Genomic DNA, 54,751 nt, shown 5'->3' with positions numbered 1-54,751 from the left:
TCGACCGGCTGCACGAGCGGCTGATGGACGTGGAGCAGCAGCGGGCCTCCTGGCAGGGCCAGCTGCGCCAGCAGGTCGCCGACATGCGGCACAGCACCGACCAGCTGCGGCGGGAGACCGGCGCGCTGTCCACTGCCCTGCGCAAGCCCCAGGTCAGGGGCCAGTGGGGCGAGCTGCACCTGCGCAAGGCAGTTGAGCTGGCCGGGATGGTGGAGCACTGCGACTTCCAGCAGCAGGTCCACCTGACCCGGGAGGACGGCGCCCTGCGGCCCGACCTCGTGGTGCACCTGGCGGGGGGACGCTCCGTGGTCGTGGACTCCAAGGTGCCGCTCGACGCCCACCTCGACGCGCTGGCGAGCGAGGACCCCGAGGAGGTCGAGGCCCACCTGCGCCGTCACGTGCGCCAGGTGCGCAGCCACGTCGACGCCCTTTCCGGCAAGGCCTACTGGCGCTCGATGCCCGGCGCCCCCGAGTTCGTGGTGATGTTCGTGCCGGCCGAGTCGTTCCTGGCCGCGGCGCTGGAGACCGACCCCGGCCTGCTGACGTACGCCGCCACGCGGGACGTGGTCATCGCGACCCCCACGACGCTGATCGCACTGCTGCGCACCGTGGCCCACGGGTGGACCACCGAGGCGCTGGCCGAACGCACCCGGGAGATCCACGAGCTCGGCCGCGAGCTGCACACCCGGGTGGGAGTGATGGGCGCCCACCTCGACAAGATCGGCCGCTCGCTGAAGGGCGCCGTCGAAGCGTTCAACAGCGCGGTCGGCTCGATCGAGAGCCGGGTGCTGGTCACCGCCCGCCAGTTCGAGGACATCGGGGTCACCCGCGCCGAGATCGCCCCGGTCCAGCCGGTGACCCAGGTCCCCCGGCCGCTGACGGCGGCCGAGCTGCTGGACGCCGTGGCCGAGCCACGACCGGAGTTCGGGCCCACCACTGACCCGGTGATGGGTGCCGAGACCGGCGAGTCGCGTCGCCCGAGCGCCTGACTGGGCCTACCTTGTCGCTGTGAGCGCACCCACCGTGTGGGAAGAGGGTCGGATGTCAGCCAGCCGCGTCACGCGGTTGGCGGTCCTGCTCGGCCTGGTGGTGCTTGCCATCGACCTGGCGATCTTCGGCCGGCTCACCGTTCTCTTCGACATCGGGTTCGTCCTGATCTGCATCGCCGCGTCGCTCGCGGTCCGTCCGCGGGACTCCTTCCGCGTCGGGGTGCTGCCCCCGCTGCTGATGCTCGGCTTCATCGCCCTGGTGGCCGTCGTCCATCGCGAGTGGATCGCCGACCCCGGTGACGGTCTCGTCCAGGCCGTGGTCTCGGGCCTCGCGCACCGGGCCAGCGGGCTGCTCACCGGCTACCTGCTCGCGCTGACCGTGCTCGGCGTACGCCAGCGGGTGCGCGTCCGGCGGCGGATTCACTCGAAGCGCGTCGGGTCCCCGGCGCCGACCCGCTCGACCACGGGCACTCCTTCGGACAGGTCGACCACGGTGGTGGGCACCGAGCCCGTCTCCCCGGCGTCGATCACCGCGTCCAACCACTGATCCAGCTCGTCCTTGATCTGCCAGCCGTCGGTCATCGGCTCGGCTTCCCCCGGCAGCAGCAGGGTGCTGGACAGCAACGGCTCCCCCAGCTCCTCGAGCAGCGCCTTCACCACCGGGTGGTCGGGGATGCGCACCCCCACGGTGCGCTTCTTGGGGTGCATCAGCCGCTTCGGCACCTCGCTGGTGGCGGGCAGGATGAACGTGTAGGGCCCCGGGGTGGCCGCCTTGACCGCCCGGAAGGCGGCGTTGTTGAGCTGGACCAGCTGACCGAGCTGGGCGAAGTCGCGGCACACCAGCGTGAAGTGGTGCTTGTCGTCGAGGCGACGCAGCCGCTTGATCCGGTCGAGACCGTCGCGGTTCCCCAGCTGCACCCCGAGCGCGTAGCAGGAGTCGGTCGGGTAGGCGACGAGGCCGTCGTTCCGCAGGAGGTCCACGACCTGCGCGATCGCCCGCGGCTGCGGGTCGACCGGGTGGACGTCGTAGTACCGCGCCACGACGCTACTGCCCGCTCTGGGCCAGAGCCGCCTTGCGGATGTCGCGCCGCAGCTCGGGGGGAAGGGCGAAGATCAGCGACTCCTCGGCCGTGTGCACGGCCTGGGCGTCGGGGAAGCCGCGTGCGGTGAGGAAGTCGAGCACGCCGGTGACGAGGTCGTCGGGCACCGAGGCGCCGGAGGTCACGCTGATCGAGCGCACCCCGTCGAGCCACGCCTCGTCGATCTCGCTGGCGTCGTCGATGCGGTACGCCGCCCGGGCACCCGCCTCGAGCGCCACCTCCGCCAGCCGCACGGAGTTCGAGGAGTTCGCCGAGCCCACCACGATCACCAGGTCGGCGTCGGGGCTGATCGCCTTGACGGCCAGCTGCCGGTTCTGGGTGGCGTAGCAGATGTCGTCGCTCGGGGGGTCGAGCAGCAGCGGGAAGCGTTGCCGGATGGCGTCGACGGTGGCCATCGTCTCGTCGACCGACAGCGTCGTCTGGGACAGCCAGGCCACCCTCGCCGGATCCCGCACGACGATGTTGTCCACGTCCTCGGGGCTCTGCACCAGCTGGATGTTCTCCGGCGCCTCGCCGGCGGTCCCCTCGACCTCCTCGTGCCCCTCGTGCCCGATCAGCAAGATGTCGTAGTCGTCGGCGGCGAAGCGCTTGGCCTCGTGGTGGACCTTGGTCACCAGCGGGCAGGTGGCGTCGATCGTCTTCAGGCCGCGCTCGGCAGCCTGGGTGTGCACCAGCGGGGAGACCCCGTGGGCGGAGAACACCACCGTCTTGCCCTCGGGCACCTCGTCGAGCTCCTCGACGAAGATGGCGCCGCGGGCCTCGAGACCGGCCACCACGTGCTTGTTGTGCACGATCTGCTTGCGTACGTAGACGGGGGCTCCGTAGAGGTCGAGCGCCTTCTCCACGGTGATCACGGCACGGTCGACACCGGCGCAGTAGCCCCGCGGAGCGGCCAGCCGGACCGCGCGGTCGGCCTCCTCTGGAGGCAGGAAGCTCGGCGTACCCAGGTCGGTCATGTGCCTCATCGTAGGTCGCTGGCCTTAAGGTCGCCCAATGGCCATGGACACCTCTCCGGAGCATCCGGCCCCCGTCCGCCAGATCACCCAGGCGATCGGGCAGTGGATCGACCGGCTCGGTGCCGTCTGGGTCGAGGGCCAGGTCACCCAGATCTCCCGTCGTGGGGGGATGAACACGGTCTTCCTGACCCTGCGCGACAAGCTCGCCGACATCTCCGTGCAGGTGACCTGCAACCGCGCCGTGGTGGACTCCCTGCCCACGCCGCTGGTGGAGGGCGCTCAGATCGTCTGCCATGCGAAACCCACCTTCTACGCGAACCGCGGCACGCTCTCTCTCGCGGTCCGCGAGATCCGGCTGGTCGGCGAGGGCGAGCTCCTCGCCCGGCTGGAGCGTCGTCGCCAGCTGCTCGCGGCCGAGGGACTCTTCGCCGTCGAGCGCAAGCGCCCCCTGCCCTTCCTGCCGCGCAACGTCGGCCTGGTCACCGCGCAGAACTCGGCCGCCGAGCGCGACGTCCTCGAGACCGGCCGCCGCCGCTGGCCCGGTGTCCGCTTCACGGTGAAGTACGCCGCGATGCAGGGCATGCACGCCGTTCGCGAGGTGATCGCCGCGGTGGAGGTGCTCGATCGCGATCCGTCGGTCGACGTGATCGTGATCGCGCGCGGCGGCGGCTCGGTCGAGGACCTGCTGCCGTTCTCCGACGAGGCCCTGATCAGGGCGGTGTTCGCGGCGACGACGCCGGTCGTCTCGGCGATCGGGCACGAGCCGGACTCCCCGATCCTGGACCTGGTCAGCGACGTCCGCGCCTCGACCCCCACCGACGCCGCCAAGCGGGTGGTGCCCGACGTGGCCGACGAGTCGCAGCGGGTGATGCAGCTGCGTGAGCGTGGCCGGGCAGCGATCAGCAACCTGGTCGCCCGCGAGCTGCACCAGCTGGCCGCCCTGCGGTCGCGCCCGGTCCTGGCCGATCCCCGGACCGGCCTCGACGAGCGGATGGCCGAGGTCGAGGCCTACCGCGAGCGGGCCCGGCGTACCTTCCGGCACCGGATCGACCGCGGCGACGACGACCTCGTGCACCAGATCGCCCGGGTGCGTGCACTGTCCCCGCTGGCCACCCTGCGCCGCGGCTACGCGGTGCTCTCCGACGGGCAGGGACAGGCCCTGTCCAGCGTGGCGACCCTCGAGGCCGGCGACACCATCCACATCCGGGTGGCCGACGGCCGCATCGGCGCCACCACCACCTCGGTCGACCAGATCGACCTGATGCCCGACTCCAGCGACGACGAGGACGACCGTGCCTGAACAGCCCAGCGAGACCGAGCTCTCCTACGAGGACGCCCGCGACCAGCTCATCGAGGTGGTGCGCACCCTCGAGCAGGGCGGCACCAGCCTGGCCGAGTCACTGGCCCTGTGGGAGCGGGGCGAGGAGCTGGCCAAGGTGTGCCAGCGCGCCCTGGAAGGGGCCAGGGCACGGCTCGACGAGGCCCTCGAGGAGGACTGACCCGGTCGGTCCGGCTCAGCCTGTGGCGGGCGGCACGCCCACCAGCGAGCCCGCGAGCTCCCGGACCTGCGCCGGCTTCGCTGTTCCCACCACGATCCAGGACTCCGAGGGCCCCGAGCTCTTGGCGCCGCCCGAGGAGCGGGCGACCGCGTAGTCCCCGCCGGCGTCGGTCCAGGTCTGCCAGGTCTCCCCCGCGATGGTGACGTCCTTGCCGCGTTCGGCATCGATGTCGACGTGGTCCTTGACCAGGTCCTCGATGCTCACCCGCGCCTCGTCGACCCCGACGTACTTGCCCTGGCCGGTCAGCATCCCGAGGTGCCAGCTCGGCGACACGCCGCGGGTGTACGTCGCGCTCGTGGCCCGCCATCCCGCCGGCAGCTGCTTCGGAGCCATCACCAGCAGCTGGCCGTCGGCCCTGGCCTGCTTGACCGAGGCCTGGTAGTCGACGGTGCGGACCGGGGTCGGCTCGTTGTCGGTGAACAGCGAGCGGAACGCCGTGAAGGCGAGCACCGCCAGCACGGTCACGAGCAGGGCGGCCAGCAGGCCGCCGTTGGTGCGCGTGTAGCGAGAACCCCCAGCGGATGGGGGTGTGGGGGTGTCCGACTCGCTCATGCGGCCCATCCTGCCAACCCGGTGGGAGGCTACGATCACTGCCATGACCGAGAGCCATGTCCCAGACTCCCTGTCCGTTGCTCCTTCCTTCCCCGACCGCAACCTGGCGCTGGAGCTTGTCCGGGTCACGGAGGCCGCGGCGATGGCTGCGGGCCGCTGGGTGGGCAAGGGCGACAAGAACGGCGCCGACGGGGTCGCGGTGAACGCGATGCGCACGTTGATCTCCACGGTCGGGATGCGCGGCACGGTCGTCATCGGCGAGGGCGAGAAGGACAACGCCCCGATGCTCTACAACGGCGAGGAGGTCGGCGATGGCGACGGGCCGGAGTGCGACGTCGCGGTCGACCCCATCGACGGGACCACGCTCGCGGCCAAGGGGATGGCGAACGCCATCGCGGTGCTGGCCGTCGCTCCCCGTGGCTCGATGTACGACCCCTCAGCGGTGTTCTACATGGAGAAGCTGGTCACCGGGCCCGAGGCCGCGGAGGTCGTCGACATCCGCTACCCCGTGGCCGAGAACATCCACCAGATCGCCAAGGCCAAGGGCACCAAGCCCGAGGACGTCACCGTCGTCGTGCTGGACCGCCCCCGTCACCAGCAGCTCGTCGACGACATCCGCGCCGCCGGCGCCCGGATCAAGTTCATCACCGACGGTGACGTCGCCGGAGCCATCATGGCCGCCCGCGAGGGCACCGGCATCGACCTGCTGATCGGCATCGGCGGCACCCCCGAGGGGATCATCTCCGCGTGCGCGATGAAGTGCCTCGACGGTGTCATCCAGGGCCGGCTGTGGCCCACCGACGACGCGGAGCGGCAGCGCGCCCTCGACGCGGGTCACGACCTCGACCGCGTCCTGTACACCAACGACCTGGTCTCCGGCGACGACTGCTTCTTCGTCGCCACCGGCATCACGGAGGGCGAGCTGATGCAGGGCGTCCGCTACAAGGCCGGCGGCGCCACCACCCACTCGCTGGTGATGCGCTCGCGCAGCGGCACGATCCGCTCGATCCACTCCGAGCACAAGCTCAGCAAGCTGCGCGCGTACGCCGACGTCGACTACGAACGCTGACCCGCTCCGATGATCGTCGTCGTCGGTGAGGCGCTCGTCGACATCGTGGTCGACCGGGACGGCGACACCAGCGAGTCCCCCGGCGGCTCGCCGCTGAACGTGGCGGTGGGGCTGGGCCGCCTGGAGGTCCCCGCGACCCTGATCAGCCAGGTCGGACACGACGAGCGCGGCGGGCTGGTGGTGCAGCACGTGACCGCCAGCGGCGCCGAGATCTTCACCGCGCCGACCTCCAGCGCCCGCACCTCCACCGCCACCGCCAACCTCGACGAGCTCGGTGCCGCCAGCTACGACTTCGACCTGGAGTGGTCCCTCCCGACGCAGGTCCTACCGCCCTGCCAGGCACTCCACGTCGGATCGCTGGGCACGCTGCTCGAGCCCGGGCGCGACAGCGTGCTCGACCTGGTCGAGCAGGCCTGTGCCCGCGACGTCTTCGTCAGCTACGACCCGAACCTGCGCGAGACGTTCGTCGACGACCGCGACCGGGTCCGCCGCGAGGTCCTCGACCTGGCGGCCCGGTGCACGCTGGTCAAGCTCAGCGACGAGGACGCCGACCTGCTGGCGCCGGGGCTGGACCCCGACGACCTGGCCCGCGAGCTGCTCGGCGGCGAGCGCACCGAGCTCGTGCTGCTCACCCGCGGCGCCGAGGGCGCAACGGCGTTCACCCCTTCGGGCGAGATCAGCGAACGGCCCGGTCCGGTCGAGGTGATCGACACGGTGGGTGCCGGCGACTCCTTCACCGCCGCCACGCTGGCTCAGCTGTGGGACCTCGAGGCGCTCCGGCCCGCGGGCACGCCCCTGGAAGCCGACGCGGTGGCCCGCCTGCTGCGCGGCGCGGTCGAGGTCTCCGCGATCACCTGCCAGCGACGCGGAGCGAACCCACCTCGGCGTCAGGAGCTGCCTGCTGGCTGGCCCGGGTGACCTGCTGGGCCCGGAGCGCCGTGAGCACGTGCGCCATCACGATCGGGTCCACGGCCATCCCGCAGTGGCTGGTGCGCACCTCGACCTGCTTGGCCGCCGGGTCCAGGCAGGCCCGCCAGTCCACGATGCCGTCGCGCTTGCTGTAGATCGCGGTGAACGCGACCTCGGGATCGAGCGCCTCCTGGCTCTCCTCCCAGGACAGCCGCGCGCAGGTGCCACCGAAGCAGTCGGCGCTCATCATGCCGCCGAAGCCCACCCGGGTGAGCTTGGCGAGCATCTGCGCGTCCCAGGCCAGGATCTTGTGGATGGCTCCCGGTGCGAGCACCGGGCTGCCCATGCTGACGATGCCCTCGATCAGGTCGGGGCGCCGCGCGGCAAGGCCGCGGGCCAGCATGCCGCCGAGACTGTGCCCCACGACGGTGACCTTGCGGTCGCGCTTGATCGCGATCGACTCGATCCGCCGCTCGAGCCGGTCGGCCGCCTCGCGGGTGCACCCGACGTTGAGCAGGATCTGCGAGCGGTAGGTGCGGAAGCCCTGGTGGCGCAGGAAGACCGAGAGCCCCTTCAGGGTGCCGTCGAAGGCCATGAACCCCGGGACGAGGAGCACCGGGTCGTGCGGCGCGACCCGGTGGCTGCCGGCGTACGGCAGCAGGTCGCGGGCGCGCCGGTCGCTCCGGGCCTGGCGGAACAGTCGCGCACCCTCGGTGACTGCGCTGGCCTCGCGGGCGAGCGCCCGCAGTCCCTGGGGCCCCTCGAAGCCGGGGGGTGCCAGGAAGGACCCGATCGGAGAGTTCATTTTCTGAAGGTAGCGTTGCTACCGAGCTGTCCAACGTATTTCATTGATTGTTCCCACATTTCGTCACTTTAGGGTCATACATGCCTGTGCCGGTCTCGAAAGAACTGTTCGCTCCAGTCTCCCCCGGGGTGGAACTGTGCTACCAGACCTTCGGTGGTCCCGGCGGTGATCCGCTGGTGCTGGTGATGGGGTTGGGCGGCCCGATGACGTGGTGGGACCACGACCTGTGCACGATGCTCGCCGAGGCGGGATTCCACGTGGTGCGCTACGACAACAGGGACACCGGCCGGTCGACCAAGGTCCGCGGTCGCGTCTCCCGGCGCCAGCTGGTGGAGTCCTTCGTCGGGCGCCGCAGCGGGAAGGTCCCCTACACCTTGAGCGACATGGCAGCCGACGCGTTCGGGCTGATGGACCACCTCGGCTGGGACAGCGCCCACGTCGCGGGCGTGTCGATGGGCGGGATGATCGTGCAGACCATGGCCGTCGACCAGCCGGCCCGGGTGCGCTCACTGACCTCGATCATGTCCACGCCGGGCAAGCGCACCGTGGGCTGGCAGCACCCCTCGCTGCTCCCGATGCTGCTCGCCAACCGTGGAGCCGGCCGCGAGGCCTACGTGAAGACCTCGGCGAAGATGCAGCAGCTGATCGGCTCACCCGGCTACCCGCAGACCGAGGAACAGGTGCGGGCGCGGGCGGAGGAGACCTTCAACCGTGGGATCTCGGCCACCGGGGTGATGCGCCAGATGCTGGCGATCCTGAACCAGCCCAACCGTGCCCGTGCGCTGGGATCGATCCGGATCCCCGCGGCGGTCGTGCACGGGTCAGCCGACAAGATGGTGCACCTCTCGGGCGGTCGCGCCACCGCCCGGGCGATCCCCGGGGCCGAGCTGCTGGTCATCGACGGCATGGGCCACGACATGCCGGCCGAGCTGTTCGCGACGTTCACCGAGATCATCCGTCGTACGGCGGACCGGGCGACGCAGCCGGCCAGGACCGACCGCTCGTCCTGAACCCCTTCGTCCGGGAAGCTCTCGCCCGGTCTCAGGACCCCAGCATCCGGCGCTTGCGGGTGCCCGGCTGCGGCCGGCGCTGCACCGTGACTCCGCCCATCAGCGCGAACCCGTTGACCCGGACCAACGGGGAGTCCGGGCCGAGCTCCGGCTCGACCTTGTCGCGTGCCTGGTCGAACGCACCCATGATGCCGACGCCGTTGACCACCACGCGGGTGTGCGCGTCGACGTAGACGTCGATCCCGCCCCAGATCGTGTACGCCTGGATCACCGTCTCCCGGCTGGTGAACTGCGCTTCCCGGAGGTCGATCTCGATCCCGCCCATCAGCGCGAAGGCGGTGTGCGAGGAGCCGACCTCCCACAGCCCCTTGCGCGAGACGCCGCTCATGATGGCGAGCGAGGTGTCGTAGCGCGTCGCGGGGACGCGAGGCACCTCCGGCCGCGGCCTGGCGACGGGTGCACCGGCCTGGGCGTTGAACGGCAGGTCGGCGGTCAGCGGGACCAGGTCGGCATAGGTCTTGGCCCGGTACGCCGCCTCGAGGCGCTCGTCGAGCTCCTCCATGTCGAGGCGCCCCTCCCCGGCAGCCTTCCGCAGCAGCTCGGAGACCTGGTGGCGGTCGGCATCGGAGATGCGCAGTCGCGACCGTTCGTCGTAGGGGTCGAGATGGCTGGGCATGAGCACAGGTTAGACAATCGGGCGAGCGGAGGGCACCGGGGCGAGCAGAACCCTGGCCGTCGTACCGTGTGGGGACGTCGAGCTCGGGAGGCAGGCAGTGACCGAGTACGCCGAGACGGCGCGCGCAGAGTCGGCCCGCGGCGAGGTGGTGCTGCGGCGCCGGATCGAGGAGCATGCCGCGGACACGCTCGAGCTGCGCGTCAACGGGGTCTTCGTGATGGACACGCGGGAGACCACCACCGAGGTCGAGCTCGCGGCTGCCGCCCTCGACCTGGTCGAGGAGCCGCGCTCCGTCGTGGTCGGCGGACTCGGGCTCGGGTTCACCACGCAGCGCGTGCTGGCCGACCCGCGGGTGGAGCAGGTCACGGTGGTCGAGATCGAGGAGGCGGTCGTCGGCTGGATGCGCGACGGCACCATCCCGCACGGCCCCGCGCTGCTGGCGGACAAGAGGGTGCAGGTCGTCAACGCCGACATCGTGATGGCCTTCGCCGAGGCCACGAAGACCTACGACCTGGTGCTGCTCGACGTCGACAACGGCCCCGGGTTCCTGGTGCACGAGTCCAACGCGAAGCTCTACGAGACGCAGTTCCTGCGGACCGCCAGGGAGCTCGTCAACCCCGGCGGAGCGCTCGTGGTGTGGTCGGCGAACCCGGCGCCCGAGCTGGAGGCGGCGATGACCGAGGTCTTCGGCAACTGCACCGAGCACCGCTACGACGTGCTCCTTCAAGAGCGTTCGGAGCACTACCTGCTCTACCTCTCGCGACGTACCTGAGCCACCACCGGTAGCGTCCACCCCATGAGCGCCGAGAACACCGAGACCCGTACCGAGCACGACAGCATGGGCGACATCGAGGTCCCCAAGCACGCGTTGTGGCGCGCCCAGACCCAGCGCGCCGTGGAGAACTTCCCGATCAGCGGCACCACCCTGGAGCCCTCCCACATCGTGGCGATCGCCCGGGTGAAGAAGTCGGCCGCGAAGATCAACGCCGAGCTCGGGATCATCGCCGACGAGCAGGCTGCCGCGATCGCTGCCGGCGCCGATCAGATCATCGGCGGCGACCACCACGACGCCTTCCCGATCGACGTCTTCCAGACCGGCTCGGGCACCAGCTCCAACATGAACATGAACGAGGTGCTGGCCTCCCTCGCCGCCGGTGCCGGCACCGACGCGCACCCCAACGACCACGTCAACGCGAGCCAGTCGAGCAACGACACCTTCCCGACCTCGATCCACGTCGCCGCGGTCGAGGCGAGCGCCAACCTGCTCGTCCCGGCCCTCGACGAGCTCGCCACCTCGCTGGAGGCGAAGGCCGAGGAGTTCAAGAACGTCGTGAAGTCGGGGCGCACGCACCTGATGGACGCCACCCCGGTGATGCTGGGCCAGGAGTTCGGCGGGTACGCCGCGATCGTCCGGATGGGCATCGAGCGGGTCGAGTCGGCCCTGCCCCGCGTCGCGGAGCTGCCGCTGGGCGGCACCGCCGTCGGCACCGGCATCAACACCCCCGAGGGCTTCGCCGAGCGCGTGATCGCCGACCTCGCCGCCGAGACCGGCCTGCCGTTCACCGAGGCCCGCAACCACTTCGAGGCCCAGGGCAGCCAGGACGCGCTCGTGGAGCTCTCCGGCCAGCTCCGCACGATCGCGGTCGGCCTGACCAAGATCTGCAACGACCTGCGCTGGATGTCCTCGGGCCCCACCACCGGCCTCTCCGAGATCCGCCTGCCCGACCTCCAGCCCGGCTCCAGCATCATGCCCGGCAAGGTGAACCCGGTCCTGCCCGAGGCGACGCTGATGGTGTGCGCCCAGGTGATCGGCAACGACGCCACCGTGGCGGTCGGCGGCGCCAGCGGCAACTTCGAGCTCAACGTGATGCTCCCGGTGATGGCCCGCAACCTGCTGGAGTCGATCCGGCTGCTCGCCAACGTGGCCCCGCTGCTCGCGCACCGCTGCATCGACGGGATCACCGCCGACGAGGAGCGCTGCCTGACCTACGCCGAGTCCTCGCCGTCGGTGGTGACGCCGCTGAACAAGTACATCGGCTACGAGGAGGCCTCCAAGGTCGCCAAGGCCGCCCTCAAGGAGGGCCGGACCATCCGCGAGCAGGTCCTCGAGATGGGCTACGTCGAGCGCGGCGACCTCACCGAGGAGCAGATGGACGAGGCCCTCGACGTACGGTCGATGACGCGCTCGGAGTGACCTGACACGCGTCGGTCAGGGCGCGGTGTGCGCCACGATCGCCGGGACCACGGTGTCCCACAGCGCCCGTGGCGGCACCTCGTGCCCCATCCCCCGCAACGGGAGCAGGGTCGCGCCACTGATCTCCGCGGCCAGCGCCTCGCCGTGGGCCAGCGGGAACAGCGGGTCGTCGGTGCCGTGCAGCACCAGGGTCGGCGTGTCGACGTCGGCCATGGTGTGCCCTGACTCCTCGCCCGTCCCCACCGCCACCCAGTGGTTGGCCAGGCTGGCGGCCAGGTCGCGCGTGCGCCCCACGACGGTGCGGCTCACGGCACGCACCTCCTCCTCGTCGAGGCCCAGCGACCCGGCGTAGGGCCGCAGCGCCTCCACGTTGGCGGCCACCACGGCGTCCGTGTCCGTCCAGTCCACCCCCGGTGTCTCCGCGGAGAACGTCTCGGCGACGCGTGCCTCGGGCGGCGGCAGCGGCGTCGACGACGTACGCCGGAACGCGCACGTCGTCGCGACCAGGGTCAGGGTGAGCACCCGGTCGCGCTGCCGCACGGCGAGGTCCTGCGCGATCCCACCGCCCATGGACACCCCGACGAGGTGGGCCGCGGCGATCCCGAGACCGTCGAGCACGCTGACGGCGTCCAGGGTGAGGTCGTCGCCGGTGTAGTCGGGCCGGCCCACCGGGGAGGCCGTGGACCGGCCGGTGTCGCGGTGGTCGTAGCGGACCACGAGGCGCCCCGCCTCGGCCAGACGACGACAGAAGTCCGGCTGCCAGTAGTCCATCGACGACGTCGCGCCGCCGATCAGCAGCACGGCCGGGTCACCGGCGCGTCCGAACGTCTCCACGCACAGCTCTGCCCCACGGGTCGGGACCATGGCTTCGGTCATGCCGGTGCCGACTCCCAGCGTCGGCCGAACTCATCGGCCTGCGCATGTCGGCCGAGAACCAGCCCGGCTCAGTACCAGCCGGCGCCCTGCTTGAAGGACCAGGCGTCGCACGCGGTGCCGTAGCGGTCGTTGATGTAGCCCAGGCCCCAGCGGATCTGGGTCTCGGGGTTGTTCTCCCAGTCGGGGCCGGCCGAGGACATCTTCGATCCGGGCAGGGCCTGCGGGATGCCGTAGGCGGAGGACGTGGGGTTGTCCGCGTTCACCTTCCACCCCGACTCCGAGGACCAGAGGTTGTCCAGGCAGCTGAACTGCGAGGCCGGCATGTCGAACTCGGGCATCAGGGTGCGGGCGAGCTGCTGGGGGTTGGACCTGGCCCGCTCCAGCGACCTGGAGGCCGCAGCCCGGCGCTCGGCGCGCTTCGCGAGAGCCTGGGCCTTCTTCTGCGCCTTCTTCTGGGCCTTCTTGGCCCCTGCCGCCTTGGCCCGTTCGACCAGGGGCTGGCGGTCCCCGGCCGAGCGGGAGACCCGCTCCTCGCGATCATCCGAGGAGGGGGGCGGCGTGGTGGGGCTCACGCCGGTGAACGCCGTGGCCGTGGTCTCGTCGGGCGAGTCCTGCGCGACCATCCCCGACGCGACGACGAGGCCGGTGCCTGCGACCGCGATCCCCGAGGAGAGGGCGAACTTGCGCAACTGGCTGCGCAGACGGGCGATGCGGGTGGTTGTGGGCCTGCTTCGGTGGCTTGCGGAGTACTTGTGGAACAAGGGGGACCCTAGCGTTGACGACATGGAAGTCATTCACGCTCAACGTGCTGGGGGGAAGCGCGGAGCGTCAGGCGGGGAAGACCCGTCACCTTTCCCCATCTCCGGGGGTCGTGACAAGGCCAACCACGCCCTGAGCGGCGTGATCTCGTGCACACCCGCCCGACGTCACCCCGGCATCACCCCGGCATCACATGGTCATGTGCTCCAGCATCTCGGTGACCAGCGCGGCGATCGGGGACCGCTCCGAACGGGTCAGCGTCACGTGGGCGAACAGCGGGTGCCCCTTGAGCCGGTCCACCACCGCGACCACGCCGTCGTGGCGTCCCACCCTGAGGTTGTCGCGCTGGGCGACGTCGTGGGTGAGCACCACCTTGGAGTTGGCGCCGATCCGCGACAGCACCGTGAGCAGCACGTTGCGCTCCAGTGACTGCGCCTCGTCGACGATCACGAAGGCGTCGTGCAGGGACCGTCCGCGGATGTGGGTCAGCGGCAGCACCTCGAGCATCCCGCGGTCGAGCACCTCCTCGACGACGTCGGGGGTGGTGATCGCTCCCAGGGTGTCGAAGACCGCCTGGCCCCAGGGCGACATCTTCTCCGACTCGCTGCCCGGCAGGTAGCCGAGCTCTTGGCCCCCGACCGCGAACAACGGCCGGAACACCACCACCTTCTTGTGCGTACGGCGCTCCAGGACCGTCTCGAGGCCCGCGCACAGCGCCAGCGCCGACTTGCCGGTCCCGGCCCGGCCGCCCAGCGACACGATCCCGATCTCGGGGTCGAGCAGCAGGTCGAGCGCGATCCGCTGCTCGGCCGAGCGCCCGTGGATCCCGAACGCCTCCCGGTCCCCGCGGACGAGGTGGACGCGCTTGTCCCCCTTCACCCGGCCCAGTGCGCTCCCCCGGTCCGACATCAGCACCAGGCCGGTGTGGCACGGCAGGTCGCGGGCGACGTCGAGGTCGACCACCTGGTCGTCGTACAGGTCGTCGAGGTCGGCAGCGGTCACGTCGACCTCGGCCATCCCGGTCCAGCCTGCGTCGGACTCGTGCACCTGCTCCCCGCGGTACTCGGCCGCGTCGAGGCCCACGGCGGAGGCCTTGATCCGCAGCGGCAGGTCCTTGGAGATCAGCGTGACGTCGTGGCCCTCGTTCCGCAGGTTGCAGGCCACCGCGAGGATCCGGGTGTCGTTGTCGCCGAGCCGGAAGCCCGAGGGCAGCGACGCGGGGTCGGTGTGGTTCAGCTCGACACGCACGGTGCCGCCGTGGTCCCCCACCGGGACCGGCTCGTCGAGGCGGCCGGCCTGCACCCTGAGCTCGTCGAGCATGCGCAGCGCGGACCGGGCGAAGTAGCCGAGCTCGGGGTGGTGGCGCTTCCCCTCGAGCTCGGTGATCACCACCACGGGGAGGACGACCTCGTGCTCATCGAACCGTCTCAACGCGCCCGGATCAGCCAGCAGCACCGAGGTGTCCACGACGTAGGTGCGTCGACCGGAGGGCTGCGCCGGGGCCTCGGACGTGCTGGTCCCGACGGCTGCGCGCTTCGCTGTTGTCACTGGATCCCCTTGTGACCGGTGCGCGCACCCCTGCGCCCCGGTCCGCTAGCAGTGGTGCACGGACCGGGTGAGGCGTCGGGGGCCGGGGTGGTGACCTCCGATGGTGCTGTGGCCGTGATCTCTCACGAACTTCGCCCTCCTGGTGCGGCCTGCTTCCCCACAGGCCGGTCCGACGAAACTACGTCCGCCGGTGGCGCCATGGTGATCGACACGCCCTAGCCGGGAGGTGAACAGCCCGGTCCGCCTGGCGCCACGACTCAGAGCCGGCGCACGAGGTCGAGGGTCCCGTGGTCGCGGACGGCCGCGCACGAGCGGCGCACCATCGCCGCGAACATCTGGTCACCGCGCTCGGTCCGGGTGCCGTAGGCGCACCCGAAGACGGCCACCAGCGGCCCCTGGACCATCGCGAGGCGGTAGTCCTCCCAGCAGGCCTCGAAGGAGTAGTCAGCGACCCCGTGGCCCACCAGCGTCGAGTGGTAGGCCTCGACGAGCTCGCGCTCGCAGGCACGCCGGTCCGCCACCGGGAGGCTGGTCCCGAGGAAGTAGGCCAGGTCGCGGGCCGGCAGGGCCAGCGACAGCGTCTGCCAGTCCACCGCCCACACACGCACCTCGTCACCCCCGTCGCCCGGGGCGAACATCAGGTTGTCGAGCCGGTAGTCCCCGTGCATCAGCGTGAAGCAGTCCGGGCGCGCCAGCGCCCAGGGCTCGGCGACCTCGACACAGGCTCGGAGCGTCGCGACGTCCTCGGCGGCGATCAGCTCGCCGAGTCCCTCCACGAACAGCTCGGTCGCCGGCCCGTAGAGCTCCGCCAGCAGCGCCGCGTCGTCGGGTCCGTTCAGGGCCAGTCCCTCGACCTCGGTCAGGGCGGGGTCGCACCAGCGCGGCCCGTGCAGCCCCGCGAGGTTGACCACCGCCGCCCGCGCCTGCGCCACCGAGCACCCCGCGACCTGGTCACCCTGCTGCGCCGGAGCCAGGTCCTGCAGGAGGAGGGTGAAGTCGCCGGTGCCGGGGGTGATCAGCGCCAGGTCGCAGCTCGGGACCGTGACGGCGACCGTGCCCGCGAGCTCCGCGTAGAACCTCACCTCGCTGCGGTAGGCACCGGCCAGCAGCTCGCGCATGGCGGGGTCCACGGCCGGGAGCTTGGCCAGCAGCGTGTGCTCCCCGTCCGAGTCGTCGAAGCGCACCCGGAAGCAGGTGCCGATCTGGCCGGTCCCGACCGGCGCGAGGGACCTGACCTGCACCTCATGGCCCAGGGCCGTGCTGAGCCACTGCGAGGTCAGCCCGCCGGGCTCACAGATCACTGACCCGCTCACTGCTGCACCATCCAGCCGGGGTTGGCGGGCAGGGCAGCGAACCGCTCCGGCTCCCGGACGCGGGCCCAGGCCCCGAGCACGGGCTCCAGCTCGGCCGGGGTGGCGCCGTGCAGGATCACGCTGTCGGCCCCGGCGTCGAACTGGTCGGCGACCCGGGCCGCGCACTGCGCGGCGGTGCCGGTCGCGGAGGCCGCCAGCCAGTGCGCCGGCAGCACCTGGTCGCGCAGGTAGGTGAGCTGCTCGGTGGTCCCGATCGCGTCGAAGGCACCGGGGTAGCCGGTCACCAGAGGGTCTCCCCGGAACCTGGCCAGGTCGTCGGGGTCCCAGCCGTTGGCGTCGACGAGGACCTGCCCGTACCCCTGGAGATAGGTCGCCAGCCGGCCCACGGTCTTGCGCAGCGCGACCTCCTCGGGCACCGACTCCTCCACGGTCGCCAGCACGGACCAGACCCGCACCGAGGCCGGGTCACGCCCTGCCTGCTCCGCCGCGGTCCGCACGGTGCCGACGGCAGCGGCGAGCGTCTCGTCGGTGAGGTAGGTGTGCAGCACGACACCGTCGGCCACGCGTCCGGCCAGCTCCAGGGTCCGTGGGCCGATCGCGGTCATCAGCACCGGGATGTGCTCGTCGAAGGAGGGGTCCTGGCTCAGGTAGGGGAACGACCCGGCGGGGCCGTCGTGGCCCGCGACCGTGCCTCCCGACCACAGGGTCCTGAGGATGCCGACGACGTCCTCGAGCTGCGCGCCGGTGACCCGCGGCAGCCCCATCACGTCGAAGAGCAGGTCGAACCCGCGGCCGAGGCCGAAGGCGTACCTCCCGCCACTGAGCCGGTGCAGTGTGGCCGCCATCGTGGCGGTCACCAGCGGGTGCCGGGTGTTGTGGTTCGTGGCCGCCGTACCGATCCCGATGCGGCTGGAGACCGCGGCGGCGGCACCGGCCAGCACCCCGGCGTCCTTGAGGTTGAACCGCTCGGAGAGGAACACTGCACCGAGCCCGAGCGCCTCGGCCTCACCGACCTCCGCGAGCAGGTCACGGGGGTCGGCGGAGTGGCCGGCCAGCCCGTAGCAGCCCAGCTCGGGGAAGAGCATCAGCCGAACGCCCTCATCACATGGCCGTGGATGTCGGGGTAGCGCTTCAGGTGCGCTCCCCCGTTGATGTCGAGCACCTCACCGGTGATCCACTGTGCCGAGGCCAGGAACAGCACGGCCTCCGCGATCTCCTCGGGTGCGCCGGCCCTGCCCAGAGGCGTGTTCTCGAGGTAGTCGTCCTCGATGCCGGCGATGTCGAGCGCCGGGGCGGTCAACGGGGTGGGCACCAGACCGGGCGAGACGGCGTTGACCCGCACCCGCCGGAGCCCCAGCTCCAGGGCCGTCACCTCGGTGAGCATGGCCAGCCCTGCCTTCGCGGCGCAGTACGCCGAGAGCCCCGACCCGGGCTGACGAGCGTTCAGCGAGGTCAGCGAGATGATCGAGCCACCGTCGTCGACCAGCCGCCCGGCGTGCTTGAGCACCACGAAGCCACCCGTCAGGCACACGTCGACCACTCGGCGGAACTCCTCGACCGGCATCTCCGTGACCAGCCCCAGCGTGCTCGACCCGGCGCTGTTCACCACCAGGTCCAGCCGGCCCTCCTGCTCGCGGACCCCGGTCAGGAACGCCTCCACCGATGCCTCGTCGGTCACGTCGACCGGTGTGGAGCCGGTCAGGTCGGCGACGTGCACGCGGTACCCGGCGCGTTCGGAGGCTGCCGCGATGGCGGCGCCGATGCCGGAGGCTCCGCCGAACACCACCGCCACCGGGGTCTCGGTGGAGCCGGAGGTGGATGTGTCGTGGGTCACTGTCTGGGACATAGCCGGAACCCAAGCAGGTTTCTCCCGGAATTCACAGGTGTTGATAAAAATCGACACGTGCCAGAGGATGCGGTGGTGAACGCACCCACCACGGCTGTCATCGGCGCCGGCATCAGCGGGCTGACCACCGCGAAGATGCTCCAGGACTACGGCCTGCCCTACACCTGCTTCGAGGCCTCGGACCGGGTCGGAGGCAACTGGGCGTTCGAGAACCCCAACGGGCACAGCAGCGCCTACCGCTCGCTGCACATCGACACCTCGAAGCACCGGCTCTCGTTCCGGGACTTCCCGATGCCCGAGGACTACCCGGACTTCCCGCACCACACCCAGATCAAGGCCTACCTCGACGACTACACCGACGCCTTCGGCCTGCGCGAGCACATCGAGTTCCAGAACCGGGTCCTGAGCGCCCGACGGCTCGAGTCGGGCGGCTGGGAGCTCGACACCGAGGCCGGGGAGACCCGCCACGCCGACCTGCTCGTCGTGGGCAACGGGCACCACTGGGACCCGCGCTTCCCGAGCTTCCCCGGCGAGTTCACCGGCGAGGTGATCCACTCCCACGCCTATGTCGACCCCCGCGACCCGCTCGACTTCACCGGCAAGCGGATCCTGGTGGTCGGCATCGGCAACAGCGCGGCCGACATCACCGTCGAGCTGTCCTCCAAGGCGCTGCAGAACGAGGTCACGCTCTCCACCCGCTCCGGCGCCTGGATCGTGCCGAAGTACATCGCCGGGAAGCCGGCCGACAAATACTACGCCACCACGCCCTATCTACCCCTGTCCTGGCAGCGCAAGTTCGTCCAGGTGATGCAGCCGGTGAGCACCGGTCGGCCCGAGGACTTCGGCCTGCCCACGCCCAACCACAAGTTCTTCGAGGCCCACCCGACCCAGTCGGTCGAGCTCCCGCTCAGGCTCGGCTCCGGCGACGTCACCCCCAAGGGCAACGTGTCCCGGCTCGACGGCAGCACCGTGCACTTCGAGGACGGCACCAGCAGCGACTTCGACGTGATCATCTACGCGACCGGCTACAACATCACGTTCCCGTTCTTCGACGAGTCCTTCCTCTCGGCTCCCGACAACCGGCTGCCGCTCTACAAGCGGATGTTCAAGCCTGGGATCGACGACCTCGTCTTCGTCGGCTTCGCGCAGTCCACACCGACGCTGTTCCCGTTCGTGGAGTGCCAGGCCCGGTTGGTCGCGGCGTACGCCGCCGGCCGCTACCGGCTCCCCGAGCAGGAGGTGATGGAGCGGGTGATCGTGGAGGACGAGCAGAAGTACATCGGGCACTACAACACCACCGCCCGGCACACCCAGCAGGTCGACTTCTTCATCTACGAGCACGACCTGCGCACCAAGGAGCTCCCCCAGGGCCTGCGCCGGGCGGAACGGCTCGGAGCCCCGGCGCTGACCCGGGCCACGGCGTGAGCCGCCCATTGGCGGGCACGCGTGATCGCCGTCCGCCCCAGAAGGGCGACCAGCGCCGCGCCGCGCTGCTCGAGTCGCTCGACCGGCACCTCCAGGAGAGCAGCCTGGAGTCGGTCAACATCGCCGACATCGCCCGCGGGGCGGGGGTGACGCGGTCCGCCTTCTACTTCTACTTCGAGAACAAGGCCGTTGCCGTGGCCGCCCTGATGGAGGAGATGTACGACGAGGTCGTCGCCGCCTCGGGGCTGGTGGCCACCACCGACGGCCCGCCGGTGATGCGGATCGAGACCATGCTGCGCGGGCTCTTCGACGTGGTCGAGCGGCACCAGCACCAGTTCGCGGCGATGCTCGAGGCCCGGGCCACCACCGAGGCCGTCCGGGCCATGTGGGAGTCGGACCGCCAGTCGTTCGTGCAGCCGGTCTCCGACATGATCCAGCGCGAGCGGGCTGCGGGCCGTGCGCCCACCGGCCCCGACCCGGTCGCGCTCGCCACCGTGCTCCTCGAGCTCAACGACCGGATGCTCGAACGGGTCGCGCTCGGCGGCAGCCTGACCCGGGACCAGCAGATCGAGGCGCTGACCGCCATCTGGCTGCGCACCATCTACGGCACGCTCCCCGAGGAGCCTGCGTCCGAGGAGGACGGCTCATGACGCCCGAACAGCTCACCTTCGACTCCGAGGGTGTCGCCTGCGACGCCTGGCACTTCGCCGCGGGCAGCGACGACCTCACGGGCCCGGCCGGGCGGCCCGTCGTGGTGATGGCCCACGGCCTCGCCGGCACCAAGGACTCCGGCCTGCAGCCGTTCGCCGAGGCGCTGGCCGCCGCCGGGCTCGATGTGCTGGCCTTCGACTACCGCGGGTTCGGCGCCAGCGCCGGGACCCCCCGGCAGACGGTCAGCATGAGCGGCCAGCTCGCCGACTACCGCGCCGCCATGTCGGCAGCCGCCGCGCTGCCCGGCGTCGACCCGGACCGGCTGGTGCTGTGGGGGGTCTCCCTCGCCGGGGGTCACGTCTTCGACGCAGCTGCGGGCCGTGACGACGTGGCCGCGGTGGTGGCCGTGACCCCGCTCGTGGACGGCCTCGCGGCGGGCCGGCACGCGCTGGCCAGCCACACCAAGGCGGAGATGCTGCGCTCGACCGCAGCCGGGTTCCGCAGCCGGGTGGCCGGCCTCCGGGGCCGGGCGCCGGTGATGATGCCCGTCGTCGGCCGGCCGGGCGAGCTCGCGGCCCTGTCGCTGGAGGGCTCCTACGAGGACTACCTCGCGATCGCCGGCCCGACCTGGCGCAACGAGATCGACGCGACGGTGGGCCTGGAGCTCGGCGGCCACCGCCCGGTCCGGAGCGCCAGGCTGGTCCGCGCCCCCGTGCTGGTGCAGATCGCGGACTTCGACCGCAGTGCTCCCCCGCACGCCGCGTCCAAGGCCGCCTTCAACGCCCGGGCCGAGGTGCGGCACTACCCGTGCGACCACTTCGACATCTACCCCGGCAAGCCGTGGTTCGAGCCCGCGGTCGCGCACCAGGTCTCGTTCCTGACCCGCAAGCTCGCGCCGGTCGACGCGGTCTGACGTGGTCACCTTCGTCACCCGCTTCGACTTCCGCGCACCGGGCGCCGATCCCCGGGCCCGCCGGGAGCTGTTCGCCCGCGCGCTGGACCAGGTCACCTACGTCGAGGAGCACGGACAGGACGCCCTGATGCTCTCCGAGCACCACGGATCCGAGGACGGCTACCTGCCGAGTCCGATCGTCGCCGCGGCCGCGCTCGCCGCTCGGACGAGCCGGATCCCGATCTCGGTCTCGGCGCTCCTGGTCAACCTCTACGAGCCGATCAAGCTCGCCGAGGACGTGGCCGTGCTCGACCATCTCAGCGGTGGCCGGGTCAGCTACACCCTGGGGCTCGGCTACCGCCGCGAGGAGTACACCCTCTTCGACCAGCCGTGGTCGACCCGGGGCGCCGACATCGAGGAGACGATCCGGCTGCTGCTCTCCTTGTGGGCCGGAGACGAGGTCGAGCACCAGGGTCGCCGCGTCCGGATCACTCCCTCGCCGTACAGCCGGCCGCACCCGCTGCTCTTCTACGGCGGCGGGTCGCCGGTGGCGGCCCGGCGGGCCGCGCGCCTCGGGCTCGGCTTCGCGCCCCAGGTCGCCGACCGCGAGCTTCGCGAGCTCTACCGCCAGACGTGCCGCGAGCTGGGCCGGGAGCCCGGTTTCGTGATGGTGCCCCCTCCGGGTCCGGCCATCGTCTTCTGCGCCGAGGACCCCGACGCGTTCTGGGCCGAGCACGGCCACGTCCTGCTCGCCGACGCCCGGGCCTATGCCGCCTGGGCCGGCGACCAGCCCTCGGTCGTGCGCGACGACTCCACGACCGTGGCGGACCTGCGCGAAGCCGGCCGGTACGTCGCGCTCACCCCCGACGACCTCGCCGAGCGGTGCCGGTCGGGCGAGATCAAGCTCGTCACCAGCCACCCGCTCTGCGCGGGGATGCCGGCCGAGCCGTCCTGGGAGAGCCTGCGCCTGATCTGCGAGCAGGTGATGCCCGCGCTGCGGGAGCAGGTCCCGGCTCCCTAGCGCGCGACGGTCAGCGCGATCAGGGTGACGTTGAGACCACAGATCACGGTGGCCACCGCGGCGGCCGCGATCGTGGTCGGGCGCCGGTTCACCAGGGCGCCCATCACCTTGCGGCGGCTGGTGAGCAGCACCAGCGGGATCAGCGCGAACGGGATGCCGAAGGACAGCACCACCTGGGAGATCACCAGCGCCCGCGTCGGGTCGACACCCGCGCCGATCACCACCAGGGCAGGCGCGAGCGTCACCAGCCGGCGTACGACGAGCGGCACCTTGCGGCGCAGGAAGCCCTGCATCACCACCTGGCCGGAGAACGTGCCCACGCCGGAGGCGGCGAAGCCCGAGGCGAGCAGCGCGAGCGCGAACAGCAGCGCCGCCGTGGGGCCCAACGCCTCGGAGAGGCCGGCGTGGGCACCCTCGATCGTGTCCACGGGCTCCGGTCCGCCCGAGAGCACCTGTGCCGCGACGACGAGCATGGTCAGGTTGATGACCCCGGCCAGGGTCATCGCGGTCACCACGTCGATCCGCTGGCTGCGCAGCAGCGCCAGCCGCTCCCGCTCGGTGGAGCGCGCGTAGCGGTTCTGCGTGAGCGCCCCGTGCAGGTAGATCACGTGCGGCATCACCGTGGCACCCAGCATCCCGGTGGCCAGCAGCACCGTGTCCGTGCCCTCGAACCGCGGGGCCAGGCCGCCGACGACACCACCGGCATCGGCCCCGCCGTGGACCAGGCTGTAGAGGAACCCCACGAGCACGACGAGCAGCAGCCCGGTGATCGCCACCTCGAACGGGCGCGCGCCGCGACTCTGCAGCCCCAGCAGGGCGAATGCCACCGCGGCCGTGATCGCCCCGCCCACCAGGAGCGGCAGCCCGAACAGCAGGTGCAGCGCGAGCGCGCCGCCCAGGACCTCGGCCAGGTCGGTGGCGATGGCCACCAGCTCGGCCTGCGCCCAGAGGCCGCGCGTGACCCGGCGGGAGAAGTGGTCCCGGCACAGCTCGGCCAGGTTCTTGCCGGTGGCGATGCCGGCCTTGGCGGAGAGGTACTGGATCAGCATCGCCATCAGGTTGCTGACGACGACGACCCAGACCAGCAGGTAGCCGAACCGGGACCCGGCCGTGATGTTGGTGGCGAAGTTGCCGGGGTCGATGTAGGCGATCGCCGCGACGAACGCAGGTCCGAGCAGCGGCAGCGGTCCCCGCACGAACGCGACGCTGGCGAACCGTGCCTTGCGCTGGAACATCCTCCGGCTCCGGCGCGCTAGGCGAGCGCGTCCGCGAGCTCGACCGTCTCGAGCTTCTCCAGGTCGTCGGGCGACGTGCCCTCGAGCTCCTCGAAGACCACCAGCTGCTGGGCCTCGATGCGCTCGTTGACCAGCGTGCTCAGCGCGTAGGCGATGGCGCCGGTCTGCCGCACGGTCAGCTCGTCGACCAGCGGGGTGCGGGCGGAGGTGATCGCCACCCCGCTCGCCGCACCCTGCTCGTCCTGGGTCACCGCGATGGTGAACTGCTCCCGCGGGCTGGAGACCGGGTCCGTGTGCTGCTCGCGCAGCTGGAGCAGGACCTGGTGCCAGGTGAGCACCTCGGTCTCGGGCTGCGCCCGGGTCAGGTCCTCCTCGGTGAGCACCGGCCCCGAGGTGCGCTCGGCGAAGCTGCGCGCGTAGGACAGCAGCGCCATCGTCCAGACCCCCTCGACGACGACCTCGTCGGGGCGCGGGCGGCCGGCGGTCTCGGCCACCAGCCGCTCGCAGCAGCGCAGCACGGTCTGCAGCTCCTCGAAGGTCTCGACCAGGTCGCGGAGCAGGGTCGCGCTCGGGCCCTCGAGCCGTCGTACGACGGCCGGTGGCGGGGGTGGCTCAGGCTGCTCGGGCGTGACGCCGTCGGCCGGCATGGTCCGCCCTCACCCGACCGACGGGCCGAGGCCGAGCGACTGCGGCGTGCTGGAGTCCGGGGAAGGCTGGTGCAGTCCCTCGTCGAGCTGCCCGAACTCGCTCATCAGCGCGCGGCTGCCACCCCAGGGGGTCTGCTCCTCGGCGATCAGCGTGTTGGTCGTGAGCAGCAGCCCGGCGACGGAGGCGCCGTTCTGCAGGGCCGAGCGACACACGCGCAGGGGGTCGATGATCCCCATGTCGATCATGTTCCCGTAGCTGCCCTCGAGCGCGTCGAAGCCCTCGTCGACACCCATCCCCGCCACCGTGGCCACCACCTCGTGGCCGGGATAGCCGGCGTTGGCGGCGATCAGGTACGTCGGCTCGGTGAGCGCACGACGCACGATGCCCACCCCGGTCGCGTAGTCGTCCTTGACATCGAGATCGTCGAGGACAGGCGCCGCGTGCATCAGGGCGACGCCCCCACCGGCCACGATGCCCTCGGCCATGGCGGCGCGGGTCGCGGACAGGGCGTCCTCGACCCGGTGCTGCAGCTCGGCCAGCTCGGCGTTGGTGGGTGCCCCGACCTTGATCACGGCGACCTTGCCCGACAGGGAGCCGATCCGCTCGCTGAGCACCTCCTCGTCGATGCCGAACGTGGCCCGCTCGAGCTCCGCCCGCAGCTGGGCGACGCGGAACTCGACCTTCTCCGAGGAGCCGGCGCCGTCGATGATCGTGGTCCGCTCGGCGGTGACCCGCACCTGGCGTGCCCGGCCGAGCTGCTCGATCTTCATCGTCTCCAGGCTGAACCCGGAGTGCTTGCTGTAGACCTCGCCGCCGGTGATCGTGGCGATGTCCTCGAGCTTGCGCAGCCGGCGGTCACCGAACCCGGGCGCCTTGGTGGCCACGCACCGGAACACCCCGTTGACGTGGTTGTGCACCAGCATGCTCAGCGCCGATCCCTCCACCGTCTCGGCGATGATCACCAGCGGCTTCGGGTTGCGCATCACCTTGTCCAGCAGCGGCATGATCTCCTGCACCTTGGTGATCTTCTCGCTGCACAACAAGATGTAGGGGTCGTCGAGGATCGCCTCGAGACTGGCCGGGTGGGTGACCAGGTAGGGCGAGAGGTAGCCGTTGTCGTACTCGAACCCCTCGACGAAGTCGACGCTCATCCCGTGCGCGGTGGACTCCTCGACGGTGACGATGCCGGAGTCCCCGACGGCGTGCAGCGCCTCGGCCAGCACTCGCCCGACGGTCTCGTCGTTGTTGGCGGAGATCGACGCGACCCGGGCGTAGTCCTCGAAGCTGACCACGGGGTGGGCGACCTTGCGGAGCTGGTCGACGAGGCTGCCGACCGCGAGGTCGACACCGCGCTTGACCAGGACCGGGTTGCCGCCCTTGCCGATCGCCTCCATGCCCTCGCGGATGATGGCCTGCGCGATCACGGTCGCGGTCGTCGTACCGTCGCCGACGATGTCGTTGGTCTTGATCGCCGCTTCCTTGACCAGCTGGGCGCCCATGTTCTCGAACTGGTCGCCGAGGTGGATCTCGCGAGCGATCGTGACGCCGTCGTTGGTCACCACCGGCGACCCCGTGATCTTCTCGAGGATCACGTTGCGCCCCTTCGGACCGAGCGTCGACTTCACCGCCTCAGCAAGCTGGTCCACGCCGGACAGCAACAGCCGCCTGGCCTCCTCGCCGAATCTCAGGTCCTTGGCCATGAGCGTCCTTCCTTGGTCGTAGCGGTGGTGACTCCGTCGTTGCTGGGTGCTGGTGGGGTGACGTCCTAGGGGACGAGGATCGCCCTGCCTCGGACCTTGCCGGCGTCGAGATCTGCCAACGCCTGCTGGGCTTCGCTGAGCGGATACGCCTTGGTGTGCAAGGTGACCTTGCCGGCCTGGGCGAGCACCATCAGCTCGGCCAGCTCGTTGTAGGTGCCGACGATGTTGCCGATGATGTTCCGCTCCGTGGAGATCACGTCGAGCGTCGGGACGACGAGGGTTCCGCCGTACCCGATGACGAAGTAGGAGCCGCTGGGCCGGGTCATCGCGAACCCCTCGTTCTCCGCGCCCTCCTCGGCCACGAAGTCGAGCACCACGTCGGCGCCCTCGCCGTTGGTGAGGTCCTTGACCGCGTCGACCTGCTTGCCGTCGGCGACCACGGTGTGGTGGGCGCCGAGCTGCTCGGCCAGCTCGAGGGCAGCGGGGTTGCGGTCGACGACGATGATGTTCGTCGCCGAGAGCGCTGCCAGGCACTGGATGCCGATGTGGCCCAGGCCGCCGGCGCCGATCACGACCGCTGTCGTGCCCGGGTAGAGGAGCGGGAGCGCCTTGCGCACCGCGTGGTACGCCGTGATGCCGGCGTCGGCCAGCGCGGCCACGTCCTGGGGTTGCGTGGACGGGTCGAGCTTCACGCAGGCCCGGGCGGAGGTCAGCAGGTACTCCGCCATGCCACCGTCGGTGCCGTCGAGGCCCGGGAACACGCTCTCGGTGCAGTGCATGTCCTGGCCCGCCCGGCACGCCCGGCACAGGCCGCACGTCGGTGTCGGGTGCAGGATCACGGTGTCGCCCACAGCCACGTTCGTCACCGCCGAGCCGACCTCGTGCACCCAGCCGGCGTTCTCGTGGCCGATCGTGTAGGGCAGCGACGGGTTCATCGCCTCGTCCCACTGACCCAGGATGATGTGCAGGTCGGTCCGGCACACCCCGGCTCCCCCGACCTTGACCACCACGTCGAGCGGACCCTTCACGGTCGGCTCGTCGACGTCCTCGACGGTCGGCTCTTCGTTGTACGCGTGCAACCGCACGGCCTTCATCTGATCTCCTCCAGCTGGCCCTCGCCGCGGGTGGCATAGCGGTGGGACAGCATGCCGCGGCACACGCTGCCGTTCGCCTCGGTGTTGACCCGGGTGAGGCGGGCCTTGCGCAGGTGCAGCGGCAGCGCCTCCACGCCGATCGCCGCACCGCTGATCGCGTCCACCAGCAGCGGGGAGTCGTCCCCGGCCGGCAGGCCCAGCTCGGCCCGCCGGTCACGCAGCCGGTCGAGCTCCGCGCTGGGCGGCACGTCACGCAGCCGCATCGCCGCCAGGTCCTCCGCGGTCCGGCCCGCGGCGAGCAGCGGGCGGCAGACCCGGTCCGTCCCCGCGAGCACGGCCTTGCGGACGAAGTCGGCCCGGAGCTCGTCGAGCTCCCCGGCGGCGAGCGCACCGAAGGACTCCGCGAACCCCGACCTCGCCGCGACACCCCGGTTGATGTCGGTGGAGGCGAAGTGGTCGTCGAGGAGCACCTCGGTGCGGCGTACGCCCTCGAGGGCGCTGACCGCGTCGTAGGCATCGGCGACCATCAGGAACGCGAAGTTGGGTGCGCAGAAGTACGTCGGCAGCCGGAGCCGCACCTGCACCTCTCCCCCCGGTGACACGGTGCACGACGAGACGAAGCCGAGCTCGGTGACGGGCTCGTCCAGCTCCGGGTCGCGCACCGTGCCCAACGCGGCGAGGACCCGGTCCCGCTGCGTCTCCCCCCGGCTCACCCCGTGGGTCACTGAAGAGGTCACACCCCGGCTCCGTGCTCCACCAGCTTGGCGTCGTCCGGGGCACCGGGCTCACCGGAGCCCTTGAGCTGGAGCTCGGCAGGCACCTCGATCCCGTAGAGCTCGGCCGCGTTCAGGCCGAGGATCTTCTTCTTGGTGTCGACGTTGACCCGCGGGTAGTCGGAGTACGTCTCGTCCGGGTAGTCCCAGTCGACGAAGCCCTCGATCTGCCACCTGGGCTCCCAGATGTTGTAGTCGCTGCCGAAGGTCATCTTGTCCTCGCCGACCCAGAACAGCAGCTCGCCCATCACCGTGGCGAAGAACTTCGGCCGCGCGTGCATCAGGCCGCCGATCACCACCGAGAGTCCCGCATAGACGTTGGGCTCCTGGGTCGCCATGAAGCAGAAGTCCTCGATCCGCGGCAGCCCCACGTGCTCGACGATGAAGTTCAGCTCCGGGAAGTCCGTCGCGGCGTGGTCCACGTCGGAGACGTCGAAGGCGTCCTTGTCCAGCGGCCAGATCGTCGGTCCCTTGTGGACGTGGACGTTCTTGATCCCGAGCTCCTGCGCCCTCTCCAGGAAGCGGTAGGCGTCGGGGTCGCTGAGCTTGTAGCCGCGCGAGCCGTTGTTCCACTCGGCGGTGTAGAGCTTGACCCCCTTGGAGCCCCACTTCGCGACGTTGTCCTCGAACTCCTTCATGCCGGCGTCACCGTCGCGCGGGTCGAACCGCGTGTTCACGATGAACTTGTCCGGGTGCTTCAGGGCCAGGGCGCCGTTGCGCTCGGTGGTGTTGAACCCGTCGGTGTACCACTCCCGGAGGTACGTCGGCTGGAAGATCGCCTTGTCGACGTACCCGTCCTCGAAGACGTCCTTCATCAGGTCGTCCTCGGTGACCTTCTTGAAGTGCTCCGCGGTCTGGTGGGTCTCGGGCGGCCCGAGTCCCTGGTAGGCCTGGAAGCAGTCGATCCAGCCCTCGGCGTAGTTCTCGGCGCCCTTCACCCAGTTCTCGGGACTCGCGTCCCAGTAGTGCATGTGGCTGTCGACGACGAAGTACTTCTCCCCATCCTTCTCGTACATGGGTTCCTCACTTCTTCTCGAACGTGGGCAGGTCGAAGCCGATGTACTCGGCAGCGTCCTCGGGATTGGCGAACATGATCGTGCGGTCGTCCTCGTGGATCATCCGGCCGTAGTGGGTCGACATGTTCTCCTCGAACTGGGCGGCGTCGTAGAAGCCCTCCTCCTCGCCGAGGGCCTCCGAGATCTCGTCGTAGTCGAACTCCATCCGGTTGATCCCGTCGACGCGGATCATCGAAGGGAGCCGCGTGATCGTGACGCCCTCCTTGCTGCTCATCACCTCGGCGACGACGGCACCGACCTGGTTGTTCATCAAGGTCACACCGCACTTGTTCGAGGGGGTGCTGTCCTGCTTGAACGAGCTCTCGGTGGTGGCGTACGACGACTTCGTCGGCTGGTATCCGGTCACTGGGTCAGCTCCTGGGGGTTGTCGAGGCTCAGGTCGGAGAGGATTCCGCTGAACCGGCTCTTGGCACGGTCGAGGCCGTCCTCGAACCGCGGCGGTTTCGCGTCGGGCTGCGACCAGAGCGGCTGCAGCTGGCGGGCCGCGACCAGGCACTTGGGCACCCAGTTCGAGAGCCAGCCGTCGATGATGTCCTTGTTGTGGTCGGCGAACTCCTTGTCGTTCGTCAACAGCTCGAACATCGCCTTGGTGTAGCGGAGGTCGCGCGAGGCGTAGTCCCACTCCCCCGCACCGACGACCGTCGGCGTCACGTAGTCGCCGTTGCCCGGCGAGGCCTGCTGCACCAGCTGGCTCCGGAACAGCTCGCCGATCAACGGCTCGAAGACGACGTTCGCGGCGAAGATCGCCTCGGCCCAGTCGTCGATCACGGTGAGCTCCTCGGCCACCTGCCGCACGCCCTGCCACGAGGGGTCCTCGTTCCAGGTCGCGACGTGCGCCGTCCCGTCGAACCCGTCGATCTCCTCGCTCAGCGTGAGGTTGTAGAGCGCCAGGTCCTGGGCGAACCGGATCCGGTGCATGCTGTTCACCGAGATCGCGTTGTTGTGCATGTTGGTGGGTGCGCGCCGCTGGGCGTTGGCGAACAGGTAGAGGCCCAGTCCGTGCTCGACGTGCATCCAGGCGCCGACGTTGCGCTCCACGAACGTGACCCAGTTGGGGTTCCACTGGTCGAACGCCTTGGTCTGCCGGGCGGTCTCCACGTTCTGGTTGATCTGCCGCACGACGTTGGAGTTGTTGCGGTAGAACGTCAGCTCCCACTCCTCGTTCGGGTCGCGGAACTCGTGCCACCCGTGGGCCGGCCACTCGTAGCCCTTGCCACCCGAACCGGGGTAGCGCTCCGGGTCACCCCGGTCCACGCCCCACGCCTTCATCACCGTCCAGTCCAGGGGGTAGCCACCCCGCCCGTCGGAGAACCCGTAGAGCCACCCTTGGGCCAGGTAGTGCCGGGGGTCCGGCTGCACCTCGACCGTGACGTCCTCGTAGTGGGACTGCTTGCGCTTCTGCGGCGTGTAGTAGTTGTAGTGCCGCAGGGTGGAGTCGGGGAACTCCTTGGCGCCGGCCTCGGCGTCGGTGAACTCCGGCTTCGGTGAGCTGCGTTCCACTGTGGTGGTCATGGTCCTTCGGCCTCGCCTTCCTTGTTCTTCAGATGAGCCTTATTCGGGTTCGCTGGTGGTGGTGAACTTGTCGTAGTAGATGTTCTTCTCGGGCGCGCCCAGGGCGCCGAGGACATCCATCGCCGCCTCGACCATCGGCGGCGGGCCGCAGACGTAGGAGTCGACGGCCGAGAGGTCGGTCTCGTACTTCTTGACGATGTCGGTGATCAGGCCGACCTCGCCGTCCCAGGGCTCGCCCTCGACGGCCTCCGAGAGCGCCGGGACGAACTTGAAGTTGGGCAGTCGCTCCGAGAGCGCGTAGAGCTCCTTCTCGAAGCAGAGGTCCTGCTGGGTCCGGGCCCCGTAGTAGTACGTCGCCTTGCGGGTGCTCCCCTTCTCGGCGAGCGACCGCAGCACCGAGAGGATCGGCGCCATCCCCGCGCCTCCCCCGACGAAGACGATGTCGGAGTCACGACCGTCGCGCAGGGTGAAGACCCCGAAGGGACCGACCACCTCGATCTCGTCGCCGACCACGAGCTGGGTGTCGAGGTAGTTGGAGAACTCCCCGTCCGGGTAGCACCGGATCACGAACTCGAGGTGCCCGCTGTCCTTGCTCGAGGTGTTCGCCATCGAGAACGACCGGGTCGAGTCGGTGCCGGGGATGGTGATGTCGACGTACTGGCCGGGCCAGAACGCGAACTCCTTCGGCTCGACGAGCTTGAGCACGAGGTGGCGCATGTCGTGGGTGACGCGCTCGTTCGAGACGACCACGGCCCTGCCCTCCTGGATGGGGTGGCCCGAGCGCAGCATCTCCTCGTCGTAGTTGAGGAGCTCGATCGTCACGTCCTCGTAGACGTGCGCCCGGCACAGCAGCGTGTAGCCCTCCTCGAGCTCGAAGTCGGGAAGGGCGAAGGTGGAGTACTTGTCGAGCTCCATGTCGTCACCGTCGAGGACGAACGACTTGCAGGCGGCGCACTGCCCCTCCTTGCAACCGTGCATGAGCGTGATGCCCTGCTCGGCGGCGGCCCGCAGCACCGTCTTCTCCTCGTCGACCTCGATCTCGACGCCCACCGGCTCGAATCGCACGACATGCTTCTCGCCCATGAATCCCTTCCTGGCTGTTCTGGCTTGACCGCTGCTGGCACCGGATCCGGGGCCCCTGCGAGGAGTGCCGGCCGTTGGGCCGACGCTCCTCGCAGGCCCCGAATCGGTGGGTCAGGCGTCTGCCGGCGCGGGACGACCCGCGGGACCTCCCTTGATGTAGTTCGCGTGGAAGGCCTTCTGCTCGTCGGGAGTCATCTCGTTGAGCAGGACGTTGGGACTCTGCAGCGGAGGCATCCGGCGCAGGTGGTCCAGGTTCCACATCTTCTTGGGGTCGAGGTTCAGGTGCGGCTGCGCCACCAGCGTGTGCCCGTCGTCTCGCACGTAGCCCATGTCGGAGACCACGTCGGCCCAGTTCCAGCCGTGGTAGAGCGTCTCCCACTCGCGCTTGCCGATCAGCTGACCCATGTTGGGGGTCTCTCGTCCCTGGTAGGTCGGGCGGAACGCCTCGACGTCGGTCCAGCGGCAGGCCTCGTGGCAGTAGGTGCGCATCTGCCCGTCGACCTCGGCCATCACCATGTCCTCACGGACCAAGCACGGCACCATGCACGTCCAGCAGCGGTGCGGGTAGTCGTAGTTGACGTCCTCCGCCACGATCGGGTGGTGGCCGTTCGGCGTGGAGAGCCGGTTGTAGTTCTCCCACCAGGCGCCGTACTTGTCGTACCAGCCCGGGTACTTGTACTCGAACCACTCGAAGTCCTTGTCCGTCATCGGGTCCATCCGCCAGTAGTTGGCGACCCACCCGGTGCAGAAGAACTGGGCGACCTCGTGCACGTAGCCCTTGTTCCAGATCTGGTTCCACGACTCCTCGATGAGGTCGTGCGGGATGACCAGTCCGTACTTCTCCAGGGGCACCAGGTAGCTGCGGTAGTAGTCGTCGTAGATCCACCGGCGCCACATCTCCGCGTAGCTCTCCCGGTCCTTGCGGCGGTCCTTGGTGCCGTACTCGATGAACGTGCCGATCGCCGCGTCCACGACGCGGTGGTTGTTCCACCACGCGTAGCGCAGGTCGCGCTCGAGCAGCTGGTGGTTGCCCTCGTCGGCGAGTGCCATCAGCAAGGTGGCGTACCCGTTGCTGATGTGGCGCGACTCGTCGGACTGCACCGAGTGGAACACCGTCGGCAGCAGGTAGTCGCCGTTGGCGGCCGCCTCGGCCGGCATCGCCACGAACAGGGTGTTGGTGAAGGCCGTCTCGGCCACGATCGTGAGGTAGATGCTCGCCGCCGTGATGGCGTCACCGGTGATGAAGCCCTCGGCGAACTGGCGCCCGATCGTGCCGCAGTAGTCGTTCTGGAAGTTCCTCAGGCTGCTGTTGAAGCCGGCGGGGTCGATGTAGTTGTTCATGTAGAGGCGCTTGAGGTTCTGCTGGATCGTCGAGTGGCGGACCTCGTCGATCATCTGGATCGCCTGCCCGTTGTGGAGCTCGGGGTTGGGGACCGTGCGGAACAGGAGGGGCATCGCCCGCGCAGCTGAGATCTCCGGCAGCGGGATGATGGACAAGAACAGCTTCTGCCACTCCAGCCACCGCTCCTGGACCTGGCGGAACATGTTGCCTCGGATGGCTCCGTCGGCCGCGCCGTAGACGCGGTGGTCCTTCTCCTCCTGCATCGGGAAGTACGACCGCAGCACCTGCTTAAGCGGATCCTTCTTCTTGGCCTTCTGGAACGTGTAGTCGGTTCCGTACTGGGAAACCGGTTCGTGGTAGAGAGGCTCCCAGGCCAGCTCTTGGATCTTCTCGTGAGCCTTGGCCACGCTTTGGCGAGTCATCACTACTCCTTCCTGTTCGTCGAGTAGTCCGGCTTTCAGTGAAGACCGATGTGGAGCGCCGTCACGTCTCACAATGAGACGACCCGCCGCGGAGCCACCCGGCTCAGTCGTCCTCGAAGACGGCCTCGCGGATCTGGGCCAGGTGGGCTCGGACGTCGCGGGTCACCTCCCGGTTGCCCTCGGCCCGCGGCTCGATCCCGAGCGCCTGCAGCAGCGCCCGGGCCGGTGGCCCCGGGTCACCGCTCTCGCCGAGCACCGGATGCAGCCCCTGGTCCGAGAGGTGGGTGAACACCAGGTGCACCACGGTCCAGGGGTTGTAGCTCTCGGCCTCCGCGCCGTCGGCTGGGCCCATGTCGCACCTCCACAGATCCGGGCCGGAGGATCCCGCCCGGTCGAGATGCCGGGGACGCTACGCCGACCTCGGAGCCGGGCTGTCTCAATCTGAGACACCCCGTCAGGTGCCCCCGAGCGACACTCGACGGGACATTCGACTCGCGCTTACTGTGGCTGGTGGCCCGGACCTTGCTTCGGATCCACTCGGCACGTGGGTCCCGTGAGCCGCGCGGACATCGACGCTTGGGGGTCGGCTTGAAGCCATCACCGGTCTCATCGGGTCGAGCGGTGCCTGCGCAGAAGGTCGTGGCCGAGGGCCGGGTGCGCTTCCTGACCGACGACACCCCCGAGCCGATGACGGTGCGCGACACCATCCTTGCGTCGTGGCGCCGGTCCCAGGCCATGAAGGTGGCGGCCGACAAGATCGAGATGAAGTTCGAGCCCGACATCCACCTCGACACCCGGCTCACCCGTAGCGCCCAGCCCGTCCTGCGCAGCCTCGGCGAGCAGCTCCAGGGGCAGTCGCTCAGTGTGATCCTCACCGACCCGTCCGGGCTGGTGCTCAGCCGGCTGACCGGCGACGGCGAGCTCGAGCGCCACCTCGACCGCGTGCTGCTCGCACCCGGGTTCAGCTACGCCGAGGAGTTCGTGGGGACCAACGGGATCGGTACGGCCCTGGAGGTGGGCGGGCCCACCCACGTGTTCGGTCACGAGCACTACGCCGAGAACCTCGAGGAGCTGGCCTGTGCCGGCGTACCGATCCACCACCCGGTGACCGGCCGGCTGGTGGGGGCGGTCGACCTGACCTGCTGGCGCAAGGACGCGGGCAGCCTGCTGCTGACCCTCGCGAAGACCACGGCGCAGCAGATCCGGCAGGCGCTCCTGGCCGAGACCAGCGCCTCGGAGCTCGAGCTCCTCCAGGAGTACCTCCGCACCTGCAGCCGCCGGACCGGCATCGTCTTCGCCCTGAACGACGACATGGCGATGATGAACGACCACGCACGCGCCTCGCTCGCCCACGGCGACCAGGCCACGCTGTTGACGCAGGCCTCGGAGGCCCTGGCCACCAGCGGCCGCGAGACCTTCGAGGTCGAGCTGCCCTCGGGGCAGCAGGCACGGATGTTCTGCCGGCGCGTGGGCAGCGGGGACGCCCCGTCCGGGGTCGTGGTGCACGTGCAGCTCGAGCAGGCAGGCAAGCCGGGAGGCGGCGCCCTCGACCTCGCGCCCGCGGTCCCCCTCCCGAGCGTGGTCGGCTCGGGACCACGGTGGCTGCACGCCTGCCAGGAGGTCGAGAGGGTGTTCCGGTCGGGCGAGTGGCTGGCCGTCGAGGGCGAGCCCGGGGTCGGCAAGCTGACCGTCCTGCGCGCGGTCCAGCTGCGTCGGCAGCCGGTCGGCCGGTTCGAGCTCCTCGACGCGCGGAACGCCGCCCGGGAGCCGGACTGGCTGGACTCGGCGCGGCGGGCTGCGCTCGGGGACGCGCAGACGCTGGTGATCACCCACGTCGACGAGCTGAGCGCGCCGGTGCTGCGCAGCCTGGCCAGCACACTCCAGGACGCCCGGACCCAGGCCAGTCCCCCGTGGGTGGCGGTGACGCTGAACGACCGCAAGGTCAGTCCGGTGCTCGACCCCCTGCTCAGGCTCTTCCCGAGCACCGTCGAGCTGCCCCCGCTGCGACTCCACCTCGAGGACCTGCCGCTGCTCGTCGGCAGTCTGCTCGCCCGGCTCGGCCAGGGGGGCCACCTCAGCTGCTCGCCCGAGGCCCTGCGGCTGCTGATGAGGATGTCGTGGCCCGGCAACACCGAGCAGCTGCGCACGATGCTCCGCGAGGTGGTCCGGCATCGTCGTACGGGCGTGATCACCCCGGAGGACCTGCCGCCCGAGGTGCACGCGATGAGCCGCCGGGTGCTGAGCCCGCTCGAGGCGATGGAGCGGGACGCGATCGTGAGGTGCCTCAACGACGCCGGGGGCAACAAGGTCGCGGCGGCGCGAGCCCTGGGCATGTCGAGGGCGACGATCTACCGCAAGATCCACCTCTACGGGATCCTCACGCCCACCTGAGCGCGTCTCACAATGAGACGTGAGTCACATCCGACGCCACGTAGCGTCCGTGGAGTGGACCCCACTCCGTCCGTCGCGGTGCCGATGCTCCAGCTCGGCGTGCTGATGGGGATCGTCCTGCTCGGCAACGTGCTCGTCGCGAACCGGCTGCCCATCGAGAACGTGCCCGTGGTGCTTCGGCAGCGGGTGCTGCTGTGCAACCGGATGCGCCCCTGGCTGGGGGCCCTGGCGCTGGCGTTCACGGTCGGCGGGCTCGTCCTCCTGCTCGCCTGACGGTCGCTGCGCGACCTCCTCAGGAACCGTAGCGGCGCTCGCGCTCGGCGTAGGCCCGGACCGCGCGCAGGAAGTCCACCCGGCGGAAGTCGGGCCAGTAGGCCTCGCAGAAGTAGAACTCGCTCTGTGCGCTCTGCCACAGCAGGAACCCGCCGAGCCGCTGCTCGCCGCTGGTGCGGATGACGAGGTCGGGGTCGGGCTGTCCCTTGGTGTAGAGGTGCTTGGCGATGTGCTCGACGTCGATGACCTCGGCGAGCTCCTCGAGGGTGTCGCCGAGCCCGGCGTGCTCGTGCAGCAGCGACCGGACCGCGTCGGCGATCTCACGGCGCCCGCCGTACCCCACGGCGACGTTGACCAGCAGCCCGTCCACGTCGCTGGTCGACTCGGCGGCCTCCTTGAGCCGGGTCGCCACCTGGTCGGGCAGCAGGTCGAGGGCACCTACGGGGTGCAGCCGCCACCGACGCTGCTCGGCGAGGGTTTCGACGGCGTCCCCGATGATGCCGAGCAGCGGCTCGAGCTCGGCGGCGGGGCGGTTCAGGTTGTCGGTGGAGAGCAGCCACAGCGTGACCACCTCGACGCCGATCTCCTCGCACCAGCCGAGCAGCGGCTCGATGTTGGCGGCGCCGGCCCGGTGGCCCTGGGCGGTGTCCGCGCCGACGGCCCTGGCCCAGCGCCGGTTGCCGTCGAGCATCACCCCCACGTGCTTGGGGACCCGCGATGCGGGGAGGCGACGGGCGACTCGCGCCTCGTACGCCGGGTAGAGCACCCGACGCAGCCCCCGCTTCCAGTCCGCCACCCGGACGACTCTACTCGGGCGAACCCTTCAGGAAGCTGTGATTCCGCACTCCCGCGCCTCGGAGTCCGGAGCACTACCCACCGCAGACCGGTAGTTTTGACCCGTGCCCCCCGAACACCCGCTCCCCGAGCGCATCACCGAGAACGCTCATGAAGCGGCCGATCATGTCCGGACCAAGGTCCGCTACGTCAAGGACGAGGTCAAGCCCAAGCTGCGCGGGTGGCTGCACGCGAGCACCGCGCCGCTGGCGCTGGCTGCAGGCATCGTCCTGATCGCCCTCTCCCCGACCCTGACGACCCGGGTCGGGTCGGCCGTCTTCGCCTTCACCGCCCTGCTGCTGTTCACGGTCTCGGCGATCTACCACCGCGGCAACTGGTCCGAGGGCACCTGGGCCTTCCTACGCCGGTTCGACCACTCGAACATCTACCTGCTCATCGCCGGCTCCTACACCCCGTTCACGCTGATCCTGCTCGAGGGCAGCGCACGCGTGACGCTGCTGACCATCGTGTGGGTGGGCGCTGCCATGGGCGTCGCCTTCCGGATCTTCTGGGTCGATGCCCCGCGGTGGATCTACACCCCGATCTACTTCGCCCTCGGCTGGGTGGCCATCTTCTACGCCGACGACTTCGCCGACGGCGGCAACGCCGTGATCACGCTGATCGTGGCCGGCGGCGCCCTCTACACCCTCGGCGGCCTCGTCTACGGCCTCAAGCGCCCCAACCCCAACCCCGCCTGGTTCGGCTTCCACGAGGTCTTCCACACCTTCACGATCCTGGCCTTCATCTGCCACTACGTGGCCGCCTCGATCGCGACGTACCAGCTGCGCTGAGCGGCGGGATAGTCCGAGACGTTTCCGTCCCCGATCGGCCGGTTCGACGACGGGACTGTCTCGGACTATCCCGAACCGGGGCCTTCAGACCGGGCCCCGGGGCTGGCAGGGTGGAGGGATGAGCGACGCGATCTCGGTTCCGACGTACACCCTCAACGACGGGAGCACGCTGCCGGCCATCGGATTCGGCACCTATCCGCTCAAAGGTGCCGAGGGGGTCGAGGCGATCCTGAGCGCGCTGGAGAACGGCTACCGGCTGCTGGACACCGCGGTGAACTACCAGAACGAGACCGAGGTCGGGGAGGCGCTGGAGCGCTCGGGACTGCCGCGCGAGGAGGTCCAGGTCACCAGCAAGCTCCCCGGTCGCGACCATGCGTACGACGACGCGATCGCCTCCGTGCACGGCTCGCTGGAGCGGCTGGGCCTGGAGTACCTCGACGTGGCGCTGATCCACTGGCCCAACCCCCGGGTCGGGAAGTACGGCGAGGCCTGGCGCGCCCTGGTGCACCTGCGCGAGGAGGGGCTGGTCCGCTCGATCGGGGTCTCCAACTTCACCGAGGTCCACCTGAGCCGGATCATCGACGAGACCGGCGTGACCCCGGCGGTCAACCAGATCGAGCTGCACCCGCGCTTCCCCCAGGACGAGATGCGTCGCGTGCACGCGCGGCTGGGCATCCGCACGGAGGCCTGGAGCCCGATGGGCAAGCGGCAGGCGCCCCTGGAGGAGCCGGCGGTCACCGCACCCGCCGAACGGCTCGGCGTGACGCCGGGACAGGTGATCCTGAGGTGGCACGTCCAGCTGGAGTCGCTCCCGATCCCCAAGTCGAGCACCCCGGAGCGCCAGCGGCAGAACCTCGACGTCTTCGGCTTCGAGCTCACCGAGGCGGAGATGGAGGCCATCTCCGGGCTGGCTGACCCCGGCGGACGGCTCTTCGACGGTGACCCGGACACCCACGAGGAGATGTGATCTCGACCGGCGAACCCGCGATGTGCCCCCTCCTCTGACCGCCCGTACCGTGGAACCCATGGCAACCATCGAGCTGACGGGTGAGAACTTCGAGTCGAGCGTGGCGGAGAACGACGTCCTGTTCGTCGACTTCTGGGCGAGCTGGTGCGGCCCCTGCCGCCAGTTCGCGCCGACCTACGAGGCAGCCTCCGAGGCGAACCCCGACCTGGCCTTCGGGTCGGTGAACACCGAGGAGCAGCAGGAGCTCGCGGGCGCCGCGCAGGTCAGCTCGATCCCGACCCTGATGGTCTTCCGCGAGGGGATCCTCGTCTTCTCCCAGGCCGGCGCGCTGCCGCCCCCGGCACTGGACCAGCTGATCACCGCGGTGCGCGAGCTCGACATGGAGGACGTACGCCGGCAGATCGCGGCTCAGAGCGCGAGCGAGGCCTGACCCGCGACCCGGCCCGCGGATAGCCTGCGGAGATGGACTCAGCAGCCTGGGACGAGAGGTACGCCGCGACCGAGCTCGTCTGGTCGACCGGCCCCAACCAGTTCGTCGAGCAGGAGCTGGCCGTGCTGCCGCCGGGGCGGGCCCTGGAGCTCGCGTGCGGCGAGGGACGCAACGCCCGCTGGCTGGCCGAGCGCGGCTGGCAGGTCACCGCGATGGACTTCTCCCCGGTCGCGATCGGGAAGGGCCGGAGGCTGAGCGAGGACAGGCGGGTCGCCGTGGACTGGCAGGTCGGCGACGTACTCACCGCGCCGCTGCCCAGCGGGCTCGACCTCGTGCTGATCACCTATCTGCAGGTGAGCGCCCCAGAGCGCCGGACCGTCGTCCGCCGCGCCTTCGACGCGCTGGAAGGGGGCGGCACCCTGTTCGTGGTCGCCCACGACTCCACCAACCTCACCGAGGGCACGGGCGGCCCCCAGGACCCGGCCGTGCTGTACACCGCCGAGGACGTGCTCTCCGACCTCGAGGACGCCCCCCTCGACGTCATCCGCGCCGAGCGCGTGCCCCGGCACGTCGCCGGCACCGACGAGCACGGCTCCCGCGGAACAGCCTGGGACGCGCTGGTGCGGATCACCCGGAGGCCCAGCAACTGAGCCCGAAGCTCGCCGAGCGGCCGCCGGGGCCAACCAGAAGTCAGGGCACCCGGCGCTTGCGGGGCTCGCTGGGCTCGAAGGTGCCCTCGTCGGCGTTGGTGCGCGCCTTGCGGAGGTGGCGAGTCAGGCTCCAGCCGAGCAGGCCGAGCGCCACCGCGAGCCCGATGAACACGAACATGGCCGTCCAGCCGGCCTTCACGTCCTCGGCGACGGGGACTTCGTCCACCCCGGACACGATCAGGGGGATCAGGGACATCAGCGCGTTCATGGCAACAGTCTCTCAGGCGCTCAAGTCGTCGCGCCCGCGGATGCCCGCGAACAGGTCGTCCTCGGGCAGCTCGGTCTCCACGAAGGACCGCGCCAGCTCGTAGTCCTCGGTCGGCCACGCCGCCTGGTGCACCTCGAGCGGCACGTGGAACCACGGGCCGTCGGGGTCGATCTGGGTGGCGTGGGCGAGCAGGGCCCGGTCACGTACCGGGAAGTACTCCCCGCACGGGACCCGGGTGGTGATCCGCGCGTCGTGGGCCGGGTCGACCTTCCAGTCCTTGAGCCGCTCGGCGTACGGCGACTCCAGGCCGCGGCGCAGCATCTCCTCGTGCAGCGCCTCGGTCCGCGGCCGGTTGAACCCGTGGTGGTAGTAGAGCTTCAGCGGCTGCCAGGGCTCCCCGGCCTCGGGGAACCGGTTGGGGTCCCCGGCCGCCTCGAAGGCGGCGACCGAGACGTTGTGGCACGCGATGTGGTCCGGGTGCGGGTAGCCACCGTTCTCGTCGTACGTCGTGAGCACGTGCGGGCGGAAGCTGCGGATCAGGCGCACGAGCGGCTCGGCCGCGACCTGCGGGTCCATCTGCCCGAAGCACCCCTCCGGTAGCGGGGGCTTGGGGTCGCCCTCGGGCCACCCGGAGTCCACGAACCCGAGCCAGTCCTGGGTCACGCCCAGGATCTCGCGGGCCGCCTCCATCTCCTGGCGGCGGATCTCGGTGATGTTGGCCAGCACGTCGGGCCGATCCATCTTCGGGTTCAGGATGGACCCGCGCTCGCCGCCGGTGCAGGTGACGACGTGCACGTCGACGCCCTCCTTGACGTACTTGACGGTGGAGGCGGCCCCCTTGCTCGACTCGTCGTCGGGGTGGGCGTGCACGTGCATCAGGCGGAGCATGGCGCCAAGTCTAGGGATGCGAACATGGTGCTTGTGAACGACGTGAAGACCGACGTGCTGGCGGACCGCTACGGGTCCGCGCGACCCCGCCGGCGCCCCGCCGTGATGGTCGCGTTCGTGCTCGCCACCATCCTGGTGGTGGCCTGGCTCGGCTGGATGGTCTGGGACCGGAGCAACCCGGAGGTGCAGTCCTCGCTGCGCACCTTCGACGTCGTCGACACCCGCACCGTGACTGCCGGCGTTGCCGTCAGGACCCACGGCGACGACGTCTCGGCGAGCTGCCTGCTCCGTGCTTTCGGCGACGACCACTCGGTGGTCGGCGAGAAGAACTTCAAGGTCTCCGGCTCGGAAGGGACCCGGGTCTACGAGGTGGAGGTGCGCACCGAACGGCCGGCCACCTCGGTGGAGCTGATCGGCTGCACCTCCGAGGGACAGTCCAGCCCGCGCTGATCCGGTGACGGGATCTGGCCGATGATTCTCCCTCCGGGGCGTCTCGTTGGTAACATTGTCCACTTGCCCGAATGGCCACACCGATCTGTAGGAGACATCCATGACCGAGCCGATCCAGGGCGATGTCGTCTGGTTGACCCAGGGGAAGTACGACGAGCTGCAGGCCGAGCTCGAGCACCTGCGGGGGGCTGGCCGCGCCGAGGTCGTCAAGAAGGTCAGCGAAGCCCGTGACGAGGGTGACCTGAAGGAGAACGGCGGCTACCACGCTGCGCGCGAGGAGCTCGGCAAGATCGACGGCCGCGTCCAGCAGCTGGTGGACATGCTGCGCCGTGCCCAGGTCGGCGAGACCCCTCCTGACGACGGCGTCGTCGAGCCCGGCATGAAGGTGACCGTGAAGCTGCTCGGCGCCGACCTGACCGAGGAGTTCCTCTTCGGCGCCCGCGAGATGGCCGGCGACGACATCAAGGTCTACTCCCCGCAGTCACCGCTCGGCCTGGCGATCCAGGGCGCCCGTCGCGGCGAGACCGTGACCTACACGCTGCCCAACGGCCGCGACCAGAAGGCCGAGATCCTCGAGGCCGTCCCCTACGTCGACTGAGCGCTACTCGACCACCTGGTGGGCGTGCTCGCGCAGACGCAGGAGCACTTCCTCGGCATGCTCGAGACCACGGGTCTCCAGCTGCAACCGGACCGCGACCTCGCCCAGATGGAGCGAGGTGGTGGTCCGGTCGTGCATCACCTCGAGCACGTTGGCGCCTGCGTCGGCGAGGTCGGTGAGCAGCCGGGCCAGGCCGCCGGGGCGGTCGGGAATGTGCACCTGCAGGCTCAGGTAGCGCCCCGCCGAGGCCAGGCCGTGCCGGATCAGCTTGCCCAGCAGCAGCGGGTCCACGTTGCCGCCCGAGAGCACGGCCACCACGGGTGTCCCGAACGCCTTCGGCTGGTCCATCAGGGCCGCCACCGCGGCGGCGCCGGACGGCTCGACGACCATCTTCGCGCGCTCTAGCAGCATCACCAGGGCCCGGGAGAGTGAGTCCTCGGAGACGGTGACCACGTCGTCGACGTAGCGCTGGATCGCCTCGAACGGGACGTCGCCGGGCCGGGCCACCGCGATGCCGTCGGCCATCGTCGACATCTGGGTCAGCGCGACGGGCGCGCCCGTGCGCAGCGACTCGGGGAAGGCGGCCGCCTCCTCGGCCTGCACGCCGACCACGCGTACGTCGGGGCGCAGGCTCTTGACCGCGATGGCGATGCCCGCGAGCAGCCCGCCGCCGCCGGTGGGGACCATCACGGTCGCCGCCTCGGGGGCCTGCTGCAGGATCTCGATGCCGCAGGTGCCCTGCCCGGCGAGGATGTCGGTGTGGTCGAAGGGGTGGATGAACACCGCGCCGGTCTCGTCGGCGAACTCCTGCGCGGTGACCAGCGCCTCGGTGAGGGACTGCCCGGAGAAGCGCACCTCGGCGCCGTACCCGCGGGTGGCGTTGGCCTTGGGGATCGGCGCGCCGTGGGGCATGAACACGGTCGCCCTGATCCCGAGGAGCTGGGCCGCCAGCGCGACCCCCTGGGCATGGTTACCGGCGGAGGCCGCGACCACTCCCCTGGCGCGCTCGGACTCGCTGAGGCGGGAGAGCCGGACGTAGGCGCCGCGGATCTTGAACGAGCCGGTGCGCTGCAGGTTCTCGCACTTGAGCAGGACGCGCCCGCCGACGATCGTCTGCAGCCAGCGCGACTCCTCCATCGGGGTGGTGATCGCCACCTCGGAGACCAGGCCGGCGACGGCCTCGATGTCTGCCAGGGCGACGCTCACGTGGTCCCCGGTCCAGTGAGCTGCGGGCTGCCCGGGTCGTCGAGGTCGGCCAAGTCCTCACCGGTGGCGTCGCGGGGCACCGTGACGGGATCGTCGTCGGAGGCCTCCTCCGGGTCCTCGCCGACCTCGGTGTAGTTCGCGAGGTGCTGCACCACGGCGTTGAGCGACGCCGCCAGGGGTACGGCGATCAGGGCCCCGGGAATCCCGGCCACGATGATGCCCAGGGCGATGGCGACGATCACGCCGAGCGGGTGCACCGAGACGAAGCGGCCCATCAGGAACGGCTGGAGGACGTGGGCCTCGAGCTGCTGGACGGCGAGGACGACACCGAACATGAGCAGCGCGGTGAACGGCCCCTGGGCGACGAGGGCGACCAGCACGGCGACACCACCGGAGACGAACGCCCCGATCATCGGGACGAACGCGCCGAGGAAGACCAGCACACCGATGGCGCCCACGAAGGGCACGCCCAGCGCGAAGGCGCCGACCATGATCCCGATGGCGTCCGTGGCCGCCACCAGCACGGTGGCGCGCACGAACTGGGTCAGCGAGGTCCACGCCACCCGACCCGAGGAGTCGGCCCGGAGGCGTCCCGCACGGGGGAAGAGGCGGACCATCCAGGCCCAGATCATCGCGCCGTCGGCGAGGAAGAAGTAGGTGGCGAACAGCACGATGAACAGTCCCGCCACGACGTTGCCCACCGCGGCACCCACCTCGGTGACCTTGCCGACGGCGTCCTCGCCGAGGTTCGTGATCTGGGACTGCGCCCGGTCCAGGGCCTCGGTGATCTGGGAGTCGGTGATGTTCAGCGGGCCGGTGAGCAGCCAGTTGCGGATCTGCTCGATGCCGTCGGTGACCTGCTTGGACAGGTCCCCGACCCCGGAGACCACCTGGTTGCTGACGAAGGTCACCATCAGCGTGATCACGCCGATGCCGCCGATCACGACCAGGAGCGCGGCCAGCTTGCGCGGGATCCCGATCCGCTGCATCACCGTCACCAGCGGGCTCGCGAGCGCCGCGATCAGCAGGGCGATCACGATCGGGAGGACGACCACCATGAAGTAGTTGAACAGCCACAGGATCGCCAGCGCCGAGATGGAGATGACGATGAACCGCCAGGCCCAGGCCGCGGCGAGGTCGACGCCGTAGGGCACCTGTGCCCGCTTGAGGTTCGAGGGTCCCCCGGCGATCTCCGGCTGCTCGTTCATGGCGCGGCGGGCGGCGCGCACCTCCGCCCACTGGGCCGCGATCCGCTCGCGCAGCTCGGAGCTCTCGCTCTCGATCTGCTCCTCCCGGGAGTCGCCCCGTGACCGCGCCCGCTCACGCGCCCGGCCGATCAGGTCCTTGGGGATACCTCGCACGCGGACAGGCTACGTGCCAGCGCGCCCGCGGCAGCACGATGACGCTCCGCGAGAAGGCCGACGGCGGCGAGCACGTGCCGCCGGTCCACGACCGCCCTCGGGTCCTCGGGCAGCTGCCACCCCTCGGGCGAGGGGCCGGTCAGCGCGTGGTGCAGACGCTCCAGCGCAGGGTCGGTCGCGTGCCGCAGCACTCCTCCGGAGGTGATCAGCAGGTCCACGGCGCGGAGGTCCTTGCCGCTGCGCTCGACCACCCTCCCGGTGGGACCCACCACGACCCGCGAGCGCCCGACGTGGCGGCGCAGCGCGAGTACGGCGGCGACCCGGGCGAGCTGCTCGTCCGCCTCGCGCTCCAGTTCGCTGTCGGGCAGGAAGGACGGCTCCGTGCTGCGGCGTACGGCGTGGGCGGCGAGCTCCTCGCCGAGCAGGCCCGCCTCGCGCCCGGCCTCCCAGGTCGTCTCCGCGCTCCAGCGCACTCCGAGGTCGGCCTCGACGGTGCGGCTCAGGGGCACGGTGGCGACGACCTCCCGGGACAGCTCCGCAGTCTCCGGGTCGACGCGCACCGCGGAGTGCACGTCGGTGGTGGCGCCGCCGATGTCCACCACGACGACCCCGTTGCCGCCGGTCTCGGCCGCGAGCACCTCGACCCCGCTCAGCACCAGGTCGGGGGTGGCGCCGCGCACCATCGAGACGAAGTCGGCCCTGCGGCTCAGCTGCTTGCCGCCGATCACGTGCGCCAGGAACATCTCCCTGATCGCGCGTCGCGCAGGCTCGGGGTCGAGCACGCCGATCCGCGGGACCACGTTGTCGGTGACCACGACGGGGAGGCTGTCGAGCAGGGCGACCACGTCCTGCTGGGCCTCACGGTTGCCGGCGACCACGACCGGTCCGCGCCAGCCGCTGCCCACGATCCGGCGGGCGCCGTCGAGGACGCCGTCCCGGTCGCCACCGTCGGTCCCCCCGGTGAGCAGCACCACGTCGGGGCGGGCGACCTCTCCGAGGTCGCGGTAGCGGGCCTCGTCGGAGGCCCGGCTGAGCACGGCGACGACCTTGCCGCCGCTGGAGAGCGCCACCCGGCGCCCCGCCTCGGCGGTGACCAGCTCCTCGTTGCCGACCACCGCGATCCGCAGGCCGCCGCCGGCCGACGAGCAGGCCAGCACCTCGGCGTCGAGGACCTCGGGCCGGCCCTCTGCGAGCGCCGAGCGGCAGGCATCCACGCCGTCGAGGACGTCGGTCTCGATCGTGGTCCGGTGGCTGGCCACGGCGAGCAGGGCCCCGGTCTCGTCGTCGACGAGGGCTGCCTTGGTGAACGTGGACCCCACGTCCACGCAGACGACAGCGGTCACCTCGAGCCGTCAGCCCAGGGCGCGGTCGAGGTCCGCCAGCAGGTCGTCGACGGTCTCGATGCCGACGCTGAGCCGGATCAGGTCGCCGGGCACCTCCAGGTCGGTCCCGGCCACGCTCGCGTGCGTCATCCGGCCGGGGTGCTCGATCAGCGACTCCACCCCGCCGAGGGACTCGCCGAGCGTGAAGATCTCGGCGCGGCCGCACACGTCGACCGCGTGCTGCTCCCCGCCGGAGACCTGGAAGGACACGATCCCGCCGTACCTCTTCATCTGGCGGCTCGCGACCTCGTGGCCGGGGTGCTCCTCCAGCCCCGGGTAGAGCACCCTGGTGACGGACTCGTGGGCGGTGAGGAACTCCACGACCTTCTCGGCGTTGTCGCAGTGGCGGTCCATCCGGACGCCGAGGGTCTTGAGCCCGCGGAGCACCAGCCAGGAGTCGAAGGGGCCGGCCACCGCGCCGACGGAGTTGTGGTGGAACGCGATCAGCTCGGCGAGCTCGAGGTCGCGCACGACCAGCGCTCCGCCGACGACGTCGGAGTGCCCGCCGCAGTACTTCGTGGTGGAGTGCACGACCACGTCCGCGCCGAGGGTGAGCGGCTGCTGGAGGTACGGCGAGGCGAAGGTGTTGTCCACGACCAGCAGCGCCCCCGCCTCGTGGGCGACCGCAGCCAGCGCCTCGATGTCGCCGACGTTGAGCAGCGGGTTGGTCGGCGTCTCCACCCAGACCGCCTTCGTCCGGCCGGGGACGATCGCGGCGCGGACTGCGTCGAGGTCGCTCACGGCGGCGGAGCCGTGCTCGAGGCCCCACCGGCTGAACACCTTGTCGACGAGGCGGTAGGTGCCGCCGTACGCGTCGTCGGGGATCACGAGGTGGTCTCCGGGAGCGCAGATCGCCCGCAGCAGGCTGTCCTCGGCGGCGAGACCCGAGGCGAACGCGAACGCCCGCTCCCCCAGCTCCAGCGACGCGAGGTTGCCCTCGAGCGCAGTCCGGGTGGGGTTGCCCGAGCGGCTGTACTCGTAGCCGCCCCGCATCCCGCCGACCCCGTCCTGCTTGTAGGTCGAGGTCGCGTAGATCGGGGGGATCACCGCACCGGTCATCGGATCGGGCTCGTAGCCCGCGTGGATGGCGCGCGTCTCGAAACCGGACTTGTTCATCTGCTCCTGGCTCACCCGCCCGAGGCTACTCGCCACGGAGTGAGCGCTCACGGGCTGCCGGGAAGGTCCGGGGCGCCTAGGTTGTTGGCCTGGTGCCACCCCACGAAAGGCAACTGATGTTCCAGCGAACCAAGAGCACCCTCCCCACCGCCGAGCAGGCCCTCCCCGGGCGTCCCGAGCGGCCCTTCCAGCTCTCCGAGCGGCACAAGGCACTCGACGCGCCCCTGGTCACCGACGAGGTGCCCGAGGGCTACGAGGTGGCGCTGTTCGGCCTCGGCTGCTTCTGGGGCGCCGAGGAGATCTTCTGGCAGGTCCCGGGCGTGTGGTCGACCTCGGTCGGGTACGCCGGCGGCACCACCCCGAACCCGTCGTACGAGGAGGTGTGCAGCGGGCGTACCGGGCACACCGAGGCCGTCCGGGTGGTCTACGACCCCACCAAGGTCTCCTACGCCGACTTGGTCGCGACCTTCTACGAGGTGCACGACCCGACCCAGGGGATGCGCCAGGGCAACGACCACGGCACCCAGTACCGCTCGGCGATCTACGTCACGTCCCCCGAGCAGCAGATGGTGGCCGAGCTGGTCACCGAGCGCTACCAGCCCGAGCTGACCAAGCGCGGCTACGGCCAGATCACCACCGAGATCAAGCCCGCGGAGGAGTACTACTACGCCGAGGACCACCACCAGCAGTACCTGCTGAAGAACCCGTTCGGGTACCGCTGCCACTCCGCGACCGGGGTCCCCTGCCCCCGGTGACCCTCCTCACCCGGGGGCCGCAGCGGGTTCGCCTGAGTTTGAGAACGATCCAATTGTCTGCACACTGGGGGCCATGAGCGACCAGACTCCGCCCACCGGCCAGCCCACACCGCCCCCCTCCGAGGGTGTCGGGGAGGGCGTGACGACCGGTCAGGACTCCGCTCCGCCGCCCCCGCCGCCGGTCGACCCGCCCGGGCCCGACCCGACGGGTGCCACGCCCCCGCCGCCGGCACCCAAGAGCCGCAAGAACCTGCTGATCGGGCTGGTGGCAGGCGTGCTGGTGCTGGCCCTGATCGGCGGCGCCGTGGCGACCTACCTGCTCACGCGCGGTCCGGACACCCACTCGATCACCGTGACCTCCAAGGCCGGCGGGATGGAGCGCGACAAGGCCCAGGAGAAGGCGCTCGAGAGCCAGCTCACCGCGACTGAGGACCAGTTCGAGAAGCAGTTCAAGGTCGACACGGTCAAGGCGGGCCTCTACAAGCAGGAGAAGGCCTCGCGCGGCCCCGAGGGGCAGATGCTGTTCGTCGGCTTCGAGTTCAAGACGCCCTCGGAGAAGAACCCCTCCAAGATGATCAAGCAGCTCCGGACCATCGCGGAGCGCAACAAGCTCGAGGCCGCCGACATCTCCACCGGCGACGACGACAGCAAGGCCGTCTGCCTGGGCACTCCCGCCGAGGCCGCCCAGCAGAGCACCAGCTGCTTCTGGTTCACCCAGGACTCCGGCGGCGGCCTGTTCCCCAACGTGGCGGGCTACGACGTGAAGCAGGTCTCCTCGATCCTGCGCGACGTCCGCTCGGACGTCGAGAAGACCGAGTAGTCACCTGCTGACCCGGTGGGGCCGGACGCTCGATCGCGAACGGCCGCTCCCGGAGTACCCCCGCCCGCAGCTGGTCCGCGACCGGTGGGTGAACCTCAACGGGATCTGGGAGCACGCGTTCACCCCGGGCCCGGAGCGTCCCGAGGTCTGGGCCGGCCCGATCGTGGTGCCGTTCTCCCCCGAGGCGGAGCTCTCCGGCGTCGGCCGGCAGCTCGGGCCCGATGAGTGGCTGTGGTACCGAAGGACGCTGGCAGCACCCGACCTCCCGCAGGGAGGACGGGTGCTGCTGCACTTCGGCGCCGTCGACCAGACCTGCACCGTGTGGGTGGACGGGCGCGAGGCCGGGTCCCACACCGGCGGCTACCTCCCCTTCACCCTCGACGTGACCGACCTGCTCGGCCCCGGTGAGCACGTGCTCGAGGTGCGGGTGCGCGACCTCTCCGAGACCGGGGTGCATGCGCGCGGCAAGCAACGCCTCGACCGGGGCACGATCTGGTACACCGCGCAGTCGGGCATCTGGCAGACCGTGTGGCTCGAGGCGGTGCCGGCCACCCACGTCGCGGGGCTCACCGTGGTGCCCCACCTCGACGAGGGCGCGCTGGAGGTGACCGTGCACGGCGCCGGCCCCGCCGCCGGCGCGGCCCGGGTGGTGGTCACCAGCGGCGCGAGCGTGGTCGCGACCGCCACCGTGCCCGTCGGGCAACCGGCGCTGGTCCCCCTCTCCGAGGTCCGTCCGTGGTCGCCGGCGGACCCCCATCTCTACGACCTCGAGGTGACCCTCGGCGCGGACCGCGTCACGTCGTACGCCGGCCTGCGCTCGTTCGGGGTCGGGACCGACGACCAGGGCCGTCCCCGGCTGCTGCTCAACGGCGAGCCGTGCGTGCACGTCGGCGTGCTGGACCAGGGCTACTGGCCCGACGGACTGATGACCCCTCCGAGCGACGAGGCCCTGGTCCACGACATCGAGGCGATGAAGGCGCTGGGCTTCACGATGCTGCGCAAGCACGCCAAGATCGAGCCGCTGCGGTGGTATGCCCACTGCGACCGGCTCGGGATGCTCGTCTGGCAGGACATGGTCAACGGCGGCGGCCGCTACCGCGCCCTGACCACCACGATGCCCGCGACGCGACCGGTCCGGCTCAGCGACCGGCGCCACGCCCTGTTCCACCGCGACGACGCGGAAGGCCGGGCGGAGTTCCGGCGCGAGGTCGCCGAGACGGTGGAGCTGCTGCGCAACGTGGTCTCGGTGGCCGTGTGGACGCCGTTCAACGAGGGCTGGGGCCAGTTCGACGCCAACGAGATCGCCCTCGAGGTGGCCCGTTTCGACCCCACCCGCCAGGTGAACCACGTGAGCGGGTGGGTGGACCAGGGCGGCGGGGACATCCGCAGCTTCCACAGCTACGTGCGGCCGTTCCGGATGCCCGGTAGCTGGCGCCGACGGCTCGGCGGCAGGCGCGGTCGGCGCGTGGTCGCGCTCACCGAGTACGGCGGCCACAGCATGCGGGTGGAGGGGCACGACTGGAGCAGTCGCGAGTTCGGCTACCGGCACGCCGCCGACGCCGCCGAGCTCGAGGCCGGCTTCGTCGCGCTGCACGAGCCGCTGGTCGACGCCGTCCGTGAAGGGCTCTCCGCGACCGTCTACACCCAGCTGAGCGACGTCGAGGACGAGCTGAACGGGCTGCTGACCTGGGACCGGGAGGTGCTCAAGCTCGACCCGGCAGTGGTCGGGAAGGTCACCGCGGCGCTCACCGGTGCCGTGGCCCGGGACGAGCCCTGCGAGGAGCCGGGGCTGACCTCGCTCAGGTGACGGCGTCGACCCAGCGCTGGCCGACGACCTGGAGGCCTGCCGTCCCGGCGGTCAGCTCCGCCACGATCTCCTCGGCGGCGGCGCGGGCTCTCGGCGGGATCGCGAAGCGCAAGGACGCCTCGCCGGTGTACTCCACCCCGAGCACCCGGGCACCTCGCGAGCGCAGGGCGTGCTCGAGCCGTCCCACGGCGGCGATGTCGACCTCGACCTCGCACAGGTCCTGCAGCATCCGCTCGACCACGCCCACCTCGTCGAGCGCGGCGCGGGTGGCTCCGGCGTACGCCCTGGCGAGGCCTCCGGTGCCCAGCAGGGTGCCCCCGAACCAGCGCGAGGTCACCGCGACGACGTCGCTGACCCCGCGCCCGCGCAGCACCTCGAGCATCGGCGCTCCCCCCGTCCCGGGAGGCTCGCCGGCGTCGTTCGAGTGCGCGACGGCACCAGTGGGGCCCAGCACGTAGGCCGTGCAGTGGTGGCTGGCGTCCCAGAACTGCCGGCGCACCTGCTCGATCACGGCGCGGGCCTCCTGCTCGTCACCGACGCGGGCGACGTCGCAGCGGAACCGCGACCGGCTCTGCTCGATCTCGGCGAACCCCGCCCGGCGGATGGTGAGGTACGACGTCTGGGACACGTCTCCTCGTTCCTCCCGGGGCGGCTTTGGCACGATCAGTGCATGCGTATCGTCTCACTCCTGCCCAGCACCACGGAGATCCTGTTCGCGATCGGCGCCGGTGACGAGGTCGTCGGGGTGACCTTCGAGTGCGACCACCCGCCCGAGGCCCGCCAGCGGCGGATCGTCTCGACCAGTGCCCTGCCCGAGGGCCTGGGCCCGGCCGGCATCGACGCCCACGTCTCGGCCGCGATGCGGGCCGGCGAGGACCTCTACCACCTCGACGAGGGGGCCCTGGCCGGTCTCGACGCCGACCTCGTCGTCACCCAGGACCTGTGCGCGGTGTGTGCGGTGGACGTCTCGGTCGTCGACGACGCACTGGCCCACCTCGGTTGCACCGCCGAGGTGCTGACCATCGACCCGCACACGCTCGAGGAGGTGCTCGCCTCGATCACCACGCTGGGTCGCGCCACGGGCCGGGAGCCGGAGGCGCTGGCCCTGGTCGCGTCCCTGGAGGCGCGGCTGGACGCCGTACGCGACGAGGTGGCGCGGCGGGCGGCACCCACCCGCCCGAACGTGCTGCTCCTGGAGTGGACCGACCCGCCGTTCGCCCCGGGGCACTGGGTTCCCGAGATGGTGCTGGCGGCCGGCGGGGTCCCCACGATCGGCGGAGCCGGCGAGAAGTCGGTGCGGGTCACCTGGGACCAGGCGCTGACGGTCGAGCCCGACCTCGTGGTGTGCGCCCCGTGCGGCTACGACCTCGAGGGCTCCACCGAGCTGGCCCGGGCAGTGGTGGAGTCCGGGGTGCTTCCCGCCACGACGCCGGTGTGGGCCGTGGACGCGAACGCGTCGTTCGCACGGCCCGGGCCCCGGCTGGTGGACGGCGTGGAGTCGCTGGCACGCATCTTCGACACGGGAGGTGCGGCGCCGGCGGGCGGGTCGGCAGCGCGGGTGCGCTGAGCCGGTCGCGGCCACCGAGGTGGCAGTCCGGAGGTGGTGAGGCAGCCTTGGGATAGCCACCCCACCACCAGGTATCCGTGGGTGATGGAAGTGGAGGGACTCGCTTGCGCGAGCTTTCCATGCCTCGGAACCACACACCGGCTGCGGACGGGAACCACTGGGCCGATCTGCTTGATCAGAGTATGCAGTGCCCCGCCTGGAAGGGGAGACATTTCGGACACAAATATTCCGGCATTTCGGACCTCAGCCGTGGGCCACGAAGCTCAGCAGGTCCTGCCTGGTGAGTACGCCGACCGGCCGACCGTCCTCCTGCACGAGCAGCGCGTCGGCGTCGCGCAGGGCGGCGACCGCCTCGGCCACGCCGATGCCGGCTCCAACAGTGGGCAGCGGCTCGTCCATGTGCAGCTCGACCTGGTCGGTCAGCCGGGCCTGGCCGGTGTAGAGCACGTCGAGCAGCCTGCGCTCGGAGACCGAGCCGGCCACCTCTGCGGCCATCACCGGCGGCTCGGCACGCACGACCGGCATCTGCGAGACGCCGTACTCCTGGAGGATCTTGACCGCGTCGGCGATCGTCTCGGCGGGGTGGGTGTGCACCAGCGCGGGGATGTCCCCCTTCTTGGCGTGCAGCACCTCCCCGATCGTGAGCCCGCTCTGCGTTCCGTCGACGAACCCGAAGCGGCCGAGCCACTCGTCGTTGAACACCTTGGTCAGGTAGCCGCGGCCGCTGTCGGGCAGCAGCACCACGATCACCGCATCGGCACCGCCGGGTGTGGCGTCGAGCTCGTGGGCGAGCTGGACCGCGGCGTGCGCCGCCATCCCCGAGGAGCCGCCCACCAGCAGGCCGTCCTCGCGCGCCAGCCGACGCGTCATCGCGAACGAGTCCCCGTCGGAGACCTCGATGATCCGGTCCGCGATCTCGCGGTCGTAGGTCTCGGGCCAGAAGTCCTCGCCGACACCCTCCACGAGGTAGGGGCGCCCGCTGCCACCGGAGTAGACCGAGCCGGCGGGATCGGCGCCGACCACCACGATGTCGGGGTTGCGCTCCTTGAGGTAGCGGCCCACCCCGCTGATCGTGCCGCCGGTGCCCATCCCGGTGACGAAGTGGGTGATCCGGCCCTCGGTCTGCTCCCAGATCTCCGGCCCGGTCTGCTCGTAGTGGGAGAGCGGGTTGTTCACGTTGGCGTACTGGTTCGGCTTCCAGGCGCCGTCGACCTCGCGCACCAGCCGGTCCGAGACGCTGTAGTAGCTGTCCGGGTGGTCGGGCTCCACCGCCGTGGGGCACACCACGACCTGCGCGCCGTAGGCCTTGAGGACGTTGCGCTTGTCCTCGCTGACCTTGTCCGGGCACACGAAGATGCACTTGTAGCCCCGCTGCTGGGCCACCAGGGCCAGCCCGACCCCGGTGTTGCCGGAGGTGGGCTCCACGATCGTGCCGCCGGGCTTGAGCTCCCCGCTCTCCTCGGCCGCGTCGATCATCCGGATCGCGATCCGGTCTTTGACCGACCCTCCAGGATTGAGGTACTCGACCTTGGCGAGCACCAGCGGGGAGGCGCCGTCGACGGTTCGGTTCAGCTTGACCAGAGGAGTGTTGCCGATGAGCTCCAGCAGTGAGTTCGCGTACTTCATGTAGCCAACCTACCGGCCCGATCGGCGGCGCGTAGCGGGCCCGGTTTGCAAGCACCGACACGCCTCACGGGTGCATCAAAAATGCACTTCAGCCCCACCCGACCCAAAAAATGGTGCATACTGCTCGAAGTTGCTTACACCGTCTGGGGGCCGTTTTGCGAGGGAGACACGCCGATATGACTAGCCGACGTCCGAAGATCCTGGTTCGGGCCATCGTCGGCCTCCTCTCTCTCGGCGTGGTGCTCACACCTGCTCTCGCCGACGGAGCAGCGAGCGCCGCGAAGACCAAGGACCCGAAGTTCCGGGTGGTCAGCCCGCCCAACGTGTTCTACCCGGTCACCGGGGGCAAGAAGGTCAAGGACCTCAAGACCTACCGCAAGAAGCACAAGGCCACCGACATCCGCACCGGCTGCGGGTCCGTGGCCTGGGCGAGCCACCCCGGCGTCGCCTGGATCTACCGCGACCCCGCCTGGGGCGGCCGCTCCGTGGTGAGCGTCATCAGCGGCAACCCGGGCATCACCACCCGCTACCGCTACCTGAGCCGGGTGCTGGTCAGCAACGGCCAGGCGATCCAGTCCGGCCAGGCACTGGGCAACCTCGGCACCAAGCCGAAGTCGAAGTCCAAGAAGTGCGCGCTCCAGTTCTCCGTCGCCGGCGCCAAGGGCCCGGTGAACCCCTCGAGTTGGTTGAACGCGATGGTCGGCAAGACCCCGCCCGTCTCCGGGCTGTTCAGCATGAAGGGCATCACCCTCGCCTCGTTCAACCTGCTCGGCGCCAGCCACACGGCGTCAGGCTCGCGCGGGTTCTCCACTTTCCCCTCGAGGCTGGCCCGCACGTTCTCCATGTTCAACTCCCGTGCCATCGACGTGGTCGGCACCCAGGAGTTCCAGGAGCGGCAGTTCGACCACTGGACCGCCCAGGGCTACGCGAAGACGTTCGGCGCCTACTACTGGGATCCCGCCGGGAAGCGACGCGACACCGAGAACGCGATCCTGTGGCGCAAGTCGACGATGGAATTCGTCTCCGGGTCCACCTACGACATCCCCTACTTCAACGGCAACATCCGCCGGGTCCCCGTGGTGCTGCTGCGCCACAAGGCGAGCGGCCGCACGGCGTACTTCCTCAACGTGCACAACCCGGCCAACGTCAAGGGGCCGGCCGCCAAGTGGCGCGCCCAGGCCATCGCGATCGAGCGCAAGAAGATCGTCGCGCTGCGGGCCACCGGTCGCCCGGTGTTCATCACCGGCGACTTCAACGACCGCCAGGCCGCGTTCTGCCCGCTCACGGCCGGGAAGCTGATGATCTCGCCGAACAGCCTGCCGAGCACGACCTGCGCCTACCCCAAGCAGGGCTCGATCGACTGGATCTTCGCCGCCGGACAGGCCCGGTTCTCGTACTTCCAGCGCGACACCTCGCCGCAGAAGAACAAGATCAGCGACCACCCCCTGGTCATCACCCGGGCACACCTGCAGAACTGACGGGGCCCTTCCGTAGGATCACCACCGTGAGCACAGGAGCAGCGGCGCGCCGGATTGC

Annotated in this window: 57 protein-coding genes and 1 pseudogene (2 of these 58 running past the window's edge); 27 read left to right on the top strand and 31 right to left on the bottom strand. The window is 70.6% G+C overall.

The window, feature by feature from the left end; translation table 11 throughout:
- Positions 1-989, top strand: partial view of a DNA recombination protein RmuC gene (locus AC4BGC_RS02200; RefSeq protein ID WP_490554113.1) — the 3' portion only. 196 nt of this gene lie to the left of the window's left edge; 989 of the gene's 1,185 nt are visible here — the last part of the coding sequence; its start codon lies off the left edge, out of view; its stop codon occupies positions 987-989.
- 52 nt (positions 990-1,041) lie between these two features.
- Positions 1,042-1,371, top strand: a pseudogene (locus tag AC4BGC_RS02195) (DUF6542 domain-containing protein); the annotation flags it as partial.
- A 38-nt stretch (positions 1,372-1,409) separates the two neighbouring features.
- On the opposite strand, the gene AC4BGC_RS02190 reads toward AC4BGC_RS02195, so the two are convergent.
- Complete coding sequence (locus AC4BGC_RS02190) at positions 1,410-2,030, bottom strand: L-threonylcarbamoyladenylate synthase (protein WP_490546372.1); 621 nt, start codon at positions 2,028-2,030, stop codon at positions 1,410-1,412.
- 4 nt (positions 2,031-2,034) lie between these two features.
- On the bottom strand, positions 2,035-3,045 hold the full coding sequence (locus AC4BGC_RS02185; protein ID WP_490546373.1) for a 4-hydroxy-3-methylbut-2-enyl diphosphate reductase: 1,011 nt from the start codon (positions 3,043-3,045) through the stop codon (positions 2,035-2,037).
- A 37-nt stretch (positions 3,046-3,082) separates the two neighbouring features.
- On the opposite strand from AC4BGC_RS02185, the gene xseA reads away from it, so the two are divergent.
- Both xseA and AC4BGC_RS02175 read left to right on the top strand, forming a co-directional pair.
- A complete protein-coding gene (xseA, locus tag AC4BGC_RS02180; protein ID WP_490546374.1) occupies positions 3,083-4,345 on the top strand; it encodes an exodeoxyribonuclease VII large subunit in 1,263 nt (420 codons plus the stop codon).
- On the top strand, positions 4,338-4,544 hold the full coding sequence (locus AC4BGC_RS02175) for an exodeoxyribonuclease VII small subunit (RefSeq protein ID WP_490546375.1): 207 nt from the start codon (positions 4,338-4,340) through the stop codon (positions 4,542-4,544). The genes xseA and AC4BGC_RS02175 overlap by 8 nt, the downstream gene beginning before the upstream one ends.
- Before the next feature lie 15 nt (positions 4,545-4,559).
- Here the strand turns inward: AC4BGC_RS02175 and AC4BGC_RS02170 are convergent, their stop codons facing one another.
- Positions 4,560-5,156: a DUF4245 domain-containing protein gene (locus AC4BGC_RS02170; protein ID WP_490554112.1), complete on the bottom strand. Its 597-nt coding sequence runs from the start codon at positions 5,154-5,156 to the stop codon at positions 4,560-4,562.
- 43 nt (positions 5,157-5,199) lie between these two features.
- Here AC4BGC_RS02170 and glpX point away from each other — a divergent pair, with 43 nt between their 5' ends.
- Both glpX and AC4BGC_RS02160 read left to right on the top strand, forming a co-directional pair.
- Positions 5,200-6,225: a class II fructose-bisphosphatase gene (gene glpX, locus AC4BGC_RS02165; protein ID WP_490554111.1), complete on the top strand. Its 1,026-nt coding sequence runs from the start codon at positions 5,200-5,202 to the stop codon at positions 6,223-6,225.
- A 9-nt stretch (positions 6,226-6,234) separates the two neighbouring features.
- Entirely contained in the window at positions 6,235-7,143 is a 909-nt protein-coding gene (locus AC4BGC_RS02160; RefSeq protein WP_490554110.1) for a carbohydrate kinase family protein, read from the top strand.
- Here the strand turns inward: AC4BGC_RS02160 and AC4BGC_RS02155 are convergent.
- Positions 7,076-7,939 (bottom strand): esterase/lipase family protein, encoded by an 864-nt coding sequence (locus AC4BGC_RS02155; RefSeq protein WP_490546379.1) that lies wholly within the window; start codon positions 7,937-7,939, stop codon positions 7,076-7,078. The two genes, AC4BGC_RS02160 and AC4BGC_RS02155, sit on opposite strands and share 68 nt — an antisense overlap.
- Before the next feature lie 128 nt (positions 7,940-8,067).
- Between AC4BGC_RS02155 and AC4BGC_RS02150 the strand changes: the two genes are divergently transcribed.
- Complete coding sequence (locus tag AC4BGC_RS02150) at positions 8,068-8,949, top strand: alpha/beta fold hydrolase (protein WP_490554109.1); 882 nt, start codon at positions 8,068-8,070, stop codon at positions 8,947-8,949.
- A 31-nt stretch (positions 8,950-8,980) separates the two neighbouring features.
- Here AC4BGC_RS02150 and AC4BGC_RS02145 read toward each other — a convergent pair whose 3' ends face one another.
- Positions 8,981-9,625 carry a DUF1707 SHOCT-like domain-containing protein gene (locus AC4BGC_RS02145; protein WP_490546381.1) on the bottom strand — a complete coding sequence of 215 codons (645 nt, stop codon included), beginning with the start codon at positions 9,623-9,625 and terminating at the stop codon, positions 8,981-8,983.
- A 97-nt stretch (positions 9,626-9,722) separates the two neighbouring features.
- On the opposite strand from AC4BGC_RS02145, the gene AC4BGC_RS02140 reads away from it, so the two are divergent.
- Positions 9,723-10,397: a spermine/spermidine synthase domain-containing protein gene (locus tag AC4BGC_RS02140; RefSeq protein WP_490554108.1), complete on the top strand. Its 675-nt coding sequence runs from the start codon at positions 9,723-9,725 to the stop codon at positions 10,395-10,397.
- 24 nt (positions 10,398-10,421) lie between these two features.
- Complete coding sequence (locus AC4BGC_RS02135) at positions 10,422-11,819, top strand: class II fumarate hydratase (protein WP_490554107.1); 1,398 nt, start codon at positions 10,422-10,424, stop codon at positions 11,817-11,819.
- A gap of 15 nt (positions 11,820-11,834) precedes the next feature.
- On the opposite strand, the gene AC4BGC_RS02130 is transcribed toward AC4BGC_RS02135, so the two are convergent.
- From AC4BGC_RS02130 to AC4BGC_RS02105, 6 genes are all read right to left on the bottom strand, one after another.
- Complete coding sequence (locus AC4BGC_RS02130; RefSeq protein WP_490554106.1) at positions 11,835-12,695, bottom strand: alpha/beta fold hydrolase; 861 nt, start codon at positions 12,693-12,695, stop codon at positions 11,835-11,837.
- Positions 12,696-12,763: 68 nt separating this feature from the next.
- Positions 12,764-13,384 (bottom strand): aggregation-promoting factor C-terminal-like domain-containing protein, encoded by a 621-nt coding sequence (locus AC4BGC_RS02125; RefSeq protein ID WP_490554105.1) that lies wholly within the window; start codon positions 13,382-13,384, stop codon positions 12,764-12,766.
- A 259-nt stretch (positions 13,385-13,643) separates the two neighbouring features.
- On the bottom strand, positions 13,644-14,921 hold the full coding sequence (phoH2, locus tag AC4BGC_RS02120; protein ID WP_490546801.1) for an RNA 5'-3' helicase PhoH2: 1,278 nt from the start codon (positions 14,919-14,921) through the stop codon (positions 13,644-13,646).
- A 338-nt stretch (positions 14,922-15,259) separates the two neighbouring features.
- A complete protein-coding gene (locus AC4BGC_RS02115; RefSeq protein ID WP_490554104.1) occupies positions 15,260-16,315 on the bottom strand; it encodes an oxidoreductase family protein in 1,056 nt (351 codons plus the stop codon).
- Positions 16,312-17,400 (bottom strand): TIGR03857 family LLM class F420-dependent oxidoreductase, encoded by a 1,089-nt coding sequence (locus tag AC4BGC_RS02110; RefSeq protein WP_490554103.1) that lies wholly within the window; start codon positions 17,398-17,400, stop codon positions 16,312-16,314. Before AC4BGC_RS02110 ends, AC4BGC_RS02115 begins: the two co-directional genes overlap by 4 nt.
- Positions 17,400-18,161: an SDR family NAD(P)-dependent oxidoreductase gene (locus tag AC4BGC_RS02105; protein WP_490554102.1), complete on the bottom strand. Its 762-nt coding sequence runs from the start codon at positions 18,159-18,161 to the stop codon at positions 17,400-17,402. The genes AC4BGC_RS02110 and AC4BGC_RS02105 overlap by 1 nt, the downstream gene beginning before the upstream one ends.
- Before the next feature lie 75 nt (positions 18,162-18,236).
- Here AC4BGC_RS02105 and AC4BGC_RS02100 point away from each other — a divergent pair, with 75 nt between their 5' ends.
- Genes AC4BGC_RS02100 through AC4BGC_RS02085 form a run of 4 tightly spaced genes read left to right on the top strand, consistent with a single transcriptional unit; the run spans position 18,237 to position 22,150 of the window.
- A complete protein-coding gene (locus AC4BGC_RS02100; protein WP_490554101.1) occupies positions 18,237-19,586 on the top strand; it encodes a flavin-containing monooxygenase in 1,350 nt (449 codons plus the stop codon).
- Positions 19,583-20,236 carry a TetR/AcrR family transcriptional regulator gene (locus AC4BGC_RS02095; RefSeq protein ID WP_490546390.1) on the top strand — a complete coding sequence of 218 codons (654 nt, stop codon included), beginning with the start codon at positions 19,583-19,585 and terminating at the stop codon, positions 20,234-20,236. Before AC4BGC_RS02100 ends, AC4BGC_RS02095 begins: the two co-directional genes overlap by 4 nt.
- Positions 20,233-21,150, top strand: a complete 918-nt coding sequence (locus AC4BGC_RS02090; RefSeq protein ID WP_490546391.1) for an alpha/beta hydrolase — start codon at positions 20,233-20,235, stop codon at positions 21,148-21,150. The genes AC4BGC_RS02095 and AC4BGC_RS02090 overlap by 4 nt, the downstream gene beginning before the upstream one ends.
- Before the next feature lies 1 nt (position 21,151).
- Entirely contained in the window at positions 21,152-22,150 is a 999-nt protein-coding gene (locus AC4BGC_RS02085; RefSeq protein WP_490554100.1) for an LLM class flavin-dependent oxidoreductase, read from the top strand.
- Here AC4BGC_RS02085 and AC4BGC_RS02080 read toward each other — a convergent pair.
- The 11 genes from AC4BGC_RS02080 to AC4BGC_RS02030 all read right to left on the bottom strand — a co-directional run bounded on the left by AC4BGC_RS02080 (position 22,147) and on the right by AC4BGC_RS02030 (position 33,387).
- On the bottom strand, positions 22,147-23,385 hold the full coding sequence (locus AC4BGC_RS02080) for an Nramp family divalent metal transporter (protein WP_490554099.1): 1,239 nt from the start codon (positions 23,383-23,385) through the stop codon (positions 22,147-22,149). The genes AC4BGC_RS02085 and AC4BGC_RS02080 overlap by 4 nt on opposite strands.
- Positions 23,386-23,402: 17 nt before the next feature.
- Positions 23,403-24,032: a hypothetical protein gene (locus tag AC4BGC_RS02075; RefSeq protein ID WP_490554098.1), complete on the bottom strand. Its 630-nt coding sequence runs from the start codon at positions 24,030-24,032 to the stop codon at positions 23,403-23,405.
- A 9-nt stretch (positions 24,033-24,041) separates the two neighbouring features.
- The gene (gene groL, locus AC4BGC_RS02070) at positions 24,042-25,733 is read right to left on the bottom strand and encodes a chaperonin GroEL (RefSeq protein ID WP_490554097.1); all 1,692 of its coding nucleotides are present in this window, start codon (positions 25,731-25,733) and stop codon (positions 24,042-24,044) included.
- A gap of 65 nt (positions 25,734-25,798) precedes the next feature.
- Complete coding sequence (locus AC4BGC_RS02065) at positions 25,799-26,827, bottom strand: NAD(P)-dependent alcohol dehydrogenase (protein WP_490554096.1); 1,029 nt, start codon at positions 26,825-26,827, stop codon at positions 25,799-25,801.
- Complete coding sequence (locus tag AC4BGC_RS02060; RefSeq protein ID WP_490546397.1) at positions 26,824-27,564, bottom strand: iron-sulfur cluster assembly protein; 741 nt, start codon at positions 27,562-27,564, stop codon at positions 26,824-26,826. Before AC4BGC_RS02060 ends, AC4BGC_RS02065 begins: the two co-directional genes overlap by 4 nt.
- On the bottom strand, positions 27,561-28,616 hold the full coding sequence (locus AC4BGC_RS02055; protein ID WP_490554095.1) for an amidohydrolase family protein: 1,056 nt from the start codon (positions 28,614-28,616) through the stop codon (positions 27,561-27,563). The genes AC4BGC_RS02060 and AC4BGC_RS02055 overlap by 4 nt, the downstream gene beginning before the upstream one ends.
- Positions 28,617-28,623: 7 nt before the next feature.
- A complete protein-coding gene (gene mimD, locus AC4BGC_RS02050; protein ID WP_490546399.1) occupies positions 28,624-29,022 on the bottom strand; it encodes a propane 2-monooxygenase effector subunit MimD in 399 nt (132 codons plus the stop codon).
- Positions 29,019-30,188, bottom strand: a complete 1,170-nt coding sequence (locus tag AC4BGC_RS02045) for an aromatic/alkene monooxygenase hydroxylase subunit beta (RefSeq protein WP_490554094.1) — start codon at positions 30,186-30,188, stop codon at positions 29,019-29,021. The genes mimD and AC4BGC_RS02045 overlap by 4 nt, the downstream gene beginning before the upstream one ends.
- 39 nt (positions 30,189-30,227) lie before the next feature.
- A complete protein-coding gene (locus AC4BGC_RS02040) occupies positions 30,228-31,271 on the bottom strand; it encodes an NADH:ubiquinone reductase (Na(+)-transporting) subunit F (RefSeq protein ID WP_490554093.1) in 1,044 nt (347 codons plus the stop codon).
- 111 nt (positions 31,272-31,382) lie between these two features.
- Entirely contained in the window at positions 31,383-33,035 is a 1,653-nt protein-coding gene (locus AC4BGC_RS02035; protein ID WP_490546402.1) for a ferritin family protein, read from the bottom strand.
- Between the two features lie 103 nt (positions 33,036-33,138).
- Complete coding sequence (locus tag AC4BGC_RS02030) at positions 33,139-33,387, bottom strand: hypothetical protein (protein ID WP_490546403.1); 249 nt, start codon at positions 33,385-33,387, stop codon at positions 33,139-33,141.
- 269 nt (positions 33,388-33,656) lie between these two features.
- Between AC4BGC_RS02030 and AC4BGC_RS02025 the strand changes: the two genes are divergently transcribed.
- Positions 33,657-35,426, top strand: a complete 1,770-nt coding sequence (locus tag AC4BGC_RS02025; protein ID WP_490554092.1) for a sigma-54-dependent Fis family transcriptional regulator — start codon at positions 33,657-33,659, stop codon at positions 35,424-35,426.
- Between the two features lie 54 nt (positions 35,427-35,480).
- The gene (locus AC4BGC_RS02020) at positions 35,481-35,699 is read left to right on the top strand and encodes a hypothetical protein (protein ID WP_490546405.1); all 219 of its coding nucleotides are present in this window, start codon (positions 35,481-35,483) and stop codon (positions 35,697-35,699) included.
- Between the two features lie 19 nt (positions 35,700-35,718).
- Here AC4BGC_RS02020 and AC4BGC_RS02015 read toward each other — a convergent pair whose 3' ends face one another.
- Entirely contained in the window at positions 35,719-36,495 is a 777-nt protein-coding gene (locus AC4BGC_RS02015; RefSeq protein WP_490546406.1) for an isoprenyl transferase, read from the bottom strand.
- 103 nt (positions 36,496-36,598) lie between these two features.
- Between AC4BGC_RS02015 and trhA the strand changes: the two genes are divergently transcribed.
- The 4 genes from trhA to AC4BGC_RS01995 all read left to right on the top strand — a co-directional run bounded on the left by trhA (position 36,599) and on the right by AC4BGC_RS01995 (position 39,371).
- A complete protein-coding gene (trhA, locus tag AC4BGC_RS02010) occupies positions 36,599-37,324 on the top strand; it encodes a PAQR family membrane homeostasis protein TrhA (RefSeq protein WP_490554091.1) in 726 nt (241 codons plus the stop codon).
- Positions 37,325-37,442: 118 nt separating this feature from the next.
- On the top strand, positions 37,443-38,291 hold the full coding sequence (locus AC4BGC_RS02005) for an aldo/keto reductase (RefSeq protein WP_490554090.1): 849 nt from the start codon (positions 37,443-37,445) through the stop codon (positions 38,289-38,291).
- A 58-nt stretch (positions 38,292-38,349) separates the two neighbouring features.
- Positions 38,350-38,721 (top strand): thioredoxin family protein, encoded by a 372-nt coding sequence (locus AC4BGC_RS02000; RefSeq protein ID WP_490554089.1) that lies wholly within the window; start codon positions 38,350-38,352, stop codon positions 38,719-38,721.
- 32 nt (positions 38,722-38,753) lie between these two features.
- Positions 38,754-39,371 carry a class I SAM-dependent methyltransferase gene (locus AC4BGC_RS01995; RefSeq protein ID WP_490554088.1) on the top strand — a complete coding sequence of 206 codons (618 nt, stop codon included), beginning with the start codon at positions 38,754-38,756 and terminating at the stop codon, positions 39,369-39,371.
- 40 nt (positions 39,372-39,411) lie between these two features.
- Here the strand turns inward: AC4BGC_RS01995 and AC4BGC_RS01990 are convergent, their stop codons facing one another.
- Together AC4BGC_RS01990 and mca are read right to left on the bottom strand one after the other, a co-directional pair.
- Positions 39,412-39,639 carry a hypothetical protein gene (locus tag AC4BGC_RS01990; RefSeq protein WP_490546411.1) on the bottom strand — a complete coding sequence of 76 codons (228 nt, stop codon included), beginning with the start codon at positions 39,637-39,639 and terminating at the stop codon, positions 39,412-39,414.
- 12 nt (positions 39,640-39,651) lie between these two features.
- The gene (mca, locus tag AC4BGC_RS01985) at positions 39,652-40,527 is read right to left on the bottom strand and encodes a mycothiol conjugate amidase Mca (protein WP_490546412.1); all 876 of its coding nucleotides are present in this window, start codon (positions 40,525-40,527) and stop codon (positions 39,652-39,654) included.
- A gap of 24 nt (positions 40,528-40,551) precedes the next feature.
- Between mca and AC4BGC_RS01980 the strand changes: the two genes are divergently transcribed.
- Together AC4BGC_RS01980 and greA are read left to right on the top strand one after the other, a co-directional pair.
- Complete coding sequence (locus AC4BGC_RS01980) at positions 40,552-40,977, top strand: DUF4307 domain-containing protein (RefSeq protein WP_490546413.1); 426 nt, start codon at positions 40,552-40,554, stop codon at positions 40,975-40,977.
- Between the two features lie 100 nt (positions 40,978-41,077).
- Entirely contained in the window at positions 41,078-41,575 is a 498-nt protein-coding gene (gene greA, locus AC4BGC_RS01975; protein ID WP_490546414.1) for a transcription elongation factor GreA, read from the top strand.
- A gap of 3 nt (positions 41,576-41,578) precedes the next feature.
- Here greA and ilvA read toward each other — a convergent pair whose 3' ends face one another.
- From ilvA to AC4BGC_RS01955, 4 genes are read right to left on the bottom strand one after another with little or no spacing between them, the layout of a single operon-like run.
- Positions 41,579-42,781, bottom strand: coding sequence for a threonine ammonia-lyase (ilvA, locus tag AC4BGC_RS01970; protein WP_490554087.1), 1,203 nt, complete (start codon positions 42,779-42,781; stop codon positions 41,579-41,581).
- On the bottom strand, positions 42,778-44,142 hold the full coding sequence (locus AC4BGC_RS01965; RefSeq protein ID WP_490546416.1) for an AI-2E family transporter: 1,365 nt from the start codon (positions 44,140-44,142) through the stop codon (positions 42,778-42,780). The genes ilvA and AC4BGC_RS01965 overlap by 4 nt, the downstream gene beginning before the upstream one ends.
- On the bottom strand, positions 44,118-45,485 hold the full coding sequence (locus tag AC4BGC_RS01960; RefSeq protein WP_490554086.1) for a glutamate mutase L: 1,368 nt from the start codon (positions 45,483-45,485) through the stop codon (positions 44,118-44,120). The genes AC4BGC_RS01965 and AC4BGC_RS01960 overlap by 25 nt, the downstream gene beginning before the upstream one ends.
- 9 nt (positions 45,486-45,494) lie before the next feature.
- A complete protein-coding gene (locus AC4BGC_RS01955) occupies positions 45,495-46,640 on the bottom strand; it encodes a cystathionine gamma-synthase (RefSeq protein WP_490555705.1) in 1,146 nt (381 codons plus the stop codon).
- A gap of 116 nt (positions 46,641-46,756) precedes the next feature.
- On the opposite strand from AC4BGC_RS01955, the gene msrA reads away from it, so the two are divergent.
- The 3 genes from msrA (at position 46,757) to AC4BGC_RS01940 (ending at position 50,022) form a co-directional block, all read left to right on the top strand.
- Positions 46,757-47,395: a peptide-methionine (S)-S-oxide reductase MsrA gene (gene msrA / locus AC4BGC_RS01950; RefSeq protein ID WP_490554085.1), complete on the top strand. Its 639-nt coding sequence runs from the start codon at positions 46,757-46,759 to the stop codon at positions 47,393-47,395.
- A 73-nt stretch (positions 47,396-47,468) separates the two neighbouring features.
- The gene (locus AC4BGC_RS01945; RefSeq protein WP_490554084.1) at positions 47,469-48,215 is read left to right on the top strand and encodes a hypothetical protein; all 747 of its coding nucleotides are present in this window, start codon (positions 47,469-47,471) and stop codon (positions 48,213-48,215) included.
- A gap of 88 nt (positions 48,216-48,303) precedes the next feature.
- A complete protein-coding gene (locus tag AC4BGC_RS01940; protein ID WP_490554083.1) occupies positions 48,304-50,022 on the top strand; it encodes a glycoside hydrolase family 2 protein in 1,719 nt (572 codons plus the stop codon).
- Here the strand turns inward: AC4BGC_RS01940 and AC4BGC_RS01935 are convergent.
- On the bottom strand, positions 50,015-50,650 hold the full coding sequence (locus AC4BGC_RS01935; protein ID WP_490554082.1) for an IMPACT family protein: 636 nt from the start codon (positions 50,648-50,650) through the stop codon (positions 50,015-50,017). The two genes, AC4BGC_RS01940 and AC4BGC_RS01935, sit on opposite strands and share 8 nt — an antisense overlap.
- 42 nt (positions 50,651-50,692) lie before the next feature.
- Between AC4BGC_RS01935 and AC4BGC_RS01930 the strand changes: the two genes are divergently transcribed.
- A complete protein-coding gene (locus tag AC4BGC_RS01930; protein WP_490554081.1) occupies positions 50,693-51,589 on the top strand; it encodes a cobalamin-binding protein in 897 nt (298 codons plus the stop codon).
- A gap of 243 nt (positions 51,590-51,832) precedes the next feature.
- On the opposite strand, the gene AC4BGC_RS01925 is transcribed toward AC4BGC_RS01930, so the two are convergent.
- Positions 51,833-53,215 (bottom strand): cystathionine beta-synthase, encoded by a 1,383-nt coding sequence (locus AC4BGC_RS01925; protein WP_490554080.1) that lies wholly within the window; start codon positions 53,213-53,215, stop codon positions 51,833-51,835.
- A 176-nt stretch (positions 53,216-53,391) separates the two neighbouring features.
- Between AC4BGC_RS01925 and AC4BGC_RS01920 the strand changes: the two genes are divergently transcribed.
- A complete protein-coding gene (locus AC4BGC_RS01920) occupies positions 53,392-54,693 on the top strand; it encodes an endonuclease/exonuclease/phosphatase family protein (RefSeq protein WP_490546425.1) in 1,302 nt (433 codons plus the stop codon).
- 26 nt (positions 54,694-54,719) lie between these two features.
- Positions 54,720-54,751, top strand: the beginning of a protein-coding gene (locus AC4BGC_RS01915; RefSeq protein ID WP_490546426.1) for an SGNH/GDSL hydrolase family protein. 1,036 nt of this gene lie beyond the right edge of the window; the window shows 32 of its 1,068 coding nt (coding positions 1-32); it begins with the start codon at positions 54,720-54,722; its stop codon lies off the right edge, out of view.

The organism is Nocardioides sp. Z38_18 (genome assembly GCF_058215695.1).
Note: the sequence above shows the minus strand (reverse complement) of the source record. Positions and strands in the feature narration are given on the sequence as shown.

What these genes read in the sequence shown, in the direction of transcription:
- AC4BGC_RS02185 (WP_490546373.1), bottom strand. Translation starts at nt 3,045, where the DNA reads ATGACCGACCTGGGTACGCCGAGCTTCCTGCCTCCAGAGGAGGCCGAC.
- xseA (WP_490546374.1), top strand. Translation starts at nt 3,083, where the DNA reads ATGGCCATGGACACCTCTCCGGAGCATCCGGCCCCCGTCCGCCAGATC.
- AC4BGC_RS02170 (WP_490554112.1), bottom strand. Translation starts at nt 5,156, where the DNA reads ATGAGCGAGTCGGACACCCCCACACCCCCATCCGCTGGGGGTTCTCGC.
- glpX (WP_490554111.1), top strand. Translation starts at nt 5,200, where the DNA reads ATGACCGAGAGCCATGTCCCAGACTCCCTGTCCGTTGCTCCTTCCTTC.
- AC4BGC_RS02160 (WP_490554110.1), top strand. Translation starts at nt 6,235, where the DNA reads ATGATCGTCGTCGTCGGTGAGGCGCTCGTCGACATCGTGGTCGACCGG.
- AC4BGC_RS02155 (WP_490546379.1), bottom strand. Translation starts at nt 7,939, where the DNA reads ATGAACTCTCCGATCGGGTCCTTCCTGGCACCCCCCGGCTTCGAGGGG.
- AC4BGC_RS02145 (WP_490546381.1), bottom strand. Translation starts at nt 9,625, where the DNA reads ATGCCCAGCCATCTCGACCCCTACGACGAACGGTCGCGACTGCGCATC.
- AC4BGC_RS02135 (WP_490554107.1), top strand. Translation starts at nt 10,422, where the DNA reads ATGAGCGCCGAGAACACCGAGACCCGTACCGAGCACGACAGCATGGGC.
- AC4BGC_RS02130 (WP_490554106.1), bottom strand. Translation starts at nt 12,695, where the DNA reads ATGACCGAAGCCATGGTCCCGACCCGTGGGGCAGAGCTGTGCGTGGAG.
- AC4BGC_RS02110 (WP_490554103.1), bottom strand. Translation starts at nt 17,400, where the DNA reads ATGCTCTTCCCCGAGCTGGGCTGCTACGGGCTGGCCGGCCACTCCGCC.
- AC4BGC_RS02105 (WP_490554102.1), bottom strand. Translation starts at nt 18,161, where the DNA reads ATGTCCCAGACAGTGACCCACGACACATCCACCTCCGGCTCCACCGAG.
- AC4BGC_RS02090 (WP_490546391.1), top strand. Translation starts at nt 20,233, where the DNA reads ATGACGCCCGAACAGCTCACCTTCGACTCCGAGGGTGTCGCCTGCGAC.
- AC4BGC_RS02080 (WP_490554099.1), bottom strand. Translation starts at nt 23,385, where the DNA reads ATGTTCCAGCGCAAGGCACGGTTCGCCAGCGTCGCGTTCGTGCGGGGA.
- AC4BGC_RS02075 (WP_490554098.1), bottom strand. Translation starts at nt 24,032, where the DNA reads ATGCCGGCCGACGGCGTCACGCCCGAGCAGCCTGAGCCACCCCCGCCA.
- groL (WP_490554097.1), bottom strand. Translation starts at nt 25,733, where the DNA reads ATGGCCAAGGACCTGAGATTCGGCGAGGAGGCCAGGCGGCTGTTGCTG.
- AC4BGC_RS02065 (WP_490554096.1), bottom strand. Translation starts at nt 26,827, where the DNA reads ATGAAGGCCGTGCGGTTGCACGCGTACAACGAAGAGCCGACCGTCGAG.
- AC4BGC_RS02055 (WP_490554095.1), bottom strand. Translation starts at nt 28,616, where the DNA reads ATGTACGAGAAGGATGGGGAGAAGTACTTCGTCGTCGACAGCCACATG.
- AC4BGC_RS02045 (WP_490554094.1), bottom strand. Translation starts at nt 30,188, where the DNA reads ATGACCACCACAGTGGAACGCAGCTCACCGAAGCCGGAGTTCACCGAC.
- AC4BGC_RS02040 (WP_490554093.1), bottom strand. Translation starts at nt 31,271, where the DNA reads ATGGGCGAGAAGCATGTCGTGCGATTCGAGCCGGTGGGCGTCGAGATC.
- AC4BGC_RS02035 (WP_490546402.1), bottom strand. Translation starts at nt 33,035, where the DNA reads ATGACTCGCCAAAGCGTGGCCAAGGCTCACGAGAAGATCCAAGAGCTG.
- AC4BGC_RS02030 (WP_490546403.1), bottom strand. Translation starts at nt 33,387, where the DNA reads ATGGGCCCAGCCGACGGCGCGGAGGCCGAGAGCTACAACCCCTGGACC.
- AC4BGC_RS02005 (WP_490554090.1), top strand. Translation starts at nt 37,443, where the DNA reads ATGAGCGACGCGATCTCGGTTCCGACGTACACCCTCAACGACGGGAGC.
- AC4BGC_RS02000 (WP_490554089.1), top strand. Translation starts at nt 38,350, where the DNA reads ATGGCAACCATCGAGCTGACGGGTGAGAACTTCGAGTCGAGCGTGGCG.
- AC4BGC_RS01995 (WP_490554088.1), top strand. Translation starts at nt 38,754, where the DNA reads ATGGACTCAGCAGCCTGGGACGAGAGGTACGCCGCGACCGAGCTCGTC.
- AC4BGC_RS01990 (WP_490546411.1), bottom strand. Translation starts at nt 39,639, where the DNA reads ATGAACGCGCTGATGTCCCTGATCCCCCTGATCGTGTCCGGGGTGGAC.
- mca (WP_490546412.1), bottom strand. Translation starts at nt 40,527, where the DNA reads ATGCTCCGCCTGATGCACGTGCACGCCCACCCCGACGACGAGTCGAGC.
- AC4BGC_RS01980 (WP_490546413.1), top strand. Translation starts at nt 40,552, where the DNA reads ATGGTGCTTGTGAACGACGTGAAGACCGACGTGCTGGCGGACCGCTAC.
- greA (WP_490546414.1), top strand. Translation starts at nt 41,078, where the DNA reads ATGACCGAGCCGATCCAGGGCGATGTCGTCTGGTTGACCCAGGGGAAG.
- AC4BGC_RS01955 (WP_490555705.1), bottom strand. Translation starts at nt 46,640, where the DNA reads ATGAACAAGTCCGGTTTCGAGACGCGCGCCATCCACGCGGGCTACGAG.
- msrA (WP_490554085.1), top strand. Translation starts at nt 46,757, where the DNA reads ATGTTCCAGCGAACCAAGAGCACCCTCCCCACCGCCGAGCAGGCCCTC.
- AC4BGC_RS01945 (WP_490554084.1), top strand. Translation starts at nt 47,469, where the DNA reads ATGAGCGACCAGACTCCGCCCACCGGCCAGCCCACACCGCCCCCCTCC.
- AC4BGC_RS01930 (WP_490554081.1), top strand. Translation starts at nt 50,693, where the DNA reads ATGCGTATCGTCTCACTCCTGCCCAGCACCACGGAGATCCTGTTCGCG.
- AC4BGC_RS01925 (WP_490554080.1), bottom strand. Translation starts at nt 53,215, where the DNA reads ATGAAGTACGCGAACTCACTGCTGGAGCTCATCGGCAACACTCCTCTG.
- AC4BGC_RS01920 (WP_490546425.1), top strand. Translation starts at nt 53,392, where the DNA reads ATGACTAGCCGACGTCCGAAGATCCTGGTTCGGGCCATCGTCGGCCTC.